The 57671-nt window shown below is 40.3% G+C and carries 52 protein-coding genes, 2 tRNA genes, 3 other RNA genes and 2 pseudogenes (1 of these 59 cut by a window edge); 37 read left to right on the top strand and 22 right to left on the bottom strand.

From position 1 onward, the window contains the following. Positions 1-368 carry the 3' end of a succinate--CoA ligase subunit alpha gene (sucD, locus tag Phpb_RS12085; RefSeq protein ID WP_065390551.1) on the top strand. 508 nt of this gene lie to the left of the window's left edge, so the window shows 368 of its 876 coding nt (coding positions 509-876); its start codon lies off the left edge, out of view; the stop codon is at positions 366-368. 262 nt (positions 369-630) lie between these two features. Here the strand turns inward: sucD and Phpb_RS12080 are convergent, their stop codons facing one another. Further along, entirely contained in the window at positions 631-2418 is a 1788-nt protein-coding gene (locus Phpb_RS12080) for a Hint domain-containing protein (protein WP_065390550.1), read from the bottom strand. A gap of 452 nt (positions 2419-2870) precedes the next feature. On the opposite strand from Phpb_RS12080, the gene Phpb_RS12075 reads away from it, so the two are divergent. Further along, positions 2871-3116 carry a hypothetical protein gene (locus tag Phpb_RS12075; protein WP_065390549.1) on the top strand — a complete coding sequence of 82 codons (246 nt, stop codon included), beginning with the start codon at positions 2871-2873 and terminating at the stop codon, positions 3114-3116. Here Phpb_RS12075 and Phpb_RS12070 read toward each other — a convergent pair. Both Phpb_RS12070 and Phpb_RS23820 read right to left on the bottom strand, forming a co-directional pair. Then, the gene (locus tag Phpb_RS12070) at positions 3103-3450 is read right to left on the bottom strand and encodes a hypothetical protein (RefSeq protein WP_065390548.1); all 348 of its coding nucleotides are present in this window, start codon (positions 3448-3450) and stop codon (positions 3103-3105) included. The two genes, Phpb_RS12075 and Phpb_RS12070, sit on opposite strands and share 14 nt — an antisense overlap. A gap of 302 nt (positions 3451-3752) precedes the next feature. Next, positions 3753-3857 (bottom strand): annotated as a pseudogene (locus tag Phpb_RS23820) (tail fiber assembly protein); the annotation flags it as partial. Between the two features lie 777 nt (positions 3858-4634). Between Phpb_RS23820 and cydA the strand changes: the two are divergent. From cydA to Phpb_RS11990, 16 genes are all read left to right on the top strand, one after another. Then, positions 4635-6203: a cytochrome ubiquinol oxidase subunit I gene (cydA, locus tag Phpb_RS12065; protein WP_065390547.1), complete on the top strand. Its 1569-nt coding sequence runs from the start codon at positions 4635-4637 to the stop codon at positions 6201-6203. Between the two features lie 14 nt (positions 6204-6217). Then, entirely contained in the window at positions 6218-7357 is a 1140-nt protein-coding gene (gene cydB, locus Phpb_RS12060) for a cytochrome d ubiquinol oxidase subunit II (RefSeq protein ID WP_065390546.1), read from the top strand. Between the two features lie 12 nt (positions 7358-7369). Beyond that, positions 7370-7492, top strand: coding sequence for a cytochrome bd-I oxidase subunit CydX (gene cydX / locus Phpb_RS12055; RefSeq protein WP_065390545.1), 123 nt, complete (start codon positions 7370-7372; stop codon positions 7490-7492). 287 nt (positions 7493-7779) lie between these two features. Continuing rightward, positions 7780-8184, top strand: coding sequence for a tol-pal system-associated acyl-CoA thioesterase (gene ybgC / locus Phpb_RS12050; RefSeq protein WP_065390544.1), 405 nt, complete (start codon positions 7780-7782; stop codon positions 8182-8184). Beyond that, positions 8181-8876, top strand: a complete 696-nt coding sequence (gene tolQ / locus Phpb_RS12045; protein WP_065390543.1) for a Tol-Pal system protein TolQ — start codon at positions 8181-8183, stop codon at positions 8874-8876. The genes ybgC and tolQ overlap by 4 nt, the downstream gene beginning before the upstream one ends. A 13-nt stretch (positions 8877-8889) precedes the next feature. Beyond that, on the top strand, positions 8890-9315 hold the full coding sequence (gene tolR / locus Phpb_RS12040) for a colicin uptake protein TolR (protein WP_036780822.1): 426 nt from the start codon (positions 8890-8892) through the stop codon (positions 9313-9315). A 45-nt stretch (positions 9316-9360) separates the two neighbouring features. Then, positions 9361-10431 (top strand): cell envelope integrity protein TolA, encoded by a 1071-nt coding sequence (tolA, locus tag Phpb_RS12035; protein ID WP_065390542.1) that lies wholly within the window; start codon positions 9361-9363, stop codon positions 10429-10431. Between the two features lie 257 nt (positions 10432-10688). Continuing rightward, positions 10689-11981 carry a Tol-Pal system beta propeller repeat protein TolB gene (tolB, locus tag Phpb_RS12030; protein ID WP_065390541.1) on the top strand — a complete coding sequence of 431 codons (1293 nt, stop codon included), beginning with the start codon at positions 10689-10691 and terminating at the stop codon, positions 11979-11981. Between the two features lie 42 nt (positions 11982-12023). Further along, positions 12024-12524 carry a peptidoglycan-associated lipoprotein Pal gene (pal, locus tag Phpb_RS12025; protein WP_065390540.1) on the top strand — a complete coding sequence of 167 codons (501 nt, stop codon included), beginning with the start codon at positions 12024-12026 and terminating at the stop codon, positions 12522-12524. A 9-nt stretch (positions 12525-12533) separates the two neighbouring features. Then, the gene (cpoB, locus tag Phpb_RS12020) at positions 12534-13301 is read left to right on the top strand and encodes a cell division protein CpoB (protein WP_065390539.1); all 768 of its coding nucleotides are present in this window, start codon (positions 12534-12536) and stop codon (positions 13299-13301) included. A 147-nt stretch (positions 13302-13448) separates the two neighbouring features. Beyond that, positions 13449-13524 (top strand) — tRNA-Lys (locus tag Phpb_RS12015). A gap of 36 nt (positions 13525-13560) precedes the next feature. Continuing rightward, positions 13561-13636 (top strand) — tRNA-Lys (locus tag Phpb_RS12010). Positions 13637-13678: 42 nt separating this feature from the next. Further along, positions 13679-13811: non-coding RNA, RtT sRNA (locus Phpb_RS12005), on the top strand. Positions 13812-13853: 42 nt separating this feature from the next. Then, positions 13854-13986: non-coding RNA, RtT sRNA (locus Phpb_RS12000), on the top strand. 42 nt (positions 13987-14028) lie between these two features. Next, positions 14029-14161, top strand: a non-coding RNA gene (locus Phpb_RS11995) — RtT sRNA. 681 nt (positions 14162-14842) lie between these two features. Continuing rightward, complete coding sequence (locus Phpb_RS11990) at positions 14843-15160, top strand: hypothetical protein (RefSeq protein ID WP_065390538.1); 318 nt, start codon at positions 14843-14845, stop codon at positions 15158-15160. A gap of 86 nt (positions 15161-15246) precedes the next feature. Here the strand turns inward: Phpb_RS11990 and Phpb_RS11985 are convergent, their stop codons facing one another. After that, positions 15247-15543: a helix-turn-helix domain-containing protein gene (locus Phpb_RS11985; protein ID WP_065390537.1), complete on the bottom strand. Its 297-nt coding sequence runs from the start codon at positions 15541-15543 to the stop codon at positions 15247-15249. Positions 15544-16001: 458 nt separating this feature from the next. Here Phpb_RS11985 and Phpb_RS11980 point away from each other — a divergent pair, with 458 nt between their 5' ends. Further along, a complete protein-coding gene (locus Phpb_RS11980) occupies positions 16002-16958 on the top strand; it encodes a phage tail protein (protein WP_065390536.1) in 957 nt (318 codons plus the stop codon). A 48-nt stretch (positions 16959-17006) separates the two neighbouring features. Next, on the top strand, positions 17007-17096 hold the full coding sequence (locus Phpb_RS27390) for a tail fiber assembly protein (protein ID WP_072165200.1): 90 nt from the start codon (positions 17007-17009) through the stop codon (positions 17094-17096). A 52-nt stretch (positions 17097-17148) separates the two neighbouring features. Here the strand turns inward: Phpb_RS27390 and Phpb_RS11975 are convergent, their stop codons facing one another. After that, on the bottom strand, positions 17149-17556 hold the full coding sequence (locus tag Phpb_RS11975) for a type II toxin-antitoxin system HicB family antitoxin (RefSeq protein WP_065390535.1): 408 nt from the start codon (positions 17554-17556) through the stop codon (positions 17149-17151). Between the two features lie 63 nt (positions 17557-17619). Further along, positions 17620-17808, bottom strand: coding sequence for a type II toxin-antitoxin system HicA family toxin (locus Phpb_RS11970; RefSeq protein WP_046397782.1), 189 nt, complete (start codon positions 17806-17808; stop codon positions 17620-17622). Positions 17809-18527: 719 nt separating this feature from the next. Between Phpb_RS11970 and Phpb_RS11965 the strand changes: the two genes are divergently transcribed. The 4 genes and pseudogenes from Phpb_RS11965 to Phpb_RS11955 all read left to right on the top strand — a co-directional run bounded on the left by Phpb_RS11965 (position 18528) and on the right by Phpb_RS11955 (position 23013). Next, positions 18528-19430, top strand: a complete 903-nt coding sequence (locus tag Phpb_RS11965) for a tail fiber protein (protein WP_065390534.1) — start codon at positions 18528-18530, stop codon at positions 19428-19430. A gap of 393 nt (positions 19431-19823) precedes the next feature. Next, positions 19824-20562, top strand: a pseudogene (locus tag Phpb_RS24495) (tail fiber protein); the annotation flags it as partial. A gap of 215 nt (positions 20563-20777) precedes the next feature. After that, positions 20778-21428, top strand: a complete 651-nt coding sequence (locus Phpb_RS24490) for a tail fiber assembly protein (RefSeq protein ID WP_489739826.1) — start codon at positions 20778-20780, stop codon at positions 21426-21428. A gap of 712 nt (positions 21429-22140) precedes the next feature. Next, positions 22141-23013 carry a phage tail protein gene (locus Phpb_RS11955; protein ID WP_065390533.1) on the top strand — a complete coding sequence of 291 codons (873 nt, stop codon included), beginning with the start codon at positions 22141-22143 and terminating at the stop codon, positions 23011-23013. Here Phpb_RS11955 and Phpb_RS11950 read toward each other — a convergent pair. The 4 genes from Phpb_RS11950 to Phpb_RS11935 are packed head-to-tail and all read right to left on the bottom strand — an operon-like array spanning position 22992 to position 25570. Beyond that, positions 22992-23291, bottom strand: a complete 300-nt coding sequence (locus Phpb_RS11950; protein ID WP_065390532.1) for a hypothetical protein — start codon at positions 23289-23291, stop codon at positions 22992-22994. The genes Phpb_RS11955 and Phpb_RS11950 overlap by 22 nt on opposite strands. Positions 23292-23300: 9 nt before the next feature. Then, positions 23301-24071 (bottom strand): ABC-2 family transporter protein, encoded by a 771-nt coding sequence (locus Phpb_RS11945; RefSeq protein ID WP_065390531.1) that lies wholly within the window; start codon positions 24069-24071, stop codon positions 23301-23303. Then, entirely contained in the window at positions 24064-24816 is a 753-nt protein-coding gene (locus Phpb_RS11940; protein ID WP_065390530.1) for an ABC-2 family transporter protein, read from the bottom strand. The genes Phpb_RS11945 and Phpb_RS11940 overlap by 8 nt, the downstream gene beginning before the upstream one ends. Continuing rightward, complete coding sequence (locus Phpb_RS11935; protein WP_065390529.1) at positions 24806-25570, bottom strand: ATP-binding cassette domain-containing protein; 765 nt, start codon at positions 25568-25570, stop codon at positions 24806-24808. Before Phpb_RS11935 ends, Phpb_RS11940 begins: the two co-directional genes overlap by 11 nt. A 1007-nt stretch (positions 25571-26577) precedes the next feature. Between Phpb_RS11935 and nadA the strand changes: the two genes are divergently transcribed. The 3 genes from nadA to aroG all read left to right on the top strand — a co-directional run bounded on the left by nadA (position 26578) and on the right by aroG (position 29711). Beyond that, positions 26578-27618, top strand: a complete 1041-nt coding sequence (gene nadA / locus Phpb_RS11930) for a quinolinate synthase NadA (RefSeq protein WP_065390528.1) — start codon at positions 26578-26580, stop codon at positions 27616-27618. A 54-nt stretch (positions 27619-27672) separates the two neighbouring features. After that, positions 27673-28398 (top strand): nicotinamide riboside transporter PnuC, encoded by a 726-nt coding sequence (gene pnuC / locus Phpb_RS11925; RefSeq protein ID WP_065390527.1) that lies wholly within the window; start codon positions 27673-27675, stop codon positions 28396-28398. A gap of 260 nt (positions 28399-28658) precedes the next feature. Next, positions 28659-29711, top strand: a complete 1053-nt coding sequence (gene aroG, locus Phpb_RS11920; protein ID WP_065390526.1) for a 3-deoxy-7-phosphoheptulonate synthase AroG — start codon at positions 28659-28661, stop codon at positions 29709-29711. Between the two features lie 95 nt (positions 29712-29806). On the opposite strand, the gene gpmA is transcribed toward aroG, so the two are convergent. From gpmA to modE, 7 genes are all read right to left on the bottom strand, one after another. Continuing rightward, positions 29807-30559 (bottom strand): 2,3-diphosphoglycerate-dependent phosphoglycerate mutase, encoded by a 753-nt coding sequence (gpmA, locus tag Phpb_RS11915; RefSeq protein WP_065390525.1) that lies wholly within the window; start codon positions 30557-30559, stop codon positions 29807-29809. Positions 30560-30718: 159 nt separating this feature from the next. Next, entirely contained in the window at positions 30719-31543 is an 825-nt protein-coding gene (locus Phpb_RS11910) for a CPBP family intramembrane glutamic endopeptidase (RefSeq protein WP_205634773.1), read from the bottom strand. 295 nt (positions 31544-31838) lie between these two features. Next, on the bottom strand, positions 31839-32537 hold the full coding sequence (locus Phpb_RS11905; RefSeq protein ID WP_065390523.1) for a hypothetical protein: 699 nt from the start codon (positions 32535-32537) through the stop codon (positions 31839-31841). A 42-nt stretch (positions 32538-32579) separates the two neighbouring features. Next, positions 32580-36527 (bottom strand): hypothetical protein, encoded by a 3948-nt coding sequence (locus Phpb_RS11900; protein ID WP_065390522.1) that lies wholly within the window; start codon positions 36525-36527, stop codon positions 32580-32582. Positions 36528-36623: 96 nt separating this feature from the next. Continuing rightward, complete coding sequence (locus Phpb_RS11895; protein WP_065390521.1) at positions 36624-36983, bottom strand: hypothetical protein; 360 nt, start codon at positions 36981-36983, stop codon at positions 36624-36626. A gap of 462 nt (positions 36984-37445) precedes the next feature. Further along, positions 37446-38921: a molybdate ABC transporter ATP-binding protein ModF gene (modF, locus tag Phpb_RS11890; protein ID WP_065390520.1), complete on the bottom strand. Its 1476-nt coding sequence runs from the start codon at positions 38919-38921 to the stop codon at positions 37446-37448. A gap of 176 nt (positions 38922-39097) precedes the next feature. Beyond that, positions 39098-39889: a molybdenum-dependent transcriptional regulator gene (gene modE, locus Phpb_RS11885; RefSeq protein ID WP_065390600.1), complete on the bottom strand. Its 792-nt coding sequence runs from the start codon at positions 39887-39889 to the stop codon at positions 39098-39100. A gap of 184 nt (positions 39890-40073) precedes the next feature. Here modE and Phpb_RS23800 point away from each other — a divergent pair, with 184 nt between their 5' ends. The 4 genes from Phpb_RS23800 (at position 40074) to modC (ending at position 42994) form a co-directional block, all read left to right on the top strand. Then, complete coding sequence (locus Phpb_RS23800; RefSeq protein ID WP_071647086.1) at positions 40074-40208, top strand: AcrZ family multidrug efflux pump-associated protein; 135 nt, start codon at positions 40074-40076, stop codon at positions 40206-40208. 248 nt (positions 40209-40456) lie between these two features. Then, on the top strand, positions 40457-41227 hold the full coding sequence (modA, locus tag Phpb_RS11880) for a molybdate ABC transporter substrate-binding protein (RefSeq protein ID WP_065390519.1): 771 nt from the start codon (positions 40457-40459) through the stop codon (positions 41225-41227). A 16-nt stretch (positions 41228-41243) separates the two neighbouring features. Further along, positions 41244-41936: a molybdate ABC transporter permease subunit gene (gene modB / locus Phpb_RS11875; RefSeq protein WP_065390518.1), complete on the top strand. Its 693-nt coding sequence runs from the start codon at positions 41244-41246 to the stop codon at positions 41934-41936. Next, entirely contained in the window at positions 41930-42994 is a 1065-nt protein-coding gene (gene modC, locus Phpb_RS11870) for a molybdenum ABC transporter ATP-binding protein ModC (protein ID WP_065390517.1), read from the top strand. The genes modB and modC overlap by 7 nt, the downstream gene beginning before the upstream one ends. 134 nt (positions 42995-43128) lie before the next feature. Here modC and Phpb_RS11865 read toward each other — a convergent pair whose 3' ends face one another. Beyond that, positions 43129-43947: a pyridoxal phosphatase gene (locus tag Phpb_RS11865; protein WP_065390516.1), complete on the bottom strand. Its 819-nt coding sequence runs from the start codon at positions 43945-43947 to the stop codon at positions 43129-43131. Between the two features lie 145 nt (positions 43948-44092). Here Phpb_RS11865 and pgl point away from each other — a divergent pair, with 145 nt between their 5' ends. Then, positions 44093-45079 (top strand): 6-phosphogluconolactonase, encoded by a 987-nt coding sequence (gene pgl / locus Phpb_RS11860; RefSeq protein WP_065390515.1) that lies wholly within the window; start codon positions 44093-44095, stop codon positions 45077-45079. Positions 45080-45339: 260 nt separating this feature from the next. On the opposite strand, the gene Phpb_RS11855 is transcribed toward pgl, so the two are convergent. Both Phpb_RS11855 and bioA read right to left on the bottom strand, forming a co-directional pair. Further along, on the bottom strand, positions 45340-46392 hold the full coding sequence (locus Phpb_RS11855; protein ID WP_065390514.1) for an Abi family protein: 1053 nt from the start codon (positions 46390-46392) through the stop codon (positions 45340-45342). A 283-nt stretch (positions 46393-46675) separates the two neighbouring features. Continuing rightward, positions 46676-47947, bottom strand: a complete 1272-nt coding sequence (gene bioA / locus Phpb_RS11850; protein WP_065390513.1) for an adenosylmethionine--8-amino-7-oxononanoate transaminase — start codon at positions 47945-47947, stop codon at positions 46676-46678. A 94-nt stretch (positions 47948-48041) separates the two neighbouring features. Here bioA and bioB point away from each other — a divergent pair, with 94 nt between their 5' ends. Genes bioB through bioD form a run of 4 tightly spaced genes read left to right on the top strand, consistent with a single transcriptional unit; the run spans position 48042 to position 51654 of the window. Continuing rightward, complete coding sequence (gene bioB / locus Phpb_RS11845) at positions 48042-49079, top strand: biotin synthase BioB (RefSeq protein ID WP_036812938.1); 1038 nt, start codon at positions 48042-48044, stop codon at positions 49077-49079. Further along, complete coding sequence (gene bioF / locus Phpb_RS11840; RefSeq protein ID WP_065390512.1) at positions 49079-50230, top strand: 8-amino-7-oxononanoate synthase; 1152 nt, start codon at positions 49079-49081, stop codon at positions 50228-50230. Before bioB ends, bioF begins: the two co-directional genes overlap by 1 nt. Continuing rightward, positions 50214-50981, top strand: coding sequence for a malonyl-ACP O-methyltransferase BioC (gene bioC / locus Phpb_RS11835; protein WP_036780700.1), 768 nt, complete (start codon positions 50214-50216; stop codon positions 50979-50981). The genes bioF and bioC overlap by 17 nt, the downstream gene beginning before the upstream one ends. After that, positions 50974-51654 (top strand): dethiobiotin synthase, encoded by a 681-nt coding sequence (gene bioD, locus Phpb_RS11830; RefSeq protein ID WP_065390511.1) that lies wholly within the window; start codon positions 50974-50976, stop codon positions 51652-51654. Before bioC ends, bioD begins: the two co-directional genes overlap by 8 nt. Positions 51655-51870: 216 nt before the next feature. On the opposite strand, the gene Phpb_RS11825 is transcribed toward bioD, so the two are convergent. Together Phpb_RS11825 and Phpb_RS11820 are read right to left on the bottom strand one after the other, a co-directional pair. Continuing rightward, entirely contained in the window at positions 51871-52764 is an 894-nt protein-coding gene (locus tag Phpb_RS11825) for a queuosine precursor transporter (protein ID WP_065390510.1), read from the bottom strand. After that, complete coding sequence (locus Phpb_RS11820; RefSeq protein ID WP_065390509.1) at positions 52765-53379, bottom strand: helix-turn-helix domain-containing protein; 615 nt, start codon at positions 53377-53379, stop codon at positions 52765-52767. A 1718-nt stretch (positions 53380-55097) separates the two neighbouring features. Between Phpb_RS11820 and uvrB the strand changes: the two genes are divergently transcribed. Continuing rightward, complete coding sequence (uvrB, locus tag Phpb_RS11815; protein ID WP_065390508.1) at positions 55098-57107, top strand: excinuclease ABC subunit UvrB; 2010 nt, start codon at positions 55098-55100, stop codon at positions 57105-57107. Positions 57108-57671: the final 564 nt, after the last annotated feature.

The raw sequence follows: 57671 nt of genomic DNA, 5'->3' as shown, positions 1-57671 counted from the left end.
TAGGGCAATCTACCTGTGTTGGTATCGGTGGTGACCCAATTCCAGGTTCTAACTTCATCGATATTCTGAAATTGTTCCAGCAAGATCCGCAAACAGAAGCCATCGTAATGATTGGTGAAATTGGTGGTACAGCGGAAGAAGAAGCGGCGGCTTATATCAAGGAGCATGTAACTAAGCCTGTTGTTGGTTACATTGCAGGTGTGACTGCGCCAAAAGGTAAGCGTATGGGCCATGCCGGCGCCATTATCGCAGGTGGCAAAGGAACGGCGGACGAAAAATTTGCTGCTCTGGAAGCGGCAGGCGTGAAAACTGTTCGTAGCTTGGCTGACATTGGTGATGCTGTGAAAGATCTACTTGCTGGCAAGTAAGCGCTGATAAGAAATATTTATCTATGAGGCCACTGTGAAGTGGCCTCAGATCGTTAAAAAAGCCCGTTAGAAATAGGTTCTTTAGCATCGAAAATTTCAAGTTCCATCTTTGCCGATTGATTTTCTCCATTGGGTTTTAATATTCCATAATGGCTTTTTTTGATAACCGAATTTTATTCCCAGCGACAAAAATAATATAAATGTGCTATTTAGAAATGAGTGCTGACTAAAAAAGCCAGCACTTTGTCATTAATCTGAGATATTAATTTGATATCGACACTTTTCTTTGCAGATTATTATCACCAACTAAAATGCCACCGGCAGAAAGCACAGCATCTTCAGGTAATAATTCACTTTGGCTATCTGTCTTTTCTAAGACAAAATTATACACGTTTAATGGTTCTGATTTTCTCTGTTTAACTGAGGTAAGGGTAATTTGGCCATCAAGTGTATGTATTGTATCACCGACATTAAGGTCTTCGGCTTTTACTATTCCCTGTAATGTTGAGACAGGATGTGTTGGAGTCAGTGAAACCTGTTCACCATTATTGTAAGTTAAATCAATAAATTCAGTATCGTGACCTACAATACGGCTTTTTACTTGTAAGATACCGCCTTGTTTTGTTAAAACTCTATCTCCCGGGCGTATATTTTCAACTTTCCATTTTGAACCGTCAGCCATATCTATTAATGTGCCTTCTGCAATACAACCATATTGGATTTGAATAGGTGGATAGATGAGTTGTGACGCGCTCTTCACACTACCGGGGTTATTGGTATAAGAAAACAGAACAGGAAATGCGTTATCACCTTGAATTGTTACAATAGTAGCCTGTAGGTCTAGTACATATCTTTCGTTATTTTTCCAGCATATTGGTCCAAAATCAGCGTAGTCTGTGTTTTTAGAAAATTCCCATGATAAATTTGTATTATTGCCTTTGAGACGATCATTATTGACTTTTTTATGTTTCCAAAATGTATTTTCATCTATATCTCTTGCTAATTTACATGCGCCGCCAGTATCGAGACCGACCAGCGTCAGATCTATCGCTGGTGAAATCCCTTGAGCTGCTTTAGGTTTCCTATTTTTATCAATGGCGATAGGGTTCTTAAATGTAACATTACCTATTATTTCCAGTTTGATTGTTGACTGATCATTTGGCTTACCTGGCGACGTAGGACCGTAATCACATTCACTAGGAGCTCCTGGTTCAGGGTTTGCTCTATTTAAGCAAACGATTATCGGTTTCTCTTTCTCTGGTGAATTATTTACATAAGTTGGCGCTTTGTTTTCCATACTTTGAGGAAAAAAGTTGCTAAAAGAATTTTCAAGGTCTTGCAGCGGCAGTGATTTCTCTACTATTGGTGCGTTATTGAGTGGTATCCCATTTATTTCCCCTTGGAAAAAGGAAATGGCTTGATACGTATTACCATGTTGTCCAGAGGTAGCAAGATTATATTCGGGGGTGGATAGTACAAAGTTCCGTACTCCATTATTCTTTGTACTTTCTTGTACGGATACATGTAGTGTTTTAACATCTTGGTTATCAGAGCTAATAATTGAGAGGCCGCCCTGTAACTTTGCCTTTCCAGCGTTAGTTTCAATTGTATTGCTGTTTGAAATATTAGAGCCAGGAAAATATAGGGAAGCAAAAACAGTAGCTGAAATTGATCTGGAATTTTCGGAGAATACGATTCTAGGATGACTAATATAATTTTTTGGCTTTGTAAACGAATCTTGTATTTCAAGTCGTTGTCCATTCTTAAGTAATGCATTTTGGTGTGCTTTCATAGTTTCGATATCTTCAAAAATATCAGGATGTGTCTGTTCTGTAATATTGTGAGATTTTAATAATGCGATATATCCTTTCTCGTTTTGCGGTTGAGTTAAATCGATTAATGTAGGTTTATTTGGCTCAAGGCTATTTAAGAACTGAGACATAGCCTGGCTTTCTTCGGCAGATAACTTAATTTGGGTATCAGCAAAGCATGATATTATAGGGGGGGATAGCATAATGAAAAAAACAAATGCTCTGTTATATAGAGTCATAATTTTATCCTGTGAAATAATATAGGTTTTGTAAGGAATTAATTACATGTATTTTATTCTTTAGTCAATATAATATTAACGCATTACTACTTTAAACTGATAATTTGTTAATGTCTTTAATTCACGTTGGACATTATGAGTAAGATGAATAATAAAGATGCATCATCAATCCCCCCTTTGGTTATATAAAAAATTGTAAAGATATATATAATATTTTTACAGTATAGGAAGAATAGATATTAAAGGTGGAGCTATAATCATTTATATAATTAATAGTTCTTTGCAAAATATTGTCAAGTTTCTCATGTCAGATTGTTAACAAATACCACTATTTTTCTCGTGGGATTCTTTATTTCACTTTATTAAGTGTTATTGCAGTATTCTTCTGGCTTTTATTTTAGAGAAAACCGGTTGACGTTGTAGGGCAAAAAGAAGTATTCCCGGTAAAGGAGATGATAGAACCAAGTGTTGCGGATGTGAAGCCGCATCATGGGCACCATTATGCTCGTTTCCTAGGTTTGCTGACAGTCCAGATACCGTGTCTGTTGGCAGTAATAGTCAGAAATACCAAGAAGATAGCGTTATGGGTCGCGACGTTTTGTGGTTTTTACCTCTGGATGTGGGAGGTTATCCGGTGCAATAGGGACACAATATCTTTGCCGATTGATTTTCTCCATCTGGGCTTCAATATTTCATAGTGGCTGTTTTTCGTTGGCTGGATTTCATTCTCAAGCATAAAAATAATATAAATACACTATTTGTTTTTTCTAATGCTCTATTTAACTGCACAGTGATCTTGGCTATATCACCATCATCCAAAACATTCTCGCCAGATTGTGTCTTGATAAAATCAGCCACCACAGATGCTATGGTTGAAGATTGACGTAATGCTTTATTTAAATCATGAGTAGTGATAGCTTTGTCTGCTTGAAATCCATTATTTATATTCTCACTTGCTTCATAATTTATTTGGCTCGGCACATTAGCATTATTGCCGATAGAAAAAGCTTTAAAATCATTTTTTAGATTCATAAATATTCCTTAAGTAAAGTGGCGTTATTTTATAATCAATATCTTTAATTATTGAAAAATACTTCAATAATTCACATCAATCACAGTCTAGTTCAGTTAATTAATAATTAAATTCTCTTATACCTTAAGGGATTAACTATTTTTAGTTAATTGGTGAAAATAAAAAACTCAACATCTAAAAGCTATTGTTTTTTCTATTAATTTCTTATTATAAACCATCCTCAATAATATCCGTGTTATCTAATAATTAATTTACAGTGAAAAATTTGATTTTGTATTAAATAATCAGAAAAAATAATTATTCATTTAATGTTTGGTGCCAATGAAACATCAACCAAACTCAATAATACCAAATGCTTTTTCCAGTTCAGCAACAACGCTTTTTTAGCTTCCGACTGCATCTCAGTTTCAACAGCGTATTATGGTGGTGACTAGCGCGAGCCCGGAAAAGCCTGTCTGTGGGAGCCGGAAGAAAGGTATTTCGGTCATTACTTGCTGGTACGCGCAGTTTTTCTGTTGTGTAAAATATTTTTACACAATTATTGTTGGGCTGTGTAACTTAAGATACTAAGTCATTTCACTCAGTTTGAAGAGATCTGTCGTTAAGAGGGAAGCTTAGTTCTCGAGCTGTGTGTCATTGTGCTATCTGAATGACAGCCAAATGGTGGTGATCTCACTGTTAATGCAGAGTTAATAATAATATTTTCTTAAGGATGAAAATAACAAGTTAATTTTAAAAGTCATTTCACAGCAATATAGAAATCAATATTTAGCCAAATAAACAAATAATTAACAATATATCAACTAAAATGAAATAATAGATAAAGTTATTAACACGAGCCAAAAATAAATGAATAAAATCAGGTTATTACCTATAGCATTATTTTTCTAATTTGCTTAAATTGATCCTGATCAATGAGTTTCCATTAAACAATAACCGCAATTATTGACCTATATTCAGAATTCTAATCTGAATCACGTAAAACCTATTTATTGTATGGGAATATAAGCGTACTATACTATTAGTCTAATTAGTTTTTAATTTACTTATTAATGAGTTGTTATTTTAAAGGCATTTATTGCTGGTAGTTATGAGGCTTCTGTATGAGTACTTTGAGAAAAGTACTTACATGAAGCCAGGTTGCCGCAAGTCGGTGTCTTCCTGCTAGGAGCAAGGAGTCAAGATGTTTGATATTGTCGAACTGTCACGATTACAGTTTGCCTTAACTGCGATGTATCACTTCCTATTCGTTCCGCTAACGCTTGGTATGGCGTTTTTGCTGGCGATCATGGAAACGGTATATGTGCTCTCCGGTAAACAAATTTACAAAGATATGACAAAGTTCTGGGGCAAGTTATTTGGTATTAACTTTGCTCTGGGGGTTGCAACAGGGTTGACTATGGAGTTCCAGTTTGGGACTAACTGGTCATACTTTTCTCACTACGTTGGTGACATTTTCGGTGCGCCTCTGGCGATTGAAGGCTTGATGGCGTTCTTCTTGGAGTCTACATTCGTAGGCCTGTTCTTCTTCGGTTGGGATCGTCTCAGTAAGACGCAACATCTGGCGGTAACTTGGTTGGTCGCACTAGGCTCTAATTTCTCTGCGCTTTGGATTCTAATTGCTAACGGTTGGATGCAAAATCCGATTGCTTCTGATTTCAACTTTGAAACCATGCGTATGGAGATGGTCAGTTTTGCTGAATTGGTACTGAACCCAGTTGCTCAGGTGAAATTTGTTCATACCGTTGCAGCGGGTTATGTGACAGGAGCGATCTTTGTTCTCGGTATCAGCTCTTATTACCTGCTTAAAGGCCGTGATATTCCATTTGCTAAGCGTTCATTTGCGATTGCTTCAAGCTTTGGTATCGCGGCTGTGTTGTCTGTTATTGTGTTGGGTGATGAATCTGGCTACGAAATGGGCGACGTACAGAAGACTAAGCTGGCATCAATCGAAGCTGAATGGGAAACTCAGCCACCTCCGGCCGCTTTTACACTGATAGGTATCCCGGATCAGGATAAAATGGAAAACAAATACGCAATTCAGATCCCTTATCTTATGGGATTGATTGCTACCCGTTCCGTTGATACTCCGGTCATTGGTCTGCGTGATTTGATGGAGCAGCATGAGGTGCGTATTCGTAACGGTATAAAGGCTTATGGACTGTTGGAAGAATTACGTGCCGGTAACACAGACCCGACTGTTCGTACCGCATTCAATGAGAGTAAACAAGATCTGGGTTATGGCATGTTGTTGAAACGTTATACCAACAAAGTAACTGATGCTAGTGAAGAACAGATCAAAGCCGCCGCGAAAGATTCTATCCCTCGTGTTGCGCCGCTCTATTTTGCATTCCGTATCATGGTTGCAGCCGGCTTCCTGATGTTATTGTTGATTGGTTTGGCGTTTTGGAGTGTTATCCGTGGCCGCATTGGTAAACAAAAATGGTTGCTGCGCGCCGCACTGTACAGTATTCCATTGCCGTGGATTGCCATAGAATCAGGCTGGTTTGTGGCGGAGTATGGTCGTCAACCGTGGGCGATTGGTGAAGTTCTGCCGACTGCGGTGGCGAGTTCCAATTTAACAGCCGGCGATATCTTGTTCTCTATGGCGCTGATTTGCGGCCTTTATACCTTATTCCTGATTGCGGAAATGTTTTTGATGTTCAAATTTGCCCGCCTTGGCCCGAGTAGCTTAAAAACCGGGCGTTACCATTTTGAACAGAAAACAATTTCAGCACCCGATGCTCAGTAAACAGGAGTCCACTTATGTTTGATTATGAAGTACTACGATTTATATGGTGGCTATTGATTGGTGCGTTGCTAATCGGTTTTGCGGTAACTGATGGTTTTGATATGGGAGTTGGTATCCTGTTACGTATCATCGGCAAAAACGACACTGAGCGTCGCATCATGATTAACTCAGTGGCGCCGCATTGGGATGGTAACCAGGTTTGGCTGATTACCGCCGGTGGAGCGCTGTTCGCGGCATGGCCGATGGTCTATGCCGCGGCATTCTCTGGCTTCTATGTTGCTATGATCCTGGTGTTATCTGCATTGTTCTTCCGTCCGGTTGGTTTTGATTACCGCTCCAAACTGGAAGACCGCAAGTGGCGTAACATGTGGGATTGGGGAATCGTTGTCGGTAGTTTCGTTCCGCCATTAGTTATCGGCGTGGCATTCGGTAATCTATTACAGGGAGTGCCGTTTAACGTTGACTCTCAACTCCGCCTGTTCTACACCGGCTCCTTCTTTGGATTGCTCAACCCATACGGTTTATTGGCGGGAGTGATCAGCTTGATGATGATTGTGACGCAGGGAGCAACTTATCTGCAAATGCGTACTACGGGTGAGCTGCGTCTGCGTTCTCGTACCGCGACTTACCTCTGTGCGCTGGTGACAATGGTGGCTTTCCTGTTGGCAGGCGTATGGCTGATTCATGGTATTGATGGTTATGTTGTGACCGGCGGCTTGGATACGATGGCTCAGTCTAATCCATTGCATAAAGAGGTCGCCCATCAGGCGGGCGCTTGGTTGACTAACTTTAACAACTATCCGTGGTTGTGGGTTCTACCGGCGCTGGGCGTGGCTTCGCCTTTGCTGACGATGCTGATGACGCGCATGAATAAGGCTGGATGGGCATTTCTGTTCTCTTCACTGACAATTGCTGGCATCATTCTGGCCTGTGGTGTAACGATGTTCCCATTTGTGATGCCTTCAATCACTGATCCTAATGTCAGCTTGACGATGTGGGACGCGACTTCAAGCTTGATGACGCTGCGCGTCATGTTTGTAGTTGCATTGATTTTTGTCCCAATCATTCTGGGATATACCATTTGGTGTTACTACAAAATGTTCGGGCGTTTGGATAAAAGCTTTATTGAAGATAACAAACATTCACTGTACTAAGGAACATAAAGCATGTGGTATTTCGCTTGGATTCTCGGAACGCTCTTGGCTTGTAGTTTCGCTATAATCGCCGCCTTAGCTTTTGAGCATAATGAAGAAGAAAAAACCGCTAAAAATGGCGAGGAATCGTGTTGATAGATAAATACTATCGGCTAATGGATAAAGCCCCTATTCGGGGCCTTATCCTTATTGTGGCATTAATGTTTGCCGCTTGTGTATTCTGGGACCTGACTGTTTTGCGTATCTTTTTCCATCCTTTGCCGGCATTCTTGATTTTGATTTGGGGTTTGTGTCATTTCTTTATGAGTTAATTCTGTATGTTATGAGGCTTCTAACCCATAAATTTTTTATTTGCACATTATTCCAAAGCCGCATTGTCTTGAGTATAGTGGCAGCGTTAATTCGCCTTATGTAGGATTGAAATGAATAATACGTTATTCCGGTGGCCTGTCCGCGTTTATTACGAAGATACAGATGCTGGTGGGGTAGTTTATAACGCCCGTTATGTCGCTTTTTATGAAAGGGCACGTACTGAAATGTTACGTCAGCATGGAATTCATCAACAGCGTTTACTTGATGAACAAATTGCATTTGTTGTTCGGCGTATCGTAGTTGATTACCGTGCTCCGGCCCGGCTTGATGATATGTTGGAGGTGCAGAGTGAAATTACTGATATTCGTAGAGCGTCTTTGACATTTATTCAACGCATTGTTGATGGTAACGGAGTAATTATTAACAGCGCAGAAGTTTTAATCGCCTGCGTGAAAACATCTCAAATGAAGCCGGTTGCGCTTCCAAAGTTTATTGTCGCGGAGTTTAAGCAGTGACTGACATGAACATTCTAGATTTATTCCTGAAGGCGGGCCTTTTGGTGCAGCTGATCATGCTGATTTTGATCTGCTTTTCCGTTGCTTCATGGGCAATCATTATTCAAAGGACCAAAATTCTCAATGCGGCGACTCGTGAAGCGGAAGCATTTGAAGATAAATTCTGGTCGGGTATTGAATTATCACGCTTATATAAGGAAAGTCAGTCGCGTCGAGATTCTTTAGGTGGAACAGAACAAATTTTTTATTCTGGGTTCAAAGAATTTGCCCGTCTGCGTCATGCGAATAATCATGCTCCAGAAGCGGTATTAACCGGGGCTTCACGTGCGATGCGTATCTCAATGAACCGAGAGTTGGAATCGCTGGAAAGCCATATTCCATTCTTGGGTACAGTTGGCTCAATTAGCCCATATATCGGTCTGTTTGGTACAGTTTGGGGAATTATGCATGCGTTTATCGCGTTAGGTGCGGTAAAACAGGCCACTCTCCAGATGGTAGCGCCGGGTATTGCAGAAGCGTTGATTGCAACGGCGATTGGTCTGTTTGCGGCGATTCCGGCAGTTATGGCATACAACCGCCTGAATCAGCGTGTTAATAAGCTGGAGCAAAATTACGATAACTTTATGGAAGAATTTCTGGCTATTTTGCATCGTCAGGCTTTCGCTGCTGAAAATAAAGTAGAGAACAAATAGTAAGGGAGAAGCTATGGCACGCACCCGTAGTCGCAAGCGTGAGCTGAAATCCGAAATCAATATCGTTCCCTTACTGGACGTGTTGCTGGTTCTGTTGCTTATCTTCATGGCGACGGCGCCGATTATCACTCAAAGCGTAGAAGTTGATCTGCCGGATGCGGTAGATTCTAAAACGGTTTCCAACTCCGATAATCCACCGGTAATCGTGGAGGTTTCTGGTGTTGGTCAGTACACCATGATAGTTAACCATGAACGATTGGAATTATTGCCTGAACCGCAAATTATTGCGGAAGCGCAGGCACGAATAAAAGAGAATCCAAAAACCGTTTTCTTGATCGGTGGTTCGAAGGAAGTGCCTTACGATGAGATTATTAAGGCACTTAACATGCTGCATCGGGCAGGTGTGAAATCCGTTGGTTTAATGACTCAGCCTATCTGAGTTTAGCCGGCAGTTGCTGTTATTTGAAGATCTTGGATATCGAGCGTGGGAAAGACAAACGGGCAAAACAATAAATTAAATCGCGCTGTTATCGTTTCGGTTGTGTTGCATATTATTTTGATCGGGTTACTTATTTGGGGTTCCCTGACACGAAAAACTGAAATGGGCGGCGGCGGTCAGGATGGTTCTGTTATTGATGCTGTGATGGTCGATCCGAATGCGGTAGTACAACAGTACAATCAACAGCAACAACAACAGGCTGACGCTAAGCGTGCGGAGCAGTTACGAAAGAAGAAAGCCGAACAACAGGCCGCTGAATTAAGGGAAAAACAGGCTGAAGAGCAGGAGCGTTTAAAAGCGGTGGAAGAAGAACGAATTAAAGCGCAACAAGCAGCGGAAGAACAGAAGAAGCAGGCTGTAGAAGCCGCAAACAAAGCCCGTGAAGAGCAAAAACAGGCGGAAGAAGCGGCGGCAAAGGCTAAGGCTGAAAAAGAAAAACTGATTAAAGAGCAGGCTGAGGCGCAGAAGAAAGCCGAAGCCGAGGCTAAGAAAGAGGCGGAAGCCGCTGCTGCTAAACAAAAAGCCGCGGAAGAAGCGAAAGCCAAAGTAGACGCTGAGGCTAAAGCAAAAGCCAAGGCTGAAGCGGATGCTAAAGCCAAAGCTGAGGCAGATGCAAAGGCTAAAGCCAAGGCCGAAGCTGACGTCAAGAAAAAAGCGGCTGCGCAAGCCGCTAAACAGGAAAGTGAAGTTGATGACTTACTGGGTGGCTTAACTTCCAATGTACCGAAACAGCAGGGAGGGGCTTCTGCCGCCGGTAAAGGTGGCGGCAAGAAAAGTGGAGCTTCAAATGCCGACATTAATAACTATTTGGGGCAGATTCAGATAGCGATACAGAATAAGTTTTACGATCCAAGTATGTATCGTGGGCGTACCTGTGCGTTACGGATTAAACTTGCTCCTGATGGGTTGTTAATTGATATAAAGTCAGAGGGGGGAGACCCGGCGTTGTGCCAGGCAGCGGTAGCGGCGGCTAAACAAGCGAAAATTCCGAAGCCGCCAAGTAAGGAGGTTTACGAAGTGTTTAAAAACGCGCCGCTTGATTTCAAACCTCAATAAAGTTGTTATTTAGGAGTTATTAATAACAAACAGAACCATTCAATGTTATTAAGCTATACCCAATGGATTTCGAGCTGCATCGCGACGGCGAGGGAGCGAATCCCCGGGAGCATAGATAACTATGTCAGCGGGGTAAGCGAGTTCAGCCAACAAAGAGGCAACTTGAAAGATAACGGGTATATCTGGTTTTGTTTGTTGACGTTTGTTAATATTCTGCGAATTATTGCGACTATTCCATCGTGATAAGGGAGAGATTAATGAGGCAGGCTTTTAAAGTAGTACTAGGCATTTTAATGTTGTGGGCCACGGTTGCTTACGCAGAAGTTCGTATCGAGATCACTCAAGGTGTCGATTCTGCGCGTCCTATTGGCGTTGTACCCTTTAAATGGACTGGAGCGGGGAATGCACCGGAAGAGATTGGGGTGATCGTTGGGGCTGATCTTCGTAACAGCGGTAAATTTAACCCTATTGATGTCAGCCGTATGCCGCAGCAACCAACGACGGCATCTGAGGTGACGCCTGCCGCGTGGTCGGCGTTGGGGATTGATGCTGTTGTTGTTGGGCAGATCCAGCCAAGTGCGGATGGTGGTTTTTTAATCTCTTATCAATTGGTTGATACTGCGAGTGCTCCGGGCACGGTGCTTGCTCAGGATCAATTTAAAGTAACCAAACAATGGTTGCGTTATGCTGCGCATACAGCTAGTGATCAAGTATTTGAAAAACTGACAGGCATCAAAGGCGCATTCCGTACTCGTCTGGCTTACATTGTAAAGACTAATGGCGGTAAATATCCGTATGAACTGCGTGTATCTGATTACGATGGTTACAACCAGTTCACTGTTCACCGTTCGCCGGAACCGTTGATGTCGCCGGCATGGTCTCCTGACGGCGCTAAACTGGCTTATGTGACATTTGAAAGCGGCCGTTCCGCCTTGGTTATCCAGACCTTGGCGAGTGGCGAGGTACGTCAGGTCGCCTCTTTCCCGCGTCATAACGGTGCGCCTGCATTTTCCCCGGATGGCAGTAAATTGGCATTTGCTCTGTCTAAATCGGGTAGTTTGAATCTTTACGTGATGGATTTGGGTTCAGCTCAGATCCGTCAAGTTACAGATGGCCGCAGTAACAATACTGAGCCAAGTTGGATGCCGGATAACCAGACTTTGGTTTACACCTCTGATCAGGGTGGTCGTCCACAGTTATATAAAACCGATATTAATGGCGGTGCTCCGCAACGCCTCACTTGGGAAGGCACACAAAACCAAGATGCTGATGTAAGCGCGGATGGTAGTTTTGTGGTGATGGTCAGCTCAGAGAGTGGTAAGCAGCACATAGCTAAACAAGATCTGGCAACGGGAGCCGTTCAAATTTTGACGGATACGTTCCTGGATGAAACGCCGAGTATCGCACCTAACGGCACTATGGTGATTTATAGCTCCACCCAAGGGTTGGGGACTGTATTGCAGCTAGTTTCGACTGACGGGCGTTTCAAAGCGCGTCTTCCGGTAACCGATGGACAGGTAAAATTCCCTGCCTGGTCGCCGTATCTGTGATGCATAATAATATGTATGGCAAATTTTAAAAGGATCAAAGAGATGCAACTGAACAAAGTGCTAAAAGGGCTGATGTTAGCTTTACCAGTTATGGCCGTAGCAGCGTGTAGTTCTAACAAGAATGCTGATAACGATCAGACTGGTGTCGGCACTGTTAACGAAACTAATGCGGGTCTATCAGCAGAGGAATTAGCTCGTCAGCAAATGCAAGAGCTACAAAACAACAACATCGTATATTTTGGTTTTGACAAATACGACATTGGCTCAGATTTTACTCAGCTGTTGGACGCTCACGCGGCATTCCTGCGCAGCAACCCATCTTATAAAGTTGTTGTAGAAGGTCATGCTGACGAACGTGGTACTCCTGAGTACAACATCGCATTAGGTGAGCGCCGTGCTAATGCAGTGAAAATGTACCTGCAAGGCAAAGGCGTTTCCGGTGAGCAAATCTCTATCGTCTCTTACGGTAAAGAGAAACCTGCTGTACTGGGTCACGACGAAGCGGCTTATGGTAAGAACCGTCGCGCAGTACTGGCATACTAAGAGTAGTTCATGAACAGTAACTTCAGACATCATTTTTTGGGTCTGTCGTTACTGGTTGGCGTAGCGGTTCCTTGGGCCGCTATTGCCCAAGCGCCAATCAGTAATGTCGGCTCGGGTTCTACCGATGAGCGCCTTACCCAATTAGAGCGTATTTCCAACGCTCACAGTCAGCTATTAACGCAACTCCAGCAACAACTTGCTGATTCTCAACGTGATATTGACATGCTTCGAGGGCAGATTCAGGAGAATCAGTATCAGCTTAATCAGATTATAGAGCGGCAGAAGGACATTTATCAGCAACTGGAGGGAGCTACCAGTTCTGAGGGGAATAAACTTACTGCAAATACAGCTTCTTCAACGGCAAGTGATAGTGGTAATCAGGCATCATCAACTGTCGGCACGGGCAGTGAAAAAGGTGATTATGACGCTGCTGTTCATTTGGCGGTGAATACCAAAGAGTATGATAAAGCGATTGTGGCCTTTCAGAGTTTTGTGAAGAGTTATCCAAAGTCGAGTTATATGCCTAATGCCAATTACTGGTTAGGGCAGATTAATTACAACAAGGGTAAAAAAGACGAAGCAGCGTATTACTTTGCTACGGTAGTCAAAGAGTATCCGAAGTCGCAGAAGAGTGGCGAATCGCTTTATAAAGTTGGTTTAATCATGCAGGACAAGGGTCAGAAGGATAAAGCGAGATCGGTTTACCAACAGGTCATGAAACAATACCCTGGTTCGAATGCAGCTAAACTGGCGGAGAAAAAGCTTTCTACTCTATAATTATTGGCCCCGGAAGGGTGTAGTAATACATTTTCGGGGTTAATTGAGTGTTTAATAAGCATTTAAACGTAATTTGAAAAAATAATCATTGCGTAGCGCGGAGAAATCAGTAATATATGCCGCCGTTGCCGAGAGAAGTCACAAGATGGGTCGTTAGCTCAGTCGGTAGAGCAGTTGACTTTTAATCAATTGGTCGCAGGTTCGAATCCTGCACGACCCACCATCTTAAAGCTTCATTCGAAAACAAATTCCCCTAGATGGGTCGTTAGCTCAGTCGGTAGAGCAGTTGACTTTTAATCAATTGGTCACAGGTTCGAATCCTGTACGACCCACCATCTTGAAGTTTCATTCAAAATTAATTCCCCTGGATAGATCGTTAGTGCAATCGGTAGAGCAGTTGACTTTTAATCAATTGATCGCAGGTTCGAGCCGAGCGAAGCGAGACAACAGCGCGTGAGCGCTGGCCCGAAGGGCGAGGCCATAGGCCGAGTCATCCTGCACGACCCACCATCTTGAAGCTCCATTCAAAAACAAATTCCCTGGATAGATCGTTAGTGCAATCGGTGGAGCAGTTGATTTTTAATCAATGGGTCGCAGGTTCGAGCCGAGCGAAGCGAGACAACAGCGCGTGAGCGCTGGCCCGAAGGGCGAGGCCACAGGCCGAGTCATCCTGTACGACCCACCATCTTGAAGTTTCATTCAAAATTAATTCCCTTGGATAGATCGTTAGTGCAATCGGTGGAGCCGTTGACTTTTAATCAATTGATCGCAGGTTCGAGCCGAGCGAAGCGAGACAACAGCGCGTAAGCGCTGGCCCGAAGGGCGAGGCCACAGGCCGAGTCATCCTGCACGACCCACCATCTTAAAGCTTCATTCAAAACAAATTCCCTAGATAGATCGTTAGCTCAGTCGGTAGAACAGTTGGCTTTTAATCAATGGGTCGCAGGTTCGAGCCGAGCGAAGCGGGATAACAACATGTAATTGCAAAGCCCACAATAAATTGTTTAAAAGAATACGAACTTATTTACTTGTAGGGTAATTATGTTGCACTTACTATTCGAAACTATCATATTATTCTATAAGTAATATACTTATTACTGTAGAAAACCTCTGACAATTCATTAAAAACATAGTCTAATTTTAATAAATAACAATGAAATATTCTTACATCTCAAATGATTAACCATTACATGTAATTAATAGTAATAAATAACCCAAAGTGTTGAAATTAAAAACATATCTATTACTTTAAAATTAAACGTTTAAACGACATTCATCATTATTTAATTTCCAAAAGTATACCAATGTATAGCTCATAATTAACCTGTCTGATTTTAATGCTGACATCTAATATGCTCCAGAAAACATTCTGCCTACTAATCATTTAATACTGATATGACCATGAGGTTATCTTATTATTTTTACGTCACTGATAAAGTTCAATATTTAACTACTCGGAGTAAATGCTAATTTAAATTTTACCGATAAGGTCACCTGCTATATAAGCAGTAAAATAACCGTAATAATAAGGAAACAATAAAATGGCACGAGTATATATAAACCCTAATCAGACTCTTGATATTTATAAGAATGGCAGTATATTAGTTCCTGCTCATCAACCTCATATAACTATAAAAAACGTTAGCTTGGCGCTAGTTAAAGTGAGTGGCTTCTGGGCATCCTTAGTCGGAGATTATACTCTGTATAGTTCTATAGAGATCTACCCCGGCAGAAGTGAAATACTTGTACCACCTCCTAACCTTATTTACTACTATAAAGTTACAGCCACTAATCTTGCCAGTTATTTAAACGCGGAAATTGAAGTGGAGGTTGGATCGAAGAGTAATTCTTTCTTTTAACCTGAGCCTTCCCTGGGAAAAGTTCTGACATACGTTACGGACAGGCGTAGAGGAGATCTCATTGAATTGGTTGAGCAATCGGTGGATCACAAACACTCTATGCCTGTCTCATGTCCTGGGGACTTCTCAGTGTTCTCGATTTGTGCAGGCTTTAAATCTTTGGTCGTCAATCCAGATTGTTCCATTCTGAATTTGATAGCTTCGATTGGATCTGGTGAGTCGATGGGATAGTGTTCTGCTTCGTAGGCTTCAATCAATAGAACCATAACTTCCATATGGGCGAATTCAGGTGTGCCGATTTCAGGTTGATTATCAAACAGAGAGGCAACAATTTTTAATGCTTCTTGATAATCTTGTTTTGTTCTAATGGGTTTAATATTCATTATTCACTCTGGCTCTACTTTGTCGATAACCGCGTTAACCCGGCAGGTTCATTATATTATTGAAATCTTCCAGTGTCATCACTCTCATTTATCGACATGTTTTCGGAACTAGCAATTTAAGTGTATCGACAATAACAACAAGCGAGTCTTCTACAAAGATGGGGAATCCTGTGATATTCCTGAACATTGCCGCTTGGATATTTTTGTCCAAATGCCAGAATATTCAGTTTGGAATTTAAAATAGAAAAAATTACAGGATGAAATAGAAAGAATAAAATAAAAATAATTTCCAGATGTTAAATATAAATTTGGAGGGTATATTTTTGATTCAAAAATGTTGAACCACATTCTTTTTTTGGACTAGACTTTAATTAGTGTGAATTGCAAGGGAGACTATTTTTACAATAATTTAATATATTGATTATAAGATAACATTGTTTAATTTAAGGAGAAAGTGCATGAGTCACAAGAATGATTTTAAGGCTTTTTCTATTAGTAATAATGCGAATATAATTAGTCAAGAAATATATGAAGAAAGTAAGGGTTTACTGACTGGATTTCCACCTAATACTATTTCAATCGATTTATTAAATAAAGTTCTTCGCCAGTCATCAATTATATCATCTGTGGTAGCTGATTTTATCGCTACACAATCTAGCGATGATATTCTGGATGATGGTGATATAATTAAACTCACAGTCCAATTAAACAGAGCATTAGAGCAAAAAATCACAGCAGAAGTTCCAAATGCTTCATTAACACAGAAAGGTATTGTTCAGCTTACAGATGTAGTAGGCAATAGTGATACATTGGTTGTCACTCAAAAGCTAGCCCAGGAAATAATAGATTCATTGCGTGAAAATATTAATGACAGAGTGCCCAATAGCCGAAAGGTGAATGGAAAAGCATTGTCTGCTGACATTAGTCTAGAGGCTGGGGATATAGGTGCATATACCAAGGCAGAAGTTAATAATCTAATCAATGCAGTTAATAATATTCCTGTGGGAGTTCCTATTCCCTGGCCTACAGTTATACCGCCAGCGGGGTGGCTGCAATGTAATGGAGCAGAGTTCGATAAAACAGCTTACCCGCAATTAGCGGCAGCGTATCCTACAGGAAAATTACCTGACCTGCGCGGAGAATTTATTCGTGGTTGGGATGATAGCCGAGGTGTTGATAGTGGTCGTATTATTTTAAGCGCACAAACTGACAACACAAAAAGAATACAACTTTCTCAAGGGAATGAGAGAAGAAAATACCTTTCTAATTATCAAGGACCTGTAGATGGATACCAATACCCGCTTGGTAGGGATGTTACAGGCGACGCAACTGTTACATCAATTGCTAACAATACAAGCGGTTATGAAACCCGTCCCCGCAATGTTGCATTTAATTACATAGTGAGAGCAGCATAATAGCCGAATAAAAATACCTTTTAAAAGCCAAAAATATAAGAAGCCGTTTTGCTTGAATGGAAAAAATATCGGGTATTGCTGAGCAGAACAGATATTTTACAAGCTTCCGATATTGAATGGCTGGATAAACTGAGGTAATAACAAAGCCGGTTAGCCCGGCTTTATTTTTTTATTCTGAAAACTAAATCTGTCACTGGTGAGCTATTTCTTTTCTGGCTAACTCAGCTAGAAAAGCAGAGCGGTTTTTGTAGTGTCCGTTTTTTTCAATGTAGCGATCTATGGCAGTTAATAGATTGCCAGGCATAGTTAAATTGAACTTTATGGCTTTTGACTCATATTTCGCTGGATCTAACTCGATGAGGGCAATAATCCCTCCATCTTCAGACAAGCGAGGATCACCGATGTAATCAGAAGAGTTTTTAGGGGCGGGGACATAGCCGCCGTGTTCGATTAAAACTTCCATGTGCTGCGCGAACGCTTTTTCAGCATCCCGAATAGCATCTTCTAAGGTATTGCCAGCAAAGAAACAGCTTTCAACATCGGGGAAGTAACCGTCAAACCCATCTTCTGTTTTAAATATAAAGAGTGGATAAATCATAGTATTACCTCTTAATTTGATCATGAGCTTTGCAGAGAAAGGGCGGCATAACTGTGCCCGTTATCATAGTAATTTCAGCCCTGAAATATTTTGTGCCTGCCGGATAACACCTTTTGATGAGTCTTTTCTTGGGTGCGGTATTGTGATTATTTTTGCAACACCGGGTTTAGTTAGAGTGATGTGGCTACCGTCTTGTCTGGCCTTAACCCATCCGTCAGCTATTAGGAGTTTTATTAGCTCTGCACTACCCATAAATCCTCCGTTTGGTTAATGTGTAAGTATAATACCTATACATTAATTCCATTATCAATATATTTGTGGGTGTTGTGCCTACTTTTTATAGGTGTGAAACATGATCAATGTAACAATCAGAGGCCGAAAAGGTGATAACGGACATCCAATTACACTAATTGAAGCTTCAAATATCATTGATAATTGGTTATCAGAAATATATAAAAAGGAGGAAAGGTGTGGTTAGTAAATAACGTCGGTTAGTCCGGCTTTATCTTTTTAGATTTTGAGGTGTACTGGCTAGGGAAACCAGTTAGGATTACGATAGGCTAAGACCCTCACATAAAGTCATCAGAGTAATTCACAAAAGAGGTACTCAGAATTAGATACCTGTTGCCATTTCAAAAGGTTCAACTTTTCGGTTTAATACCCCATTTCTGTAGTTTTTTACGCGCTTGTTCTTTTAATTGTTTGCGAAACTCTTCTATGAGATAACAGGAATAAGAGAAAAATAATTTCCAGATATTAAATATAAATTGGCTGTATATTTTAGATTGTAAAATGTTGAACTATTTATTGCTGCCAATGATACAAAAACGATTAACCTTATAAGTAATAAGAACACAGTATTATATTTTTTCCTGAACTAGACTTTTATTAGCCTGAATTACAGGGGATTATTTTTACAATAATTTAAGATGTTGATTATAAAATAACATGATTTAATTTAAGGAAAGTATATGAGTCAAAAGAATGATTTTAAGGCTTTTTCTATTAGTAATAATGCAAATGTCATTAGCCAAGAAAAGTATGAAGAAAATCAGGGTTTGCAGACTGGATTTCCTTCGGGTAATGTTCCTACTCATTTGTTAAATAAGGTATTACGTCAGTCATCAACCATATCATCTGTCGTCGCTGATTTTATCGCGACACAATCTGGCAATGATGTTCTTGATGATGGAAATGTAGCCAAACTCACTGCTCAATTAAATAAAGCGATAGAACAAAAAATTACAACAGACATCCCTAGTGCCTCATTAACACAAAAAGGAGTTGTTCAGCTGGCAAATGTGACTGGCAATAGTGATACATTGGCAGTGACGCAAAAGTTTGTTAAGGAAGAAATAAATTCATTACGTGAGTATACTTATACTCGTGAAGAGATAGATAACCGGATTAAAGCTGCCAGTGAAATTCCTGCTGGTTCTCCTATTCCGTGGCCGTTGCCTTATCCACCTGTTGGCTATCTCACTTGTAATGGTGCATTTTTCAATAAATTACAGTATCCGAAGTTGGCGGAAGCTTATCCTGACGGTAGATTACCTGATTTAAGAGGCGAATTTATCCGGGGATGGGATGATGGCCGTGGTGTTGATCCCGGTCGCATGTGCGGTACGTGGCAAACAGATACAATGCAGAAATTAGGTGGGGCACTTGAAGGCGGTAATAACATCGGCATGATGACGCGACCGCATGACAGCACGAGCGGCGTGTTTTCGGAAGGACCGGCTCGTACAATCGTTTATCAGCAAGTTGCAGGTACCGGGTATGTAATCTATTTTGATAATTCAAATGTTGCGAGAACAGCACATGAAAATAGACCCCGTAACATTGCATTTAACTACGTTGTAAGGGCAGCATAATTCTAGTGGCCGAAGCAATTTGAAGTAAGAATAAAGTCGGTTAGTCCGGCTTTATTTTTTTTATTCTGAAAATAGAAAAAGGGTAATGTATCGTATTGATGCTATGAAATTGCAGAATAGTATCAATATCCTTAGATATTTGTGTCTAGATGCCAGAAGATTCAGTCTGGAATTTAAAGTAGAAAGAGTTACAGGACGATATAGAAAGAATAAGAGAAAAATAATTCCCAGATGTTAAATATAAATTTGGGGAGTATATTTTCGAGTTCAAAATGTTGAACTACATTCTTTTTCTGGACTAGACTTTAATTGGAGTGAATTGCAGGAGGATTATTTTTACAATAATTTAAGATATTGATTATAAAATAACATGATTTAATTTAAGGAAAGTATATGAGTCAAAAGAATGATTTTAAGGCTTTTTCTATTAGTAATAATGCAAATGTAATTAGTCAAGAAAAATATGAAGAAAATCAGGGCTTACAGACAGGATTTCCATCAGGCGATGTTCCCACTCACTTGTTAAATAAGGTATTACGCCAAGCATCAACCATATCATCTGTTGTGGCTGATTTTATCGCGACACAATCTGGTAATGATGTTCTGGATGATGGAAATGTAGCCAAACTTACCGCTCAATTAAATAGGGCGATAGAACAAAAAATTACAACAGATATTCCCAGTGCTTCATTAACACAAAAAGGAATTGTTCAACTGACTAATGAGAGCGGTGACAGTGATACATTGGCAGTGACGCAAAAATTGGCTCAAGAAATAGTAAACTCACTGTATGAAAATATTAATAGCAGAGTGCTTAATAGTCGAAAAGTGAATGGTAAAGTGTTAGATGAGGATATTAATTTGAATGCGGCGGATGTGGGAGCGTATTCGAGAGAAGAAATAGATAAGCAAAATAAAGAAGCTAATAATATTCCTGTTGGTGTTCCAGTTCCTTGGCCATTGCCTTATCCACCTATAGGCTATCTCACTTGTAACGGCGCATTTTTCAATAAATTACAGTACCCAGAGTTAGCAGAAGCTTATCCTGATGGCAGATTACCTGATTTAAGAGCAGAGTTTATTCGTGGTTGGGATGATAGTCGAGGTGCTGATAGTGGACGTGGCATTTTGTCTTGGCAAGAAGGGTCTTATTTAGTACAAGAAATTAATAATCCGCCTAATTGTGTTGTTAACTTCTCGCTAAATAATAGAGCAGAACTGAATTGGGATGTTCCAGCCGGGAATGTTAAAGTAAATGGACGAGGAGTAGGAGGAGCAGGAAATTGGATTACAGATACAAATTTTTTTGGTGTCACCCGTCCCCGTAACATAGCATTTAATTACGTAGTGAGAGCAGCATGCGGCATAAGAGCTGAACAAAAAAATTCTTTAGAACCTGAGGTAGCAGTATTAGGTAAAGATGGGTTAGCAGAAAAAGCCGGTTGGCTGACAATTTATCATGCAGCACCGTATTCCCGTGAGTTTATTTTTACTCGCCCGGAATATTTAATGGAAGGAGTAGGGCTACCAACTAGTTCCTATACTGATGCGCCAGAACTTCCAGATTTTGATAACAAAGCAGTCTGTCGTAGTGAAGATGGTAAATATTGGGAAATTGTACCCGATTATCGGGGGAAAATAGCTTACAGCACGCAAACTCATTTGCCGATTAAGATAACAGAAATCGGTGAATTATCAGATACGCTAACATTCGAGAAACCTGCTACTCATTTTGATAAGTGGACCGGAAAAGAGTGGGTCACTGATGAGGCCGCAGTAAAAGCCAGTCAGATTGAACAAGCAGAGAAACAGCGAGATATATTGCGTCAACATGCAAATGAAATAGCTACATTACTGCAACATACTGTTGATGTTGAAATGGCAACAGAAGAAGAGAAAGTAGCATTAATGGCTTGGAAAAAGTATTTTGTATTATTGAGCCGTGTCGATATTCTGCAAGCTCCTGATATTGAATGGCCGGAGCAGCCAAGTAATTAAAGCTGGATAACCGGTTTTATTTTTTATCCTTAAAAAAGTGAGCTAATGAGGAAAGTTCTATCTTTTATAAAATGCATAACAGTGGCTTTTGTAATTTTCGTTATGACGATGAGAATAATATACCCAATGGATTTCAAGATGCATCGCGACGGCAAGGGAACGAATTCCCAGGAGCATAGGTAACTATGTGACCGGTGTGAGTGCAGCCAACAAAGAGGCAATTTGAAAGATGACGGGTATAGATACATCAGTAGCGCTGTCGACGATAATATCTATCGTATTGATAGTTTGTTATTGAAAATATGTAAAAAAGAGGAAAGGATAATGGTTGGTAAATAAAGCCGGTTAGTCCGGCTTTATTTTTTATCCTGAAAACTGAAAAGAGAAAGGATAATGTCCTGTATCTGTGCAGTGAAATTTCAGAATAGCATCAATATTTCTTGCTTGGGATTTTACAGGATGAAATAGGAGAAATAAGAAAGAAAAAATTTCCAGATATTAAATATAAATTTGTGGGATATTTTAGATTCTAAAATGTTGAACTACTTATTGCTGCCAATGATACAAAAACGGTTAACCTTATAAGTAATAAGAGTACAGTATTATATTTTTCTTGAGCTAGACTTTGATTAGCCTGAATGACAGGAGATTGTTTCTACAATAATTCAAGGTGCTGATTATAAAATAACATTATTTAATTTAAGGGAAGTATATGAGTCGCAAGAATGATTTTAAAGCTTTTTCTATTAGTGATAATGCGAATGTCATTAGTCAAGAAAAATATGAACAAAGCCAGGGGTTGCAGACAGGATTTTCTCCGGATAATGTTCCCACACACTTGTTAAATAAAGTATTGCGTCAGGCGTCAACCATATCATCTGTCGTGGCTGATTTTATTGCGACACGATCTGGTAATGATGTTCTGGATGATGGAAATATAGCCAAACTTACCGCTCAATTAAATAAGGCGATAGAACAAAAAATTACAGTAGGTATGCCCAGTGCTTCATTAACACAAAAAGGAGTTGTTCAGCTGACAAATGTGATTGGCAATAGCGACACATTGGCGGCTACACAAAAGCTTGTTCAGGACGTAATAAATTCATTACGTGAAGAGATTAATATACCTGTGGGTTCTCCTATTCCCTGGCCGCTAATCTATCCACCTTTCGGTTATTTCATTTGTAATGGTTCACCTTTTAATAAATTACAGTATCCGAAGTTGGCGGAGGCTTATCCTAGCGGTAGATTACCTGATTTAAGAGGCGAGTTTATCCGCGGATGGGATGATAATCGAGGTGTTGATGGTGGTCGTGGGCTTTTGTCTTGGCAGGGAGATGCAATCAGAAATATTACGGGGACAACTCAAATGATACATGCCCAAATGGGCGGTGCTCCTCAGACGCCTGTTGTGAGTGGGGTCATGGCATCGTCGCGATATGCTACGGCAGAAACACGTTCAGCAAATGGCGGCGCTAGTTCTGATCTTACCTATTTTGATATTGATGCATCAAGACAAGTCCCAACTGCTAACGAAAATAGACCTCGTAACATCGCATTTAACTACATCGTAAGGGCGGCATAATTCTGGTGGACGGTACAGCTTAAAGTAAGAATAAAGCCGGTTAGTCTGGCTTTATTTTTTTTATTATTTTTATATCCAGATGACCTTAATTCAGAAATACAAAAAGTGTCACCATTTTCAGCGGATATTGACACTGGCAATGCTGGTTTATGTATTAATTCGTTATCACTACATAATAAAAGTAAATTTTTAGTTGTTTCAATTGAATCTAAGAAATCACCGACTTTACCTGAAATAGAATGTGATCTATGGCTTCCTGAAATAATTCCTAATTTCATTACGTTTCCTCACGTTATATATTTTGAATATCTTTTAACACCAATATCAAAAACCAATTTCGCTATAAAAATTAAAATCAACGTTACCAGAGTTTGAATAAAAAACCATTTCATACTCATTATTCCACTTGCTACTGAAGCAGGAACACCAGTTATAAATAGACACGGAAGTATGAACATTAAAATAAAACGAACTACACCATGAAAAGATTGTTCAGGTCTCACCAATACTTTAAAACAAGGATTTGAGTTCTTAATACTAACTAATGAAGCTGTCCAAAATATTGTTGTTCTTATGATCCATGTAATTGAAGTAAGTATTAAGACTCCTTCTAATGCCATTATAAAATGTAAAAAAACCAACAAAATATTAGTGCCAAGGTAAATATGTACAGTAAAAAATAATGCTAAAGATAGGAATGACAACAAAAAATGCTCAAATGCAATATTTGTAGTAATATATAGAAATTGAGTATTTATAGGTAACGTTAAATGAGGTTCTAGTTTTAATGACTTGACTTTCTTAACCAGCAAGAGGCTTCCTTTACCAAATAAAAAAAGATAAAAATTATCGACTAAACATACCGTAGTAAAAAATATAATAATAAAATTGTCAGGTAAAATATGACCTGAAGATTGTGAGTTCAAAATAGCATACCAAAAAAAAGCTTGTGCTATATAGTAACTAAAATTAACAAAAGCGGATAACCAAAAATTTAATGGGCTTTTTTTTGCTTCTGACAATCCACTTTTAAAACCAATAAATATAACTTTAAGCATTGCTATTATACCCTTGATTGTATTTTAACATATAATTCCAGATAAAATTAAAAATCATCATTAAACACATCATGACTAAAAATCCATTAAATATAAAATAAATAGATATTGAATTTGTTGCAATTTTAACTGGAATATAGGTGATATATTGAAATGGAATATAATTAAATATTGATTTTAAAGAATCACTAAATACATCTAATGGTATTAACGCACCTGAAAGGACCCATGACAAAGTATCCTTAATAATTATAAAAGAATACGAGCCTCTAAATTTGAATGCCATACATGACAATATCATTGTTAAGTACAAGTTGATAAACAATCCTATGCATAAAGAAATAAATAGATATATAAAATTAGGAATGTCATTTTGGTATATAATTATGAATAAAATTAATGGTGACATTATAAATAATCTAGCTAATATCTGTCCCAAAGCATATTCTGAATAATATAATAGTATTGATTTTGGCATTGTAATTAATCTATCTATACTACCATCTTCAATATGGAATGATAAATTTTCTGGAAATCCGGTAATACTTGTTAATTGAAATATAATAACAGACCATAATATATAAACTATTATTTCATCATGTGTATAGTTAACAAAACCATTTGATTTTGTCATGGTGTCCCAAAAAGATAGTTCAACCGCATATAATGTTATAATTATAAATAAATAACCAAATATTATATTCTTAGCCCTAATGGTTTCAATAAAAGAAAATTTAATTATCACAGAAAAGGCCCTCTAGATATAGCGCATTCTTTTCTTTCGAGTTATTTTTATTTAGATTTATTTTTGATATTTCACTATCCTTCAAGAAGATAATATCCTTGCAAACATCCGCAATATCTATCATATTATGTGAGGTAATTAGTATTTTACTTTCATTATTTTGAGCATAATCTTTTAAGATATTGCGTAATAGAATTTGTGATTCTATATCTAATCCGATAGTTGGTTCATCCAATATCAATAATTTTGGCCTATTAAGAAAGTGTATTAATAAGTTGGATTTCACAGATTGACCTAAAGAACACGTTTTTGCTGGTTTTTTTGCTATATTTCTAAGGTTCAACATTTCTATCATATTCTCAATACTATTCTTATCATAATTACGTTTATATATCTTAGAAAAAAGCTCAATATTCTCATAGAGAGATAACTCCTCCCAAAGCATTGATTTATTGCCAAAAACGATACCAAGATTGGATAAAAGATTAAGAGGTCTTCCACTTGAATTAATGCCAAAAACGGTAATATTTCCAGAATTTGGAGTTAAAATACCGGAAATTAGTTTTATTAAAGTTGTTTTTCCGGCGCCATTCTTACCCAGTAATCCTATAATCTTGCTATCGTCAAATATTTCAATGTTTATATTTTTAAATAAAATCACTTCGACTTCATTTAATGAAAATATATTTTTAAAAATATTTTTCTTAATTTCTCTACTTTTATAACTAAAGCATAAATCAGTGATTTTTATCATTTTAATTCACTATCCTGGTAAGTAATATGTCATTATCATGCATGATATATTCTTTTACTTTACTATTTTCACCATAAACAATAAATTTCTCTTTATCTATATTCATTATTCCTTTCGCATAATCTTGATCCAAAAATAACTTATCTAATACTTCACCAGTTTATAAATGCCAACTTAAAATATAGCGGCTTTAACTGAATTTATATTAAAATTAATATTTGTTGTCAAATTAGAAAACAAGTTTGTTAACAAAAATGCTGAACCACATCACAGAGCGGACTCTTTATTAGATGCTATGCTTACTCTTTTATGTAAAAAGTTAAAACCACCGGTTTTAACTGGTGGTTTTATGATGGATGGGTTTTAAGCGACTGTTAAAAGTCATAGTTTTAACTCCAGGGTTTAATCGGTATCAGGTTTTAACAGTTGTTTTACCACTTTTTACGTCTGCTTTTTATCAATTTTAATCATCATGGTATATCTGGTTTTATGTTTTAAGACATTAATTATACTTGCTTTTTGTCTTTGTTGACGCTGTTTTACTGGCAATCCTAAATAGTTTTCATCAGTCGCTACCCTTTATGTTTTTTCGGAAAATCAAGTTTTTTCAGAACTTAAATCCTGCCATATTAACCGTTTTCACCGTTTTTTTATTTTGCTATCTTTTATGGTTTACTTCATAAAATAACGGAGAGAAAACATTTAAATACCAATCTATTCGGATAATGTTTTTGTGTTCTAATTTTTCAACTCACTGTTAATGGTTAATGGGTTTCGACTGAATTAGATTAACTCTCTTTCTAGAAAACATATTTATTATTAATTTTAATTCGCTGTTAAAAAGATGATAAACCGGTAAAACGATTCTTATGCCGAAAATCTTCTGCGATAAAGTGCTATAAATCGATCATTTTGTTTAGTATATTAAACAAATCTGGGCGGATTTTCGGGCTAAAAACCAAAAATTTCGCTTTTTAAAACCATATACTAAACAGAGGGTCAGCGTAATGAACCAGTATATTGATTTTAATTCAACTATTTATCCATTCCCTCCTAAACCTGCTTTTCTCAGTAAGGATGAAAAAAAACATTGCCGTGAAAAAATTAAACGCCTTTTGAAACAGCAGGATGCTGTTATGGTTGCACATTATTACACCGATCCTGAGATCCAGGCTTTAGCAGAAGAGACCGGAGGATGTGTTGCTGATTCATTAGAAATGGCACGTTTTGGCAATAATCACCCAGCCTCTACTTTATTAGTTGCCGGTGTGCGATTTATGGGGGAAACCGCCAAAATTCTCAACCCCGAGAAGCGTGTTTTAATGCCTACGTTGGAAGCTGAGTGTTCGCTAGATCTTGGTTGCCCTGAAAAAGAGTTTACCCAGTTTTGTGATGACAATCCTGATCGTACCGTGGTGGTTTATGCAAATACGTCAGCAGCCGTTAAAGCACGAGCGGATTGGGTTGTGACTTCAAGTATTGCTGTTGAGCTGATCGATTATCTGGATAGTCAGGGGAAGAAGATAATTTGGGCGCCAGATCGCCACTTGGGGAATTATGTCCGTAAACAAACAGGTGCTGATATTCTTTGTTGGCAAGGGGCTTGTATTGTCCATGATGAATTTAAAACTCAGGCTTTGATAAGGATAAAAGGTCTGCATCCCGATGCGGCGGTATTGGTTCATCCTGAATCGCCGCAAGCTGTTATTGATCTGGCTGATGCTGTTGGTTCGACCAGCCAATTAATCAAAGCCGCGCAATCTTTGCCACATCAGAAACTGATTGTGGCGACAGATAAAGGTATCTTTTATAAAATGCAGCAAGCGTGCCCTGAGAAGCAGTTATTTGCAGCGCCTACGGCTGGAGAAGGGGCGAGTTGCCGTAGTTGCGCTCATTGTCCGTGGATGGCGATGAATGGTTTACAAGCCATCGTTCAGGGTCTGGAACGGGGAGGGGATTTGCATGAAATATGGGTTGAAAAAGAGTTGCGGGAAAAGGCACTGATTCCCTTAAATAGGATGCTTGATTTTGCAACTCAGCTAAAATAGGAAATTGAATAGTGAGAGTAATATTTTATTGTAGATAATGATAGGATATGACAGATGGATTTTTTCAGTATTAACAATATATTAGTCAATATACCTCTGGGAAAGGGAGGATATGATTTATCGTGGATTGAGGTAGTTGGTACGATCGCCGGTTTGTTATGTATTTGGTTTGCCAGTCAGGAGAAGATAATTAACTATTTGTTTGGACTCATTAATGTCACATTATTTGCTGTGATTTTCTTTCAAATTCAACTTTATGCCAGTTTATTGCTGCAATTATTCTTCTTTGCGGCAAATATCTATGGTTGGTATGCCTGGAGCAGGGTTAATGATCAGCAGCAGATTGAACTTAAAATACGTTGGTTAAGTCTGAATAAGGCGGTAATAATTGGTCTAATTTCTGTGCTATTAATTGCCATGATGACTTTTAATATTGATCGGGTCTTTGGCTATCTGACTCAGATTGCCGTTATGATTATGCAAAAATTTGGCTTTAATGTTCAGATGCCGATGTTGGAGCCTGATGCGTTCCCATTCTGGGATTCGACAATGACGGTGCTATCCATTGTGGCAATGGTTCTGATGACCCGCAAATATGTTGAAAACTGGCTGGTGTGGATAGTTATCAATGTGATAAGCGTTGTTATCTATTTCCATCAAGGCGTGCTGGCAATGTCGTTGCAGTATGTGATTCTCTTCGGGATTGCATTTAATGGCTCCCGTTTGTGGATTCAGGCAGCTAAGGAAAACCATTCTTCGCCATTATCCCATAGGAAATAGTTTCCTAACTATGCCAGAGAATTGTTTTGTCGATTTCTGGCATATTTTTAGGTATTTACTTTGATAATTCTCATTTCTAAAGATATTTCAACCATAAGAATAGAGTTAACCACATTTAACTATATCTTGCCATGTCTTGAGCTAAGCATTGATTTATTTATTCTCTACAAAGAATATTTACAGTTTGGCTTCTAACAGTTAGATTAAAATCACAAGATTGCTTTAATTAAATATACAAAGATGTTAGATGAGAGAGGGTTATGAATTATCAGAATGATGATATAAGAATTAAAGAGATAAAAGAATTATTACCTCCTGTGGCACTACTTGAAAAATTTCCAGCAACTGAAAAGGCTGCATTTACAGTACGTAAGGCTCGCAAAACGATTCATCAAATTCTGACGGGGGAAGATGATCGTCTGTTGGTTGTGATTGGTCCATGTTCTATTCATGATCCTAAAGCAGCAATGGAATATGCCGGACGGCTGAATGATTTGCGTGAGGAGCTGAAAGAGGATCTGGAAGTTGTCATGCGAGTTTATTTTGAAAAACCGCGTACAACCATTGGCTGGAAAGGGTTAATTAATGACCCTCATATGAATCACAGTTTTGATATTAATGATGGTTTGCGTTTAGCTCGTCAGTTGTTGCGGGATATTAATGACATGGGGCTACCGGCCGCGGGTGAATATCTGGATATGATTTCTCCACAGTATTTAGCCGATTTGATGAGTTGGGGGGCAATTGGCGCTCGTACAACGGAATCTCAGGTTCATCGTGAGTTGGCTTCGGGTCTTTCCTGTCCGGTTGGTTTTAAAAATGGCACTGATGGGGCGATAAAAGTTGCCATTGATGCGATTAATGCGGCGGGTTCCCCCCACAGTTTTCTTTCTGTCACTAAGTGGGGACATTCCGCGATTGTGAACACCAGCGGAAACAACGATTGTCATATTATTCTGCGTGGTGGTAAAGAGCCGAATTATAGTGCCGAACATGTTGCTGCCGTGAAGCAAGGGCTGGAAAAAGCGGGTTTACCGGAAAGGATTATGATTGATTTCAGTCATGCCAATAGTTGTAAACAATTTAAAAAACAAATGGATGTGTGTTCAGATGTGAGTCGGCAGCTTATCGCTGGGGAGAAAGCGATTATTGGTGTCATGGTAGAAAGTCATTTGGAAGAGGGAAATCAGAATCCAGATAGCGGTCTGCCATTGGTATATGGCAAAAGTATTACTGATGCTTGCATTGGTTGGGCTGACACTGAAATTTTGTTACGTCAATTGTCGTCGGCAATAAAAGCGCGTCGTGGCTGATAATATTTTTCCAATATAAAAAACCGGAATCGACAACTCCGGTTTTTCATGTTTGCTGAAAGATATGCTGTCAGCGATTTTTTATAGTAAAAAAATTATTTTGCCTTACCTTGGTTAGCTACCGCGGCGGCTTTTGCCGCGATTTCATCAGCGTTACCCAGATAATAATGCTTGATTGGTTTCATGTTTTCGTCGAATTCATAAACCAAAGGTACTGCTGTTGGGATATTCAGCTCAAGAATGGCTTCTTCGCTCATATCGTCCAGATATTTAACCAACGCGCGCAAAGAATTACCGTGCGCGGCGATAATCACTTTTTCACCTTGAGCAACACGCGGTTTGATAACTTCTTCCCAGTAAGGGATCACACGTTCAATAGTGGTTGCCAGGCTTTCAGTCACGGGTAATTCTTCTGGTTTCAGATTCGCATAACGTGGATCATGGCCTGGGAAACGTTCATCATCTTGAGTTAAATCTGGTGGGGTGATAGCAAAACCACGACGCCACAGTTTAACCTGATCATCGCCGTATTTAGCTGCGGTTTCTGATTTGTCCAGACCTTGCAGAGCGCCATAATGACGCTCATTCAGTTTCCAGCTTTTTTCAACCGGCAACCACTGTTGATCAACTTGATCCAGAATATTCCACAGTGTATGGATAGCGCGTTTTAGCACGGAGGTGTAGGCAAAATCAAAAACAAAACCTTCTTCTTTCAACAGCTTCCCTGCTTGTTGAGCTTCGGCGCGACCTTTTTCAGATAACGCGACGTCAGTCCAGCCAGTGAAACGGTTCTCTTTGTTCCACTCGCTTTCGCCATGTCTTACCAGAACCAGTTTAGTGACAGCCATAGCTTAAACTCCTTAAAAATCAAACTTAATGGTAATTGAGCGTATTATATTGCCCTATGCGCCAGAACAGCAATCAATAGTCTTGTTTCAAACTTTATTTGCTTGGAAAGCTGAATTTCTTGCAGATTGCTGAATAGATACCGGGCAAATTTGACACGTTTATAGTGCGCTCACCAACTTGATTGGGTAAGTAAAGAACAGCAAATGAACCAAATTGAGCGCGAAATGGAACCCAACAGCGATCCATAGACGGCCACTCCACATCCATGCTAGTCCATATATTAATCCCGCAAGTGTAGCGAAAATCATCAGTAATGGGCCGCCGGCGAAGTGTGCGCCGCCAAAAATTAAAGCGGTGATGATCAGGGCAAAATAGGGGTTAATCCACTGGCTTAACCTCTGTTGGATATAGCCGCGGAATAGCGCTTCTTCTGCCAGGGAAACAAAGAAAATATTTGCCAAAATAAACATCGGCAGCCATTGTGGTATATGCAATTCAACCGCTAATCCTCCAAGCGCTGTTGCAATACTCAACAGTACAGGAATCGCTGTCGCTAAGATTATCCATGCATAAGGGCGAACCTTTGCCAGTGGCTTTGTTGTAAATAGGCCAGGCATGCAGCATAACAGCAGGAAAGGAATGAGTGCTTTGTCAAAGTTGAAATACATTGAGAATGGGACGCTATGAGGGCCTACCTGAACTTTATCGAGATATTTCAGGTTATTAAAACCGGGGAGCAGATGTAGGAATAATGCCGCTGCAAAGGCGAGTAATAGCAGTTCAGTGGTTATTTTAATGATGTTATTTTGCTGAAAATAGATACGTAGCGCGCCTAACAAAAAAATAATCGCAATAGTGGCGATTGCCGGATAAATCATAGTCTGCGTGACGAATCCGGTAATAATCGCAGCCAGTAGAACAATAAGCGCAGTTGTGCGGTGTATCGTTAATAACGCTAGTGATGTAGCAAGTAAACCCCAAATCATATAATTTCCCTTTATTTTTAACAAATTAAAAAATGATCTGAAAAGCAGACCAAAAATCGATGATAGATGTTATTTAGTGAGCGAAAAATAATAATGCATAATAACTAAATTGCGATGCTTTTTTAACTGGTCGGAGAAGAAATCCATCGGTGAGAATTATTTTTTGGTCAAAATTCGGTTAATGGAAAAGCAGTGTTATTAGTAAGGTTTATTTCTGATATATTGGACAGATCAGCCACTTGTATAAATAACCGGTGGCTGTCAGGTTGGGTTTGATCGAGTACAAATCCGTTTATTTTCGTGTACTGATTTTAACCTCCAGCTTACCTTTATTATCTGTTAATCCGGCGCCATAACGTCCTTTTAAATCATCATTGATACAAAGCTGTAATTCACCAGATAACCCACTCGGGACATTAGCTTCACGGCCAATCAAAAAAACGGTTTCACCGATACGGCCTACCAGTGCACCTACTGGCTTGTTTGGTAACGCGTAGTCTTCCTGGGCAATATGAGCACTATTTCCTTCTGCCTTGCAATCGCTGTACTGTGGGTTAAAAGACCATGTGCCGCTGAGGTAGGTAATTGTGGTTGTCTGACTTGTATGGACTGTCATATTGCTATTTTGCCAAGGTTGATCCGCAAATACATACATGGTTACTGGATATAAAATATTGGCTGCTAACTCAGCTTCTTGGGTTTCAAAGCCAGCTTCACCCAAGGCTGCGACTAACTCCTTGCGAGTTGTAGTTGGGTACACTTTAGGCTCAAGCAACATTTGACCAATGTCTAGCGAATCAAGCGTTGAGAAGTGCTTGTGCAGTGCAATTGCAATCTCGTTAATAGGAAAGTCAAGCTGACGTAAAATAACCGCGATATCAATGGGAGAGAGTGGGGTCAGAGAGACTTCACGTAGAGCATTAGCAATAGTGTTGTTATCCCTTTTAGATTGCAATGTATCTATTAACATCGCCTTGGAGACTAAGGTCATAGTAATGCTCCTTATTTTTATTTAAATAAACTCATGATACAACTACTGCCTACCATAAGTTTCTAGCAGGACAGCGGTTATTTCGCTGGCGCTAATGGATGGGTAGGCTGATTTTAATCCTTGCCCGGTTTCTGTTGCGGAATAACCCGCCAGTGCCATAACGTTGCCTAATACTTTGGCTTGAGTTGCAGGATATTTAGTGATTAATCTCTGTCCGCATTGATTGCCGGATAGGTGTTCGTCATAGGCTTTCTGAGCCAATTGTTCTATCGTTAATGCCTTGCCATATATAGCCAGTAGTATTTCGGTTATTTCGCTGGCGCTGATGGATGGGTAGGCCGATTTTAATCCTTGCCCGGTTTCTGTTGCTGAATAACCCGCCAGCGCCATAACGCTGCCTAATGCTTTGGTTTGGGTTGCAGGATATTCAGTGATTAATCTCTGTCCGCATTGATTGCCGGATATGCGCTCGTCATAGGCTTTCTGAGCTAATTGTTCTAGTGTTAATGCTTTGCCATATATCGCCAGTAGTATTTCGGTTATTTCGCTGGCGCTGATGGATGGGTAGGCCGATTTTAATCCTTGCCCGGTTTCTGTTGCTGAATAACCCGCCAGCGCCATAGCGCTGCCTAATACTTTGGTTTGGGTTGCAGGATATTCAGTGATTAATGTCTGTCCGCATTGATTGCCGGATATGCGGTTGTCATAGGCTTTCTGAGCTAACTGTTCTAGCGTTAATGCCTTGCCATATATAGCCAGTAGTATTTCGGTTATTTCGCTGGCGCTGATGGATGAGTAAGCTGATTTTAAGCCTTTCCCAGTTTCTACGGCTATATAGCCTACTTGCGCCATAGCTGCTGCTAGCATATTCGCCTTGAGATCAGGGAAGGATTTAATTATCAGTTTGCCGCAATCATTGCCGCTCATCTGCTGTTGATATGCCGACTGTGCAATTTGTTCTGGTGTTATCACCACCTCTATTGCCACTTCATCACTCCAGATACTTGGGATTGATGTTGCGGTGGCATCCGGCATACTAGCCAGATAAAGTTTATATGTTCCTGCAATCGGGATTGGTGGTAAAGGGATATGGGCTCGTCCAGTTGTGGAATTCTCGGTTTGTTGTATCCATGTATTGTTTGGGACCCATAAGCTGAGTAAGTAATGAGTAGTATCGGGACAGCATTGCCATTGAATCTCTATGCCGCTAGATTGGTAATTAGCCTGAATTTGCTGAGGAGTCTCCAGACGTAACCATTGCTGAACCTGACAAAATTCGCTGGCAATATAATTGGAGTCGCTCAATGCTGCTAATGAGAAACAATATTTCCCGGTAGGTTTTTGCTTATCAAAAATAATAGTCTCTGAATTCTGTGGAGCGGCAATTGAGCGGTTTTCGGTTTGTCCATCTCTCTCGATTTTTACGTTATAGTAGTGACTGGCGTCTGTTACCAGATTCCACTTCAATATAAGATTAATATCTCTTTCAATAAGGGATTTTTCTTCTAAGTTGATGTTCAATTCCGGTATTGAAAGACGATGTTGCTGTAATTGATTTTCTGAGCTGGTAAAGTCTTTCCTGGTGGCGGCTACTGACCAGGTATAAACGCCAGCGGCTAATTCCGGCGTGATAGGTAAAATAAATGAATTATCTTTGAGATTCAGTTTTTTATTGAGTAACGTTTCATTATTTGGCGCTTTTAATTTGACCTGATAACCGTCAGCATTTTCCGTATATCCCCATTTGAATTTAGCCTTATGATCCTTATATTCATAGGTTGCTGACAAATTTTCAGGTGGTTTGGGATCAGCAGGCTTGGGGGGATCGGGAGGTGTTGGTTTGCTGTTAATTTCATCTTTAATTTTATTGATAATGCCACCTATGACAGCCGCTCCTGCGGCTCCCGCTGCTACGCCCCCGGCAGCGGCTAAAGCTTCCGCTCCGCTCTGGACTGCTTCTGTTAGCGCGGCGTCAACCAACCCTTCACACAGTAATGTCATGGCATAATCAGCGGCTTTCTCGGCGGCTGTCAACGTCAGAAAGGTAGCGATAGCTTCACGATTTTCCAATAGCCCTTTAACAAAAGATTCAGCCGCACTTTTCAGCGCTGCACCGATAGCGTCAGGTAATTCCTCTAAGGAGAGGTTGTTTGGCAGCAAAAACGCTACGGCTTTTGGAAAGGAGAGAGTAACGAAATCTGTTCCTGCCATTGTCATGGTATATTTACCGTTTAACACAAAATACAGTTGGTCGTTCTGACTAGCATTATCAGTCTTAGTACTAAACGACGGGGAAATAGAAAACCGGGATGTGAGTAAATGTTCATTGACAAACTGGGTTAATTGGCCGCAATTGGAGCCTTTATTGCGTGAGAGTTTCTTTAATTCTTCTATAAAATTAATAAACTGGTTGTTATCTAAATCAAACGCAGGCCAGTCAGTAATTTTAAATCCTTCGCTCTCACTATAGGAAAAACCTAATTTCGTTGGATTAGGTAACAAAGGAGAAGAAATTTTATCCGAGGACAATGAGCCACTGATTTTTAATTTCCCGGTTTTATCTTTTGTACCTGATATTTCTACATTTAAACCAAAATCATGTTTAAAAAACAGCAGTCCACAGCGAAAGACGAATTTATTTTCCTTGACGGTGGAGAAAAGCAGGGTTGGACCGGGGTCCTGCTCAAAACCGGTAATTTGAAGTACAAATAATGAAATTGGATTAAGTAGCTGGATCTCTGCATTGACGCCTTCTTTGGTAATTTGTATATCCCCTTTGAGCTGCAAAGTTTCAATCAGTGTAATGTCAAATAGGGCATGGAGGTGAAATCCTGGCTGATAATGGGTGATGTCTTGATTTAATAACAGAGACTTTTCGGCTAAAGAGGAAATAATAGCATTTTCCTGTTTAATATCACCGTCTGTTTCGCGCCGGTAATAAAGGTTGCTACCCTGATGAAAAACGATATCGATAAAATGACTTGGCCAGAAGAAATTAGAATTATCGAATGATGCCTCAAATATACCATGTATCGATAAATCTTGATTGATAGCGACTGAAGCTAATATGGGGGCATTATCTAGAAAATAAAGACGTCCACTTAATGCCGGTAGTTTTGCATAATTAATTGTTCCCTCTACCCAATATAATCCGACTTTAGGTTGTTTCTTTTCTGGCACGGCAAAGGTGTAATTAATGCCAAAAGATAAATCACCAAATGTGACGCCAGTCATTCTTCCGTCAAAGGGCTTATCAATAGTGCTTTTTGAGTTTTCGTGACAGATTTTTAAAGATGCCTGTACTTGCTTTTCGTCTGCGCTTAAAGCCCCGTCAAAACAATACGTTTTCTGGAACAAATCTAATGTGATAGTGCCTGCTATTTCATATTTTGAGTGATTATCAAACTGATATTTAAGTATTAGATTATTGAAGCCAAAAATTTTAAATAGCTTGAAATCAGGAAGAACGGCAGTATAGCGGCTTTTTTTAATTGATTCGCCTGCGGATATTCCCCGATCCAAACGCCCACTGATCGAGATATCAGCCTGTGGCAGATCGCCATCTTTAACGCCAATCTCAATTAAGTTGTTAAATAAATAATTGCCTTTTAAACGCAAGGTTAGCCAGAAGGTACAACTATGGGATACCGGCGCTTCCATTTCTGTCACTGACTTTGGCAAAGGTATTTGTGGGAAAATGTTACTCAGTTTCTCTGTTTCTGGTGGATTGGCATGATTGGAGAAAGTAAAAAACCCCGCATCCTGTATTAATAACGGGGCTTCTTTCTCAGGTAAATCAAGATGAAAAGCATGGTTGAGTAATTTAAAGATATTGAGATTGTCAGCTCCTGCCTGTTTTGCAGTCATATCAATATAGATGAGAGAATAACTGTTGAATAAAGCAAGCCGGCATTGCATTGGGCTACGCATTTCGCCATCAAATATTTTGCACCAATCAAAATGGGCGTCAATCTCAAATCGTGTTCCCATATTTTACCTCAGATAGTGAAATGTACCGCTAAGGCTATGTTATTTATGGTTCTAAACGCATAGCCTTATGGTTAATATTGAGCGGATAATTTAGGCTTATTTATTTTTATCTTCGTCTTTACCTTTATCTTCGTTTTTATCTTGGTCAAACTTCTTGTCTGTTTTGTTGTATTTACCTTCGGAAACAACAACATTAAGATTTTCCACTACTTTATCAACACCTGTTTCTTTCAATAGTGAACTTGGTGGTGCGACGGCAATATAGATATTACTTGAATTACCGATAGCGACCTCCAACAAAGTATTTGCAGGTTGTTCACCTTTTTCGGGTGAAACTACACTAAAAAGAAAAGGCGCTTCAGGAGTCGGGGTTGCTGATGGAATATTTAAATCAACGTTATAACTGTCTTGACCAAGTTTAAGCTTGACTGATATGACGGCGCTTAGACCACTCATTGTTATTCTCCCAATGGGTATGTAATAGTCGGGAATCCATCTTTGGCCTGATGGAAACATTCTGTCACTTTACTTCTAGGAATAGTTTAATCGAAAATCTAATTCGCTAAATAATCTATTTAATTAAATGTGATGAATGTCTATATAATGATTGTGATCGTGAAGTGGCATTGTTAAGTGAATTAAGTTTCATTTAAATATAAATAATTGAAGGGTTGATTTTATTGTTTTCGGCTATATGAAATTAATGTTCTTATATTTAAATGTATTATTTTCAAATTTAAATTATCTTACGTAGAAAAGATTAACGGTGGGTATTTTTATGTACCTGACTTTATTGGCGATTTATCATTGCTATGAATAGATAAAGCCAGCATGTTTGCACGTGTATTGCTACGAGATTGACATAAACACACTTTTGCAATGCTGGCTTTTTTCCAGTATTAATCTCATTTTAATACTTTAATGGTTAATTCTTTCTGTGTTATAGCGATATATGTCGCCATCAGGAATAAATATCAGCCGGTGGGTGATGCATCGCGGCGCATCTTCCTGATGATGAGAAACAAACAGCAGTTGAGTATCGCCATCAGCGATCATGATATCAATGAAACGTAATATTAATTGGCGGTTGAGTGGATCAAGCCCTTGCAGAGGTTCATCAAGGATCAATAAAGCCGGATGTTTAACCAGTGCGCGAGTTATTAGAACCAGTCGTTGTTGTCCCCATGAAAGGCGCTGAAATGGACCGTTAGCCATTTGAGCGGATAATCCCAGTAAAGCCAGCCATTCATCAGCAAGTTGCTGTTGACGATCTGATACTGTCTGATAAAGGCCGATTGAATCGAAGAAACCGGATAGAATCACATTACGAACGCTGATACTGACACGATATTCCAGATGAATGCTGTTGCTGATATAGCCAATACGACGTTTGATATCCCAAATAGTTTCGCCACTCCCGCGTTGGCGACCAAAAAGGATCAGCTCATTACTGTAGCCTTGAGGATGGTCGCCGGTAATCAGACTCAAAAGCGTTGATTTTCCGGCGCCGTTTGGGCCAATAATTTGCCAATGTTCACCTGGATTAACTTGCCAATCTAGCCCATGCAAAATGGGTTGATCATTATATTGAATGATACCGTTACGTAGGATAATCAGAGGCTGATCGGGCGGTAATTGCTCATCGACAGGAAATTCATCTGTTTCAGGTAAATGGATATCGTCCAATTTTTCACTGTGAGCCAGTTGAGCCACCAGTGAATCCGCCATCACTTTTTCTTTGATGCCAATAGAGGTTAGCTGGCAATCCGCGAGTACGCCAATCTGATCAACAAAATCTGGGATTTCACTAAATCGGTTAAGGATAAGTACCAAAACGATCCCTTTTGATGACAATTTTTCCAGTAATTCAGCAAATTGACCACGAGCGAATAGATCCAAGCCATTAAAAGGTTCATCAAGAATCAGCAAGTCAGGTGAAGCCATCAGTGCCTGGCAAAGTAATGTCTTGTGGGTTTCGCCGGTAGAAAGATATTTAAAACGACGGGAAAGTAAATCCATAATACCAAACTGTTTTGCCAGTTCCAGGCAAAGTTCATTATCTTTATGATAAAGCTGAATAATTTCTGCCGCAGTGCGACCGGTATCATCTTCATCATCACTGAGCATATCAGTATTATTGCGTTGCCATTCTTCTTCCGTCAGTTTTTGTAATTGTTCTTGAGAGACGCGGGCGCACCGGTGAAATGAGCAATTTAGTTCACCGGAAAGTAGGGATAATTCATTTGAAAGCGCACGGGCCAATGATGATTTTCCGCTACCATTAGCGCCAATAAAAGCCCAATTTTCACCAGAGGTTATTTTTAATGATGATAACTGCAAGGTTCGAGTATCACTTAAACGGAAACAGCCTTGCGCTATTTGCAATTCAGACATCTTTTATTCCTTTTTAAGCAACGCAAATATCTTCCCACAAATAAGCGGAATGCCGCAGAATGTCAATATTAACTTTTAATTAACATTTAACATCGGACACTAAGGGATGCGTAAGGAACGTAATATCATGATATCCCTGGATATTCTGAATTGTTCAGTGATAATAGCCGCAATTCTTAACACAGAGTTGCAATAATCACCTGGTCAGCATTAAAAAGTGCAGTGATTTTATCTCCAGGGTGTAGTTTCAGGTTATTGACTTCTTGATTGGGCAGGGTAGAACAGAGGGTTTCACCGCCATCAAGGGCAATAATAATTTCTGTGTTCTCTTCGCCTGTTTCAAGGTTACTGATCTGCCCTGTCAGGGCATTGTCGAAATGGCCGATAGAAAATCGCTCTTTAGTGAGTTTCACCCAAGGCGCTTTAATTAGCGCCAACACTTCCTTATCTTTTACCAAGCCAAGACGGTTAGCACTCTGTTCTGTTAATGCCGCATTCAGTGATGTTTGACCATCTGCTAGCAAGATGCGGACATGTTGTTGCACCTGATTATGGTCACGGTCAGTAATTGTGCCAAAGAATTGGTTACGGGCGCTGGTTTGCAGAGAAAAACGGGAAATGGCGGCTAACAGACTGTCGAGGGGAAGTTGGTCATCTTTTAGCACATCAAAGGCTTTTTGCTGAATTTGTGTCAGTAGATCGTAAAGTTGCAACAGACGTTCGCCATAGTGGGTAAGATTTGCCCCACCGCCTCCTCTGCCGCCTGTAGCACGATCCACCACTATTTCATCTGCTAATTGATTCATTTCGTTAATAGCATCCCAGGCACTTTTATAGCTGATCCCTGCCAGTTTTGCCCCCTGGCTGATAGAGCCGGTTACTTTAATCTGTTTAAGTAATAATATTCGCCGTGGATCGGCGAATAACCGTTGTTGTAATTTTAGTGTCAATAGAATTTCGGCTTGCATAATAGTTTTTTTCAGGAAATATGATCGTAAATTTTTATTGGCTAACCCACAAAAACGCACGTTTAGCCGGTTACTGTTGTTTGTCTTTTGTCTAGAATGGTACTAATTATAGCGGTATTACCTGCTATGGTTAAAAATATGTTATGTTGCCGGCTCATTAAATGAGCCATTATGTGAGGCTACCATGTTTGAGTTGATTAGAAGTATGGCTTTTGCCCTGGTCATGGTACCGGTGGTGATGGCTGGAATTTTAGGTTTAATTTATGGTCTTGGGGAATTGTTTAATATCGTTTCCCGTATTGGTCGTTCTGAAAAGTAAAACTAATATTTCTTTTACACCAGATGCTATTCCGATTACCCGGTGATTTACCGGGTAATTTGTCTTAATTAATTATAATCATTTCCATTTTATTCATTTGGTTTTTCTATTACAGTATTTTAATTCGAATTAAATTAGATAGTAAAAGTTGCTCACGATTTGCCGATTAATATTGGAACACTCTTCCATTTAACGCTATATCTTGCTATATACAACGAACTAATGGGTAAGAAACAGGTGGAAAACAAATGAGAAAGAGTTTTGGCAAACTGTTCGTCGGCGTTGTCGTTTCTTTTGCTTTGACGTGGCAAGTGTGGGCTACGGAAAAAGTCACGTTGTTCGCTGCTGCCTCGCTGACTAATGCACTTGATGATATTGCGGCGCTGTATAAGCGAGAGCAAAAAGGTGAAGTGGCGGCTTCTTATGCTTCATCTTCCACTTTGGCTCGCCAGATTGAGCAAGGCGCGCCGGCGGATATTTTTATTTCCGCTGATCAACAGTGGATGGATTATGTTGCCGGGAAGAAGTTGATTATTGATGAAACTCGGTTGACTATGCTGGGAAATCAGCTCGTTCTGATTGCGCCGAAAGCGAGTAGGCTCAATAAAGTTGATATTAATAAAGAAACCAAATGGAAATCTTTGTTAGAAGGTGGTCGTCTTGCCGTTGGTGATCCCGATCATGTTCCGGTGGGTATTTACGCTAAAGAGTCGCTGCAATATTTGGGAGCGTGGGAGACGGTTAATCCTCTGCTAGCGCGTACCAGTAATGTGCGTAGTGGTCTGGCGCTGGTGGAACGTGCGGAAGTTCCGTTGGGCATCGTTTATGGTTCAGATGTCGTTGCGAGTGATAAAGTCAAAGTGGTGGGGATTTTTCCGGAAGAGAGCCACAAACCGATTGAATACCCAATGGCGATAATCAAAGGCCATAGTAATCCCAATGTTCTCGATTTTTATGAATATTTGAAAACCCCTGAGGCCGTGGCAATTTTTAAACGTTACGGTTTTCACCCACTTTAGGAATAATTTTTTGGTCATGTTGAGTGAATACGAATGGCAAGCCGTTATCCTGAGTCTGGAAGTTTCAGGTATGGCGGTATTACTGAGTCTGCCATTTGGGATCTTAATGGCGTGGATTCTTGCTCGTTTCCAGTTTCCCGGTAAATCATTACTCGACAGTCTTATCCATCTGCCGCTGGTGTTGCCGCCAGTGGTAGTGGGTTATTTGCTGTTGATCAGTATGGGGCGTCGTGGATTTATCGGTGAATGGTTATATGACTGGTTTGGGATCAGTTTTGCGTTCAGTTGGCGTGGCGCCGCATTGGCTTCTGCTATTGTTGCTTTTCCGTTGATGGTCAGGGCGATACGTCTGGCGTTGGAAGGTGTCGATCGGCGGCTGGAACAGGCTGCTCGTACTTTGGGGGCGAATCCGTTGAAGGTATTTTTTACTATCACATTACCGCTCTCTTTACCTGGGATTATTGTGGGCGCTGTTTTGGCGTTTGCCCGTTCATTGGGTGAATTTGGCGCAACTATCACTTTTGTATCCAATATTCCAGGCGAAACGCGGACGATCCCTTTGGCAATGTATGCCTTGATTGAAACCCCCGGAGCAGAAACTGCCGCGGCTCGTTTGTGTGTCATTGCCATTATTCTGGCGTTGATGTCACTGATGGTTTCTGAATGGTTAACCCGTTGGGGAAGGAGACGTTTGGGAGCAACATGTTAGAGCTGGATTTTGAGCAACAACTCGGTGATTTTCATTTACAGGTCAATACACAGCTACCCACTGAGGGGATTACGGCTGTTTTTGGCCTTTCAGGCGCCGGGAAAACTTCACTGATAAATGTTATTGCCGGTTTGATACGCCCACAGACAGGGCGGATTGCCCTCAATGATCATGTGTTGGTTGATATTGAAAAAGGTACCTGCTTGCCGCCAGAGCAACGCCGTATAGGCTATGTTTTTCAGGATGCCCGGCTTTTTCCTCATTATCGAGTAAAAGGTAATCTTCAATACGGAATGTCGCCGGAGATGAAGCCGGAATTTGATAGCATTGTTAGTTTGTTAGGAATTGAACACTTACTATCTCGTTTTCCTCTTACCTTATCCGGCGGTGAAAAGCAGCGGGTTGCTATCGGTCGAGCTTTATTGACGGCACCTGATCTGTTGTTAATGGATGAACCATTGGCATCGCTGGATCTCCCCCGTAAAAGAGAACTCCTGCCTTATCTTGAAAGGCTTTCTGGAGAGGTCAATATCCCGATTTTGTATGTCAGCCATAATCTGGATGAGATCTTGCACCTGTCGGAAAATGTACTCGTTATGGATAACGGCAAAGTCAGGGCAACAGGAAAATTGGAAGAGGTTTGGTCCAGTAGTGCGCTACGTCTTTGGTTACAAAAAGAGACCCTTAGCAGTATTCTGAATGTTTCAATGGTTGAACATCATAATCGTTATGAAATGACAGCGGTGGCGCTCGCTGACCAGGCTTTATGGTTGCCGAAAATTGATGTTCAACCGGGAACCGATTTGCGTATCAGAATAGACGCTTCAGATGTTTCATTAGTATTGGAACCGCCGCGCGGTAGTAGTATCCGTAATATTTTAGCAGTGAAAGTGGTTGAATTTTTTGATAATAATGGGCAAGTTGATGTCAAATTGGTGTTAAATGGTCACTATTTATGGGCAAGGATCACTCCGTGGGCAAGGGATGAACTTAATTTGCGGCCTGGGCAGTGGCTTTATGCTCAGATAAAAAGTGTTTCTCTTAATCGGCAACTGTAGTTTCTGTTTATTAAGAAGCGATTCGTAAATTGGTAGCCACTGGAAGCAATCGGATCTCTATAAATAGCTATAAATAATTTAAATAACAACGGGGAACCTATTTAAGGATTACCCCGAAGTGTGGTTTTGTGGGTTTATAGAACATACTTGCGAATAACTTCGGCAATACCTGGCTGAGTATTATCCAGTGTCACCAGATCGGCTCGTTCTTTGATAGCATCTACACTGTTACCCATAGCGACGCCGAGTCCTGCGGCTTCCAGCATACTCAGGTCATTAAAGTTATCACCAAAGGCAATAACATCTTTCATCCTCATGCCTTGAGATTCAACCCACTGTTGCAGACGCATACCTTTGCTGTTACCTCTCTTGCTAATATCCACCTGATCGAACCATGACCATTCACACGAAAGAGCTGTGTCATTTTCGATTTGTGCAGTTACTTCCCGCAGTTTTACTAAATCAGGAGAGCTGGTGGCAAATTTCCAAATAGACTGTACTTCATCAATAGCATGCTGAAAGCTATTAACATGTCGCATAGTTGGACGTTGGGATTCAGGTAGGGTTTCAGACCATTTCATGGTACGGACAACGGTGTCATACGGTTCTTCATATAACATGGCGTCATCCACATACATCAGACGGTGAATATCTGTGTTTTTTAAGTGGGAGAGAACTTTTATGGCTTCTTGAGATGACAGTGGATCGGAGGCTAATACTTTCTTTTCATGGTAATCATACAGATAAGTACCATTACAGCAGATGGCAGGAGTATCGAGTTGCAAAGCCTGATAAAAAGGGTGAATAGCAACATGATGACGGCCAGTGGCGATCAGCACCTTAATACCAGCTTTACATGCTTCATTTAGTACAATGAGTGATTCTGGCAGGATATTTTTTTGAGGATCGAGTAGTGTACCATCCAGATCCAGCGCAATGATGCGATATGACATAAATTAGCCTCATAACTATATATAATATAAAGATATTACATTGGAACTGAATAAAGCTACACCAATTGTGCGGTGAGTTTAACCGATAAAACTAATCGAGTCGTTACAGCGCAATAAAATGGTAATAGATAATTAAGGAGTGAAGATGAAACAAGTAGTTTATACGGCGAGTCCAAACAGTTGTCAGATTCATGTTTGGAGCCTGAATAATGAAGGTGAGTTATCACTCATTCAGACAGTTGATGCGCCGGGGGAAGTACAACCAATGGTGGTTAGCCCGGATCGTAAACATCTTTATGTTGGCATCCGACCACAATTCAGTATTGTCACTTACCAGATTGGCTCTGGTGGGGAACTGGTACAACAGGGGATTTCATCAATACCGGGTAGCCCGACTCATATCTCTACAGATAAACAAGGTCGCTTTCTATTCTCTGCCTCCTATAGTTATAACAATCTGAGTGTCAGCCTAATTGACGAACAGGGGATTGTGGGTGAACCGGTTCAGGTTATTGAAGGTTTGCAAGCACCGCATTCAGCTAATATTGACTGGGATAATAAACAACTATTGGTTCCTTGTCTGAAAGAAGATCACATCCGTATTTTTGATATGGCAGAAGAGGGTTATCTGACGGAAAAACGTGCTGAGGAAATCACTACGGCAATGGGTGCGGGTCCTCGTCATATGGCGTTTCATCCAAATCAGCAGGTGATTTATGGTATTAATGAGCTGGATTCTACGGTGGATGTTTATCGCAAGTGGGAAAAGTATCGGTCTGTTCAGACGATTGATTCATTACCGGCGGATTTAGCGGGTGTTCGTTGGTCTGCGGATATTCATATTACACCGGATGGTCGTCATCTTTATACCAGTGAACGAACTTCAAGTTTGATCAGCCATTTTGTTATTTCACAAGATGGCCTTAATTTGACGCTGGCAGGACACTATAGAACCGAAACTCAGCCACGTGGTTTTGCTATCGATCAGAGTGGAAAATATCTGATTGCATCCGGTCAAAAGTCTGACCATATTTCAGTCTCTTCTATTGAGCAATATACCGGTAACTTGACTGAGTTGGCGCGCTATCCAGTAGGTAAAGGCCCAATGTGGGTAACGGTGCTGGCCCTGTGAATTTGATAAAGTTGTTGGGTGTTAACGGTGATCGTGTGTGCTGGTTACGGTTTAATCTGGTAGACATTGATGTAAATAACCGGTAGTTACCAGCTCAAGTTTGAGCTAATACAACTCCAAATTTCGCAATCATACAACCGGGCAGATGCAAAATGGTTTCCTGTGTCTGCTCGGTTGCTCTAAACTCATCTGCTAAATTTTTTGGTCATTTATGTTGCAAAATTTCTTGTGCTTATTTATGGTTAGCCACTCTAACGAAGTTAAGCTCGTTCAACATTTTTTGCATTGGGATACTGATTTTTACTCGCTTCTGGGGTAAACTTTACTAGTGTTCCAGTACTATAGTTTTGAATATTATTTTTCATGTCCTTAGCGTTGGCAAAAAATATAGTTTTATCCTTTTGGCTTTTTATCAAAGCATATCTGGTATCGACTATTTTTACTATTTCGCCTATATGAGTAACATCTAGTTTATTTTCATCCCCCCATCCGGTTATTATTGGTAGAGATGATAGCCCCGTGGATAATTGTTTATTTTTCCAAAGAGAATGAATACTGCATAATTCACTCATTTTGATGTTATTTTCAATAATGGATAACAGTTTTAAATTAGATGGATTGATCCACCTGATAACCTTTAAGCACTTCTCATAACTTTCAACAACCTTATTAATTATGTGTTCCATTTGGTATGCATTTTTAGAGCGCCACAAAGGTTCATGATGTGACAACCGATTTCGGATCTTGTTGATTTCTTTTAACTCATTGCCGATACTATTAATAGAAAGAGGGCGCTGAGTTTGTGTATCTAGAGCATATGGAAAAACTAATCCACGGAGTTCAGGCCATAATGTCAGATATGAATTTCTTTGTATATCGTAACTATTATTTACCATTGATACCCAAAAACCTAGTGTGAGTTTTGCAATATAATTCTCTGGAGTTAATGTTTTCCCATCTTTTTGTAGTTGTTTTGTTGCTGATAAAATGTTCTTATATGCTTCGGCATTATTTTTTTGAGTGAAAGCATTAATAAACCAGAATTTATCAATCTTGTTTTTTTCTACTTGCCATTGTGCTTGGTTAAACGTATTTTCAATTTTTATCTCTTCATAACGGATATATCCTTGATAAATGGAGTTGCGTAGGGAGACTTCGATAATTTGAAGTGCGGGGAAAAAAGCGCTGGCAAGTTGTTTATTCCACAGATAGATGCCCAAGCATTCTTCTTTTGTCATTCCACCTAATACAGGAAGCTGATAGGTAGAAAATCTGTAACTCGATAGTGAATCTATAATTGTCGTTATGGTCATAGTTATTCATTCCCCAGTAGAGTGGTTTGACTATACCTATATTAAGGCTTGCTTTATATTCTATGTAAAGCTAGTGTTGACATTTTTGATGATTTGCTGGATAATCTTTACCCAGAGGTAACTCTACTTGTGTAAGCACCCGCCCCTACTCACTGCGAAGGTCGGAGTGTGAAGAAATTTTTCAAAAAGGCTCCTAATTAGGAGCCTTTTTTGATCGAACTGAAACTTAACTTTATTAACTGCTCAGTAATAAATTCAGCAGAATTTATTTAATAAAGAAAAATTACAAATTAATTGCACCAGAGACAGCCTTTATCAGGCGTGAAAGTTGCTCTGGTTGAATAATATAAGGCGGCATCAAATAGATCAGCTTGCCAAATGGTCTTATCCAGACACCTTGAGAAACAAAATGGTGCTGTAACACCGCCATATTCACAGGCTGTTTCATCTCCACGACGCCAATTGCACCTAATACCCGAACATCAGCCACTTTTGCATGGTGTTTTAGTGGCATTAACTCAGTATTTAATTGGTTTTCAATTGATTTAATACGTTGTTGCCAAGGGCTTTGTAATAACAATTTCAAACTGGCTTCCGCCACGGCACAAGCTAATGGATTGCCCATAAACGTTGGTCCATGCATAAAACAGCCTGCTTCACCGTTGCTAATTGTTTCGGCTACCTTACGGGTGGTTAGTGTTGCTGATAATGTCATATAACCACCGGTCAGCGCTTTTCCTACACATAAAATATCTGGCTCAATTTCAGCATGTTCACAAGCAAACAATTTTCCTGTGCGGCCAAAACCGGTGGCAATTTCATCCGCAATTAATAGAATCTGATGCTGATCACAAAGCATTCTGACCTGACGCAGATATTCAGGATGATAAATGCGCATTCCTCCAGCACCCTGTACGATAGGTTCAAGGATCACCGCGGCAATATCATGGGAATGCTGTTCCAGCAAAATACGAAATGGCATGATATCCCGTTCGTCCCATTGAGAATCAAATCCGCACTGAGGCGATTCGGCAAACAGATGGGGTGGCAGATAGCCTTTGTAGAGATTATGCATTGAATTGTCGGGATCACAGACTGACATAGCGCCGAATGTGTCACCGTGGTAACCGTGCCGTAATGTCAAAATACGCTGACGTTTCTCACCTTTTGCTTGCCAGTATTGCAATGCCATTTTTAACGCTACTTCCACCGCCACAGAACCTGAATCCGCCAGAAAGACACATTCCAGCGAGGGTGGGCAGATTGCTGTTAATTGCCTGCAAAGCGCCACTGCGGGTGGATGAGTAATGCCGCCAAACATGACATGGGACATCTTATCAAGCTGAATCTTAGCGGCTTGGTTCAAAACCGGATGGTTATATCCATGAATGGCGGCCCACCAGGAAGACATGCCATCTACCAGCTTATGGCCATCAGACAACTCTAATTCCACCCCAGAAGCCCCAATGACAGGGTAAACCGGAAGAGGGTTGGTCATGGAGGTATAGGGATGCCAAATATGGCGTAGATCAAATTCAATATCGGAAGCTGTCATAAGGCTTGATGTAAACTAATTTACTTAAAATTGGTTGACAGTATAGCGGCATTATTTAAACTGGCTACACTTTTTTCACACTGGAGATGTTATTGTGATTGAGCGTAAGCAATGGACAATTAAGCAGGCGCAAGAGCTGTTTGATAAACCTTTTTTCGAATTATTATTTCAAGCACAACAGGTTCATCGTATCTATTTTGACCCACAGCAAGTACAGGTTAGTACACTACTTTCCATCAAAACCGGGGCTTGTCCGGAAGATTGTAAATATTGCCCGCAAAGCTCCCGTTACAAAACAGGTCTTGAAAAAGAGCGGTTGATGGAAGTGGAACAGGTGATTGATTCCGCTCGTAAGGCTAAAAATGCCGGCTCGACACGTTTTTGTATGGGTGCCGCGTGGAAAAATCCCCATGAGAGGGATATGCCTTATCTGGAAAAAATGGTTAAGGAAGTCAAAGCACTGGGAATGGAAACCTGCATGACACTGGGCATGCTCAATGGTTCACAAGCACAGAGGTTGGCGGAGGCAGGATTAGATTATTACAACCACAATCTTGATACCTCCCCGGAATTTTATGGCAACATCATTACCACTCGAACCTATCAGGACAGATTGGATACCCTTGATAAAGTACGTGAAGCAGGAATAAAAGTGTGCTCTGGTGGTATTGTCGGTCTGGGTGAAGCGATCCGTGATCGGGCCGCGTTATTGGTACAACTGGCAAATCTGCCAAAACCGCCGGAAAGTGTACCCATCAACATGTTGGTTAAAGTCAAGGGCACGCCGTTGGCTGAAAACGAAGATGTCGACCCTTTCGATTTTATCCGCACGATTGCTGTTGCTAGGATTATGATGCCATCTTCTCATGTCCGGTTATCCGCAGGTCGTGAACAGATGAATGAGCAGACACAAGCGATGTGTTTTATGGCTGGCGCTAATTCTATTTTCTATGGCTGTAAATTGCTCACTACACCCAATCCTGCGGAAGATAAAGATTTACAACTGTTTCGCAAGCTGGGTATTAATCCTCAGCAGACTCAGACGGCATTCGGTGATAATCAGCAACAGCAGTATTTGGCAGAAGCCATCATCAATGCAGATAACGAACAATTTTATAACGCGGCATTATAATGGATTGGTCAGCTTATCTTTCCCGGCAATTGTCTGAGCGTCGGGATACTTCTCTATGGCGTCAGCGGCAGGTCAATCAGAAATCAGATGGGCGTTTCCTGTATACCGTTGATGACAAATATCTTAATTTTTCCAGTAATGATTACCTTGGATTAAGCGCCAATTCCGCAGTCATTTCCGCATGGCAACAGGGAGCTGAACAATATGGCGTTGGCAGTGGGGGATCAGGTCATATTGCGGGTTATACAAAAGCCCATCAGCTATTGGAACAGCAATTAGCTGACTGGTTGGGTTACCCAAAAGCACTGCTTTTTATTTCAGGATATTCTGCGAATCAAGGGGTTATTGCCGCGTTAATGACGAAACAGGATCGGATTATTGCCGATCGTCTGAGTCACGCTTCATTAATGGAAGCGGCGATGCATTCTCCGGCTCAATTACGGCGTTTTCTTCATAATCAACCTGAATCACTTGCAGATTTATTGGCAAAACCTTGTATTGGAAAGACGCTGGTGGTGACGGAAGGTGTATTTAGTATGGATGGTGACTATGCGCCGCTGGCAGATATTCATCAGCAAACCAAAATCTCTGGCAACTGGCTAATGGTAGATGATGCTCATGGTATTGGCGTCTGTGGTGAGCAGGGAAGGGGAAGTTGTTGGCAACAGAAAGTCAAACCAGAGATCTTGATTGTCACCTTTGGTAAAGCATTTGGGTTGAGTGGCGCCGCGGTGCTTTGTGATGAGCAGACGGCAGAATATCTGATTCAGTATGCCCGTCATCTGATCTACAGCACTTCTATGCCTCCTGCGCAAGCACAGGCGCTTTCTGAAGCTGTTCGGCAGATACAAGCTGGTGATGAATTACGTCAACGATTGCAACAGAATATCAATTACTTTCGTCGGCAGGCGCAGAAATTGCCCTTTAATCTGACCGATTCAACCACAGCGATTCAGCCATTGATTGTGAGTGATAATGAACTGAGTATCTCCTTATCCCGGTATTTGCAACAAAAAGGGATTTGGGTTACAGCCATTCGTCCACCAACAGTGCCGCCGGGCAGTGCCAGATTACGTATTACTTTGACGGCCAGCCATACGCTACAGGATATTGATATGTTGATGGAGGTGTTGCATGAGTTCCGTAGTTGAATTTGTTAATAAACAGGCGATTGCCGGAGCATTTGGTCGAGCAGCCGCTAATTATGATGTGGTTGCAAAATTACAGCAGCAAGCCGGTGAGTTCCTTATGCAACAAGCCGATGGGCATCCTGGTAAGTTAGTCTTGGATGCCGGTTGCGGTACGGGTTTTTTTAGTCACCGCTGGCGGCAACAGGGGAAGCAGGTTATTGCATTGGATTTGGCGTCGGGTATGTTGATTCATGCTCGTAAGCAGTTGGCGGCGGACTATTATCTACAAGGGGATATTGAGCATTTAGGGCTTGCTGACAGCAGTGTTGATATCTGTTTCAGTAATCTGGTTGTTCAGTGGTGTGAAAATTTATCCAGCGCTTTAAGAGAACTTTATCGGGTAACACGTCCTGGTGGATTGATTCTGTTTTCCACCTTGGCTAAAGGTTCATTACATGAATTGAAACAAGCCTGGAGCGTGGTTGATAACTACCAGCATATTAATCACTTCCTGCCGCAGCAGACGATTAAAGATGCGTGTCGGGGATTCCGGCATTGTCTTATTAGTCATGTTTATCGCCAACAATATTCTCATATATTGCCGCTATTGGGTTCGCTGAAAGGGATTGGCGCGACTCACCTTCATTATGGGCGTCAGCAGGGGCTGATGACGCGTGAACGGCTGATTGCTCTGGAACAGGCTTATCCACGAGAAAATGAACATTTGCCTCTTAGCTATCAAGTTGTCTTTGGAGTGATTTATCGTGACTAAGCGCTGGTTTTTGACAGGTACAGATACCGAAGTGGGTAAAACAGTTGTAAGTTGTGCTTTGCTACAAGCGGCAACTAAAGCAGGATATAAAACAGCAGGTTATAAACCTGTCGCTTCCGGTAGTGAAATAACACCGGCAGGTATTCGTAATTCCGATGCGCTGGCATTGTTGGCAAATAGTTCTGTGCCTTTGCAATATGAAGAAGTGAATCCGTTAGTATTTGTTGAAGCAACATCGCCCCATATTGCCAGCGATGACCTGAATCAACCTATTGATTTTGCTGTTATGTCTGCGGGATTGCATCAGTTAGAAAAGAAAGCGAACTGGGTTTTAGTTGAGGGCGCTGGTGGTTGGTATACCCCTTTATCGCAATCGGCGACTTTTGCTGACTGGGTGGTTAAAGAGCGATTGCCGGTTATTTTGACCGTGGGGGTAAAACTGGGCTGTATTAATCACGCGATACTTACCATGAAGGCGATTATAGGTTCGGGGTTGCATTTTGCAGGTTGGATAGCTAATGAGGTTGAACCCGCAGGCAAACGCCAACAAGAATATTTGGCGACATTAGAGCGTATGTTACCCGCGCCTTTATTGGGTAAGATTCCTCATTTAACCCAAGGATATTTTAATCATTTAGAGGAATATATAGATTTAAATTTACTGGTTAATTGAATTATTAATCTACAAATCTGATTTGGTGGAATTTTATTTTAATGTCACGATAAATGATTACACTATTCATATCTATACTTTTGATAATGAATATATGGATTTCACTGCTGATGATATGTGAAGAGTTATTTTAGGACAATATGCCGGAGCGGTGTTCCGGCATAAAAATGATATTTTTCAATGGCTTTTTATATTATGACAAAGGTGGATATCTATTCATACTTCGGCGAGTTTTTTATTCACAGGCGCGTCTTCTGGGCGATTTATATAGCTCCTGAATATCTTCCTTACCAGGTAAATAGGGCCTACACCCAGGATAGAATAAACCACTTTAATGAGGAACTGGGCGATAATCATTTCTTTTATGATATCTATGCCGAGAACGCCATAGAAAGCAACGGAGCAAAATATTATACTGTCGAATGCTGAGGCGATAACAGTACTGGTTATTACTCGCAGGAAAAGATACTTTGAATTGGTGAGAGATTTTATTTTGCAAAGGAGATACGAATTTATATTCTCAGAGATGAAATAAGCAAGAGATGATGCCAATAATACAGATACGATACTATTGACTATTCCATTATAAGTCGCACCAAACTCCCATCCAGGAACACCTGGCATCAGTGCGGTTCCCCAAAGCCCGAGAACAAATAATAAGTTCGCTGCAAAAGAGATAATAATCGTTCTTCTTGCCAGACGTAATCCATAGAATTCGTTCAGAATATCGACCAGCAAGAAGGTAATAGGGTAAATAAAAACCCCAGGAGGCGTGACGATATTAAGGATCGGGATATGAATGGGCTTCACGCCACATATGGTAGAGAAAATATAGATAACACTGAGTGCGATGCTAATGAGCAAATAGGCTTGCCATGAACGCTCATGACGATCCCCTAGTTCATAAGCGGTTACGATATTACTGTGGCTGTATAATTTCCGGTATATCGTACTGAGTTCATGCCTGCTCAGGTCTTCTGAGATATCACTGTCGGCTAACTCTTTTAGCCCCATAGTAATGGTCTTGCCTGTCGCTAGTACCATGACATTTGCCGATAATTTACCGTACCTTGAAAACCCCAGTAACTTAAACTTCTGATTTGCCGTCATTTACAGTCTTTCTCCTACGATGTAGCCTAAGAAATGAGCATTTTTGTAGGGTTTCCTATCGAGGTAATCATCATTTCTCTCTTGCCGGATAAAGAACCCAATTCCCTTAGCGTAATACAATAATGGCGTATTGGTGACTAATGCGGGGGGACGTTTTATCAGGATCACCTCGCCGGGAATGAAGGTATCCTCTATTGCCGATTCAACTTTAAGAGCCAGCATGTTTGATTCATCACCAAAGAAATAGGTCAATGGATACTCGGTAACAAGCTGACCGATTTTTTTCTCAGAAACGGCTAAAAATTCAGATTGTGGAACGATAGGGATAGCCGAAGGATTTTTATTGCCTTCGGTTGAGAGTGTTTCATTGAGGCGTTCTAATTGTTCAAGGTCATAATATTCTATTTCTTCACAGGAAACACCGAAAAAATCGGAGATCCGAAGAATAGTAGATTGTTGAACGTTATTGACTTGCCCTTCTAGGATTTTATAAATGGTGGTGCGGGTTAATCCTGTTCGATTGGAAAAAGAACTCTTGGTTTCTCCACGGGTACGTATCAAATATTCTATATTTTTAATGATATTTGTTTTTCGCTGTGCGTTAGACGTTTTCATGAAAATCCTTTATATAAAAATAACAGCATTACTATATATTACTTGATGATATTGTCCTGTGTGAAAAAACCACTCATTGTGATAATTTATTGATTTTACTTTTAATATCTTAATTTTATGATGATCTATATTAGCACATCCTATATCAGAAAATGCTCATGGATTTACATTTATATTCTAAAAATGAAAGTTAAATCATGTAATTAAGTAAAATTCATTATAAAGTTTACACAAAACTGAACTTTATGTTTATTTTTGTGTTGACTTTATGGATTTTATTATAATAATGTTAAGTTGTGTTGATGTGTTTTTGGGTCATCAGATAGCATCAAACAAAATATTATTCTTATTATAAATCTCTCGGGGAAAGAGCTACTTTATCCTTCGAGTTTGGAAGTGGGTTATTTCTTTTAGCACTAGGGAATATCAAGAAAACAGAGGAAGTGAAATAAACATTAGGACAGAAATTAGTAAATTAATAAAATGATAACACGGTTAAAACACCAGGAAATGGCAGTATAAAGATGCTTTGGAACAGCAATCGATTGAAATTGTGAATGATAGATACAGAGTAGTTTTTCGATCGGAGATAGCCAACAGAATATTGGACGTTTTACGAGGGCAGTGTCGATTTGATATTTGTGTATCTATCATTTTTTTATGTGTTTGCGATGGAGCTCATTTTGTAAAATAGGAGATATGTTGATGTAAATTCATTATTTTATCAATAACATACATTAATATCCTAATTAAAAAACGGATTTTGTTCATGCCAATTAAGCCAATTATTTTTTTGGTAAATATTTATCGCCATTGTCTATAGGTAATTGCTTATAGGTATTATTTGTTGGCATTGTTTATTGACGGCATTATTTATCGACATAGTAAAAATAGTCAAAAATGCTGTTGATGATATTGAATCTGCTATTGCTAAAAGCGTAGGAAGCAGAAAAGCCTATTTCTGCTTAGCAAAAACACAACTTTCCTCTTGAGTAACAGATTTCCATACAGGAAACTGTTCACCGGTTATCTCTTATTGAATAAAAATTCTAATATAATGCTGCATTGTTTCCTGCTGCTTGACGAGGAAAAGATGGTTTTTTGTAACCATCATACAGAAAAATATGATGATTATCTACCTTTAATGTTGATAATATTGAACGAATATAATTTATTGACGTTTAATTTCCATGAGAAAATTCTTACTTTTTCAGCAAAGTTATTCATTTTTTTGAAATAAATAACTGAGATAAAGGTAAAAAAATAGTAAAAATTTTTATCGATAGAGAATACCTATTTTGTGGCATGATGTTGCAACCTCGTACAGTTAATAGGGTTTGTAGAGTTATCCACTATTCCTGTGGATAACCTTGTGTATTAGACTTAGAAAAGTGACGCAACGCAAGAAAATACGCGGCTTGAGTCAAGGTTGATGTTATTCTCGTCTTTGTTTTAATCCTTTTAAATATCAATGAGATAACTAAAATCAAGCCCTGTCTGGCCAGTGATGATGCTCCATGTTGTCACCTTTCAGCGGATCAGATAAAAAATGGAAAAATCAAGATAATTTTGGGGATAAAATGGCATTTATTTTGATATCAACGCATGTTTAATTGATAGGGAAGCGACCTGTTTGAGTCCGTTTTTATAAAACTAACTTGAAGCTGGTTTTTTATCCAGTATTATATGTGCATTAATGTTAGGAAAGTGAGATACCGATGACTAAGGTGTTCAAATTACATTCTGACTTCCAACCGGGCGGTGATCAACCAGAGGCTATCCGCCAATTACAGGAAGGCTTAGAAGACGGGCTTGCCCATCAGACTTTGCTAGGAGTAACCGGGTCGGGTAAGACATTCACTATCGCTAATGTGATAGCCAATTTAAACCGACCAACGATGGTACTTGCTCCGAACAAGACACTGGCGGCTCAACTTTACAGTGAAATGAAGGACTTTTTCCCAGAAAATGCCGTAGAGTACTTTGTTTCTTACTACGATTATTACCAACCGGAAGCCTATGTGCCAAGCTCCGATACTTTTATTGAAAAAGATGCTTCCGTAAACGAACACATTGAGCAAATGCGTTTGTCTGCCACCAAGGCTTTACTGGAGCGGCGAGACGTCATTGTTGTCGCGTCTGTCTCGGCTATTTATGGTTTGGGTGATCCCGATAGTTACCTAAAAATGATGCTTCACCTGACTAACGGTATGATTATCGATCAACGTTCCATTCTGCGGCGTTTGGCTGAATTGCAATATACCCGTAATGATCAGGCATTTCAGCGAGGGACATTTAGGGTACGCGGTGAAGTGATTGATATCTTTCCGGCTGAATCTGATGAGCATGCCCTGCGCGTTGAATTGTTTGATGATGAAGTAGAACGGTTATCACTGTTTGATCCGCTAACGGGACAGATTCAATATCATGTGCCGCGATACACCGTTTATCCTAAAACTCACTATGTTACTCCGCGTGAGCGTATTATTCAGGCAATGGAAGAGATTAAAATTGAGCTTGAGCAGCGGCGTAAGGTATTGCTGGCAAATGGTAAATTGCTGGAAGAACAGCGTATTACGCAGCGTACTCAATTTGATTTGGAAATGATGAATGAATTGGGTTATTGCTCTGGTATTGAAAACTATTCCCGTTACCTCTCTGGCCGTGCTGAAGGTGAGCCGCCGCCGACACTGTTTGATTATCTGCCGGCGGATGGTTTGCTGGTAGTGGATGAATCGCACGTTACCATCCCGCAAATCGGTGGGATGTACCGAGGGGATCGCTCCCGCAAAGAGACATTGGTGGAATATGGTTTCCGCATGCCTTCCGCGCTGGATAATCGCCCACTTCGGTTTGAAGAATTTGAGGCGCTGGCTCCACAGACAATTTATATTTCGGCAACGCCGGGCAAATATGAATTGGAAAAATCTGGTGGCGATGTGGTGGAACAGGTGGTGCGTCCTACTGGCTTGCTTGATCCGGAAGTGGAGGTGCGTCCTGTCGCAACGCAGGTTGATGATTTATTGTCTGAAATTCGCATCCGGGCGGTGAAAAATGAGCGAGTGTTGGTCACCACATTGACTAAACGGATGGCGGAGGACTTGACGGAGTATTTGGAAGAACACGGTGAACGGGTTCGTTATTTGCATTCGGATATTGATACTGTCGAACGTGTGGAAATTATTCGGGATCTTCGTTTAGGTGAGTTTGACGTATTAGTGGGGATTAACTTACTGAGGGAAGGGCTGGATATGCCGGAAGTTTCTCTGGTAGCCATTCTGGATGCGGATAAAGAAGGTTTCCTGCGGTCTGAACGTTCATTAATTCAAACGATTGGGCGTGCTGCCCGTAACCTACATGGTAAAGCGATTCTTTATGGCGATAAGGTAACTGATTCAATGGCGAAAGCGATTGGTGAAACGGAACGTCGGCGTGCTAAACAGCAGATATTTAATGAAAAACACGGCATTATTCCAAAAGGTCTGAATAAGAAAATTGGTGATATTCTGCAAATCGGACAGCCGACGAATGGTAAAGGGAAAGGCAGAGGTAAAGCTGCTGCCACAACGGAAACATTCAACAAACTGTCTACCAAAGAGCTGGAAAGCAAAATCCGCGAGCTGGAAGCGAAGATGTACCAGCATGCGCAGGATCTTGAATTCGAACAGGCGGCGAGTGTTCGAGATCAGGTTCAGGCATTGCGTGAGCAATTTATTGCCAATTCTTAACAATTGCCCCGTAAATCCTTGTCCAATGCGAGGATGTCGCAAAAAGCCAGCATTGAAAATAAACTCGCAGAAATTTATTGCCTGTTATTGGGAGTGGCGACCCATGACAGGTTAAATTTTTCGATTGAAAAAGGAGCTATTGAGCGATTTATTAATCAAAGAATTCAATATGAAAAATCGGAATTGATGGCGATTAATTAGCCATTTTGCGTGACATTAATCACATTTTCCTCATATTCATCTAATAAATATCGTGATCCTGGGGTCATAATATTGAGAGAGCGAAATTCTTTGTTATTTGTCTCCACTCCATCCTACTTAGCTGGACGCGGTCTGTTTTCTCTCTAACGCCACGTATTAAATGATGGCTATTTTACGCTGTCATTTTTTTACCGCGGAACAGACCGGCGCTATTTAAAAGAGCCGCCTGTCATGGCTCGTTTAATGGCTTCTTGCGTTATCCCCGTTGCAGGATAATGGCTCAATTATGTCAGGTTTCAAATATGGATGGATTAGTTTTCACTTGCCGAATTGGCGCACTGCCCCAAACCACCTTTCAGGTAG

Source organism: Photorhabdus namnaonensis (assembly GCF_001684335.1).
Taxonomy (GTDB): domain Bacteria; phylum Pseudomonadota; class Gammaproteobacteria; order Enterobacterales; family Enterobacteriaceae; genus Photorhabdus; species Photorhabdus namnaonensis.
Note: the sequence above shows the minus strand (reverse complement) of the source record. Positions and strands in the feature narration are given on the sequence as shown.

Bases quoted from the DNA above. Each gene is read 5' to 3' on its own strand.
- Phpb_RS12080 (WP_065390550.1), bottom strand. From the start codon at position 2,418: ATGACTCTATATAACAGAGCATTTGTTTTTTTCATTATGCTATCCCCC.
- Phpb_RS12075 (WP_065390549.1), top strand. From the start codon at position 2,871: ATGATAGAACCAAGTGTTGCGGATGTGAAGCCGCATCATGGGCACCAT.
- Phpb_RS12070 (WP_065390548.1), bottom strand. From the start codon at position 3,450: ATGAATCTAAAAAATGATTTTAAAGCTTTTTCTATCGGCAATAATGCT.
- cydA (WP_065390547.1), top strand. From the start codon at position 4,635: ATGTTTGATATTGTCGAACTGTCACGATTACAGTTTGCCTTAACTGCG.
- cydB (WP_065390546.1), top strand. From the start codon at position 6,218: ATGTTTGATTATGAAGTACTACGATTTATATGGTGGCTATTGATTGGT.
- cydX (WP_065390545.1), top strand. From the start codon at position 7,370: ATGTGGTATTTCGCTTGGATTCTCGGAACGCTCTTGGCTTGTAGTTTC.
- ybgC (WP_065390544.1), top strand. From the start codon at position 7,780: ATGAATAATACGTTATTCCGGTGGCCTGTCCGCGTTTATTACGAAGAT.
- tolR (WP_036780822.1), top strand. From the start codon at position 8,890: ATGGCACGCACCCGTAGTCGCAAGCGTGAGCTGAAATCCGAAATCAAT.
- tolB (WP_065390541.1), top strand. From the start codon at position 10,689: ATGAGGCAGGCTTTTAAAGTAGTACTAGGCATTTTAATGTTGTGGGCC.
- pal (WP_065390540.1), top strand. From the start codon at position 12,024: ATGCAACTGAACAAAGTGCTAAAAGGGCTGATGTTAGCTTTACCAGTT.
- cpoB (WP_065390539.1), top strand. From the start codon at position 12,534: ATGAACAGTAACTTCAGACATCATTTTTTGGGTCTGTCGTTACTGGTT.
- Phpb_RS11990 (WP_065390538.1), top strand. From the start codon at position 14,843: ATGGCACGAGTATATATAAACCCTAATCAGACTCTTGATATTTATAAG.
- Phpb_RS11985 (WP_065390537.1), bottom strand. From the start codon at position 15,543: ATGAATATTAAACCCATTAGAACAAAACAAGATTATCAAGAAGCATTA.
- Phpb_RS11980 (WP_065390536.1), top strand. From the start codon at position 16,002: ATGAGTCACAAGAATGATTTTAAGGCTTTTTCTATTAGTAATAATGCG.
- Phpb_RS11975 (WP_065390535.1), bottom strand. From the start codon at position 17,556: ATGATTTATCCACTCTTTATATTTAAAACAGAAGATGGGTTTGACGGT.
- Phpb_RS11970 (WP_046397782.1), bottom strand. From the start codon at position 17,808: ATGGGTAGTGCAGAGCTAATAAAACTCCTAATAGCTGACGGATGGGTT.
- Phpb_RS11965 (WP_065390534.1), top strand. From the start codon at position 18,528: ATGAGTCAAAAGAATGATTTTAAGGCTTTTTCTATTAGTAATAATGCA.
- Phpb_RS11955 (WP_065390533.1), top strand. From the start codon at position 22,141: ATGAGTCGCAAGAATGATTTTAAAGCTTTTTCTATTAGTGATAATGCG.
- Phpb_RS11950 (WP_065390532.1), bottom strand. From the start codon at position 23,291: ATGAAATTAGGAATTATTTCAGGAAGCCATAGATCACATTCTATTTCA.
- Phpb_RS11945 (WP_065390531.1), bottom strand. From the start codon at position 24,071: ATGCTTAAAGTTATATTTATTGGTTTTAAAAGTGGATTGTCAGAAGCA.
- Phpb_RS11935 (WP_065390529.1), bottom strand. From the start codon at position 25,570: ATGATAAAAATCACTGATTTATGCTTTAGTTATAAAAGTAGAGAAATT.
- nadA (WP_065390528.1), top strand. From the start codon at position 26,578: ATGAACCAGTATATTGATTTTAATTCAACTATTTATCCATTCCCTCCT.
- pnuC (WP_065390527.1), top strand. From the start codon at position 27,673: ATGGATTTTTTCAGTATTAACAATATATTAGTCAATATACCTCTGGGA.
- aroG (WP_065390526.1), top strand. From the start codon at position 28,659: ATGAATTATCAGAATGATGATATAAGAATTAAAGAGATAAAAGAATTA.
- gpmA (WP_065390525.1), bottom strand. From the start codon at position 30,559: ATGGCTGTCACTAAACTGGTTCTGGTAAGACATGGCGAAAGCGAGTGG.
- Phpb_RS11905 (WP_065390523.1), bottom strand. From the start codon at position 32,537: ATGACCTTAGTCTCCAAGGCGATGTTAATAGATACATTGCAATCTAAA.
- Phpb_RS11900 (WP_065390522.1), bottom strand. From the start codon at position 36,527: ATGGGAACACGATTTGAGATTGACGCCCATTTTGATTGGTGCAAAATA.
- Phpb_RS11895 (WP_065390521.1), bottom strand. From the start codon at position 36,983: ATGAGTGGTCTAAGCGCCGTCATATCAGTCAAGCTTAAACTTGGTCAA.
- modF (WP_065390520.1), bottom strand. From the start codon at position 38,921: ATGTCTGAATTGCAAATAGCGCAAGGCTGTTTCCGTTTAAGTGATACT.
- modE (WP_065390600.1), bottom strand. From the start codon at position 39,889: ATGCAAGCCGAAATTCTATTGACACTAAAATTACAACAACGGTTATTC.
- Phpb_RS23800 (WP_071647086.1), top strand. From the start codon at position 40,074: ATGTTTGAGTTGATTAGAAGTATGGCTTTTGCCCTGGTCATGGTACCG.
- modA (WP_065390519.1), top strand. From the start codon at position 40,457: ATGAGAAAGAGTTTTGGCAAACTGTTCGTCGGCGTTGTCGTTTCTTTT.
- modB (WP_065390518.1), top strand. From the start codon at position 41,244: ATGTTGAGTGAATACGAATGGCAAGCCGTTATCCTGAGTCTGGAAGTT.
- modC (WP_065390517.1), top strand. From the start codon at position 41,930: ATGTTAGAGCTGGATTTTGAGCAACAACTCGGTGATTTTCATTTACAG.
- Phpb_RS11865 (WP_065390516.1), bottom strand. From the start codon at position 43,947: ATGTCATATCGCATCATTGCGCTGGATCTGGATGGTACACTACTCGAT.
- pgl (WP_065390515.1), top strand. From the start codon at position 44,093: ATGAAACAAGTAGTTTATACGGCGAGTCCAAACAGTTGTCAGATTCAT.
- Phpb_RS11855 (WP_065390514.1), bottom strand. From the start codon at position 46,392: ATGACCATAACGACAATTATAGATTCACTATCGAGTTACAGATTTTCT.
- bioA (WP_065390513.1), bottom strand. From the start codon at position 47,947: ATGACAGCTTCCGATATTGAATTTGATCTACGCCATATTTGGCATCCC.
- bioF (WP_065390512.1), top strand. From the start codon at position 49,079: ATGGATTGGTCAGCTTATCTTTCCCGGCAATTGTCTGAGCGTCGGGAT.
- bioC (WP_036780700.1), top strand. From the start codon at position 50,214: ATGAGTTCCGTAGTTGAATTTGTTAATAAACAGGCGATTGCCGGAGCA.
- Phpb_RS11825 (WP_065390510.1), bottom strand. From the start codon at position 52,764: ATGACGGCAAATCAGAAGTTTAAGTTACTGGGGTTTTCAAGGTACGGT.
- Phpb_RS11820 (WP_065390509.1), bottom strand. From the start codon at position 53,379: ATGAAAACGTCTAACGCACAGCGAAAAACAAATATCATTAAAAATATA.
- uvrB (WP_065390508.1), top strand. From the start codon at position 55,098: ATGACTAAGGTGTTCAAATTACATTCTGACTTCCAACCGGGCGGTGAT.